A 56,670-nucleotide genomic window follows, 5' to 3' on the forward strand; every position below is an offset into this window, starting at 1 on the left:
AGGCTTCTTGAGGAATACTTTCAACTAAGTGATGGACATGAAAGGCAATATCATTTTTTTGTATATTTACCTCACAATCCAAAGGCAGAACTAATTGATTCATGTTATAATTTTTAAACATAAGGACTCTTCTTTCTGATTTGATTTGGTATGGTAACTTAATTATATCAGAAGTGGTCCTTATTTTTCTCAAAAACAATCAAAGCCGGTGACATTTTACTCGTCGTAAAATGTCACCGGCTTTTTCATTTCAGAGGTGGGTTTTGTCCCAGCCTCTTTCTTATGATGCTGTCTGTATTCTCACATATTCCCTAGGCTCAAATACCCTTAGCTTTTGTTCATTTCCAGCTTCCATTTTATGATCTGCGGGTAATAAATCGACCACTTCATCGTCTGCAGGAATATAAAATTCCCTTTTGGTTTGGTGGTCCAATATCCAGGCGCCTGCAAAAAGCAGAGCAAAGATTGTAATGGCTGCTGAAATTTTATGTTTAATCATGCATAACACCACCTGTTAGTAGTGTGTTTGAAAGAATGATTTTTTATACAAATGTGCTTTCTAAGATATATTTTTTCAAAAAAATTTTTCCTGATGCATTCGGGTTTCTACCTATTTAATAAGAATGGATAAATCCTTTACTGATAAGGGTTCGAAGAATGCACAGACTTTCTTTTTAGGTTATAATTTGTTCTGAGGTGCATGAACGGATAGTAATGATGAATATGGCACGACTGACATGCCTACCCAGGCTGGATAAGATGGGGGAAGATGGAAAACCTTTTATTAAGCGCTTACTAATTGCAGAAAAAGATTATACATTCTGCGGAAGAAAAATACATTATTCCAAATATCCATCCTTAACCGTTTGATGCCATATAGCGGCTTCATCAAGCCGCCTGATAGGATTATCTGTTGAATAACTCGCAATTAATTTAAAGGGGGTAATGTTTTGTCTTTGCTTCACCTGGCAATAATTTCACCATTTTTGCTTGCCATCCTTGTGCCTATTGCGTACAAGCTGTTCAGGCAGATACATACGGGTTGGTTTGTACTTCCTCTGCCAATCCTTTTATTCAGTTATTTTATTTCTTATTTATCCATCACCTCCGATCAGCAGTCAGTCACAAAGTCTTTTTCGTGGATACCCGCTCTGGGGATTGATTTCGCGGCAAAAGTAGATGGCCTCGGCTTGCTTTTTGCATTGCTGATTTCCGGAATAGGATCATTGGTTGTTCTGTATTCCATCTATTACCTTGATAAAAATAAAGAACAACTGAACACCTTCTATGTGTACTTGCTTTTGTTTATGGGAGCAATGCTTGGGGTTGTCCTATCTGATAACCTGATTGTGCTTTATACTTTCTGGGAATTCACGAGTTTTTCTTCATTCCTGCTAATCGGATATTGGTACCACAGAGAGAAATCAAGATATGGTGCACAGAAGTCGATGATCATCACCGTTTTCGGCGGTCTTTCTATGCTCGGAGGCATCATCCTTCTTTACTTGATGACAGGCACTTTCAGCATTTCAGAAATTATCGCTGGATCAGATGAAATATTTTCACATTCATTATTTGTTCCTGCTCTGCTTTGCTTTTTGATTGGGGCTTTTACCAAGTCCGCGCAATTTCCATTTCATATCTGGCTGCCGGATGCCATGGAAGCTCCAACTCCCGTCAGTGCATACCTGCACTCGGCAACGATGGTTAAAGCCGGCATTTATTTAGTAGCACGTATGAGTCCTGTATTCGCTGAGCATTCGCTCTGGCTCTGGCTCATAGCAGGATTCGGCATTACAACCTTATTCTGGGGTTCCTTTTCAGCTGTCAAGCAGACTGACCTTAAAGCCATCCTGGCTTTCTCAACCGTCAGCCAGCTGGGGATGATCATGTCCCTTCTTGGCATCGGTGCTGCAGCACTTCACTTCGAAACAGTGGATGACAGTTATTTTACGGTTGCCACTACAGCTGCTGTTTTTCATTTGATCAACCATGCCACCTTCAAAGGAAGTCTTTTCATGGTAGCCGGAATTGTCGACCATGAAACCGGAACCCGGGATATCCGCAAGCTTGGCGGTCTGATGAACTTTATGCCGATCACCTTTACTTTGGCGGTCATCGGCACATTTTCCATGGCCGGCCTTCCGCCTTTTAATGGATTCCTAAGTAAGGAAATGTTCTTTACAGGAATGGTCCGGGTTTTGGAAATGGATATTTTCAATTTGGATACATGGGGATTTCTATTCCCGGTTCTTGCCTGGGTGGCAAGTGTATTCACGTTCATTTACAGCATGATTCTTGTATTCAAAACGTTCACAGGCAAGTTTCAGCCTGAGCAATTAGAAAAGAAACCTCATGAAGCTCCAATCGGGATGCTGATTTCACCCATTATCCTGGCTTCACTAGTGATTATTATCGGTTTCTTCCCTAATATTATTGCAAACACGCTGATCTCCCCTGCACAGGCAGCCATCATGCCTGTTGAAGGGTATGTGTATGATACTCATATTTATTTCTGGCATGGATTTACACCTGAACTGTTCATGACTTTAGGTGTTATTACATTGGGAATTCTGCTTTTTGTCACTCTGCCGAAGTGGAGAAGAGTATATGATTTCTTACCTGAGAAATTGGCTCTGAATCGTTTCTATGACAGTGGCCTGTCAGGCATTCAGCATGTCGCACACAAATTTACTAAGTGGTACATGAATGGTTCCATCAGAAACTATTTAGTTTATATTTTTACATTCTTTATTATTACATTGCTGTCTGTCCTATTCCTAAAGGGTGCATTTAAATTTGATGCGAGTAATGTTTCTGCCATCAGATTCTCAGAAATTGTGCTTGCTCTCGTGATCGCCATTGGAGCCATTACGATTATGTTTGTGAAATCAAGGTTGACGTCCATTATTTTATTAGGTGCCGTCGGTTATACGGTAGCGCTATTCTTTGTTCTCTTCCGTGCGCCGGATTTGGCTTTAACACAGCTTGTCATTGAAACGATTTCAGTTGCTTTATTCCTGCTGTGCTTTTACCATCTGCCACAGATTAAAGATGAAGAGAGGATGCCGTTTAAAGCAACTAATGCAGTCATTTCCATTGGAGTAGGGCTGGTCATTACGCTAATCGCTTTTTCAGCTCACAGCAATAAACTATTTGATTCTATTTCACAGTACTATATTGACAATACTTATGAAAAAGCTGCCGGCAAAAACATGGTAAATGTTATTCTCGTGGATTTCCGCGGTTTTGATACGATGTTTGAAATCACAGTTCTCGCTATTGCTGCGCTAGGCATATTCGGAATGATCAAGCTTCGTCTGGGAGGAGGAAAGAAAAATGAAAACAAATGACGTCATACTGCAGACAGCCACTAAAGTTGTTTTGTTTCTCATCGTTCTTTTCTCAGTATATATTTTCTTTGCAGGACACTATACTCCAGGTGGCGGTTTCGTTGGCGGCCTGCTAACATCAGGGGCAATCATTTTACTCTTGCTGGCCTTTGATATGAAGACAGTTGAAAAAATTCTGCCTGTTAATTACATGTATATGATTGCAGCTGGTCTGCTATTTGCAATTGGAACAGGAGCAGGCGCGCTGCTCTTCAACGTTCCATTTCTAACCCATGCATTTACAGATGTAGACCTCCCAATCCTGGGACACTTGTCACTTCATACCGCAGCATTGTTTGATCTCGGTGTTTTCCTCGTTGTTGTAGGTGTGACAATGATCATAATCAAAACGATAGGGGAGGATGACTAATGGAAATATTAATATCCGTTATTGTTGGAATTCTTTTTATGTCAGCCACCTATTTGATGCTGTCAAAGAGCTTGTTGCGCATCATTATTGGAACTGCAATATTAAGCCATGGTGCCCATTTGCTTATTTTAACAATGGGAGGCCTGAAAAGAGGTGCCGCACCACTTCTTGGTGAATCTGCAAGCTCCTATTCAGATCCGCTTCCGCAAGCTTTAATTTTAACTGCAATTGTCATCGCATTTGGTGTAACTGCCTTTTTCCTAGTATTGGCATACCGGGCTTATCAGGAACTTGGTACAGACAATATGGACAAATTGAGAGGAAATGAAGGAAATGATTAACTTTTTAATACTGCCCATTTTAATTCCCTTAGTAACGGGAGTCCTTCTAATCTTCGCTGCCAAGCATATTATGCTGCAAAGGTTGATTGCAGGCCTTTCAGCGTTGATAACTGTAATAGTATCAGTGTTATTAGTAAAAAAGGTTAATAACGATGGGATCCAGACATTGAATTTATCTAATTGGGACGCTCCTTTCGGAATTACACTTGTTTCCGATATGCTCTCCGCCTTGCTTGTATTAACGACCAGTATCATTGCATTGGCATGTGTAATCTATTCATTTCGCGGAATAGACGAAGATAGGGAAAAGTTCTATTTCTACGCAGCGGTGAATTTTTTGATCGTTGGCGTAAATGGAGCATTTACAACTGGTGATATTTTCAACCTTTTCGTATTTTTCGAAGTCATGCTTATGTCTTCCTATGTGCTGATCGTAATAGGGGGCACAAAGATCCAGCTGAGGGAATCCATAAAATATTTGCTCGTGAATGTCATCTCCTCAGCTTTATTTGTAATTGCCGTAGCATACTTATATTCCGTTGTCGGAACGCTCAACATGGCCCATATTTCTGTTCGGATCAATGAGATCAGTGAACTGGGACAGCCTGGCATCATTACAGTAATTGCTGTACTATTTTTGATCGTCTTTGGCCTGAAAGGGGCTATTTTCCCTCTGTTCTTCTGGCTACCTGGATCATATTATGCACCGCCCGCACCGGTTCTTGCACTATTCGGAGCCCTGCTCACTAAAGTGGGTGTATACTCAATAGCCAGAACATATACTTTATTCTTTTATCAGGATGGAGGCTTGATTCAACAGCTTTTAACCATTTTAGCTGTTATTAGTATCATTTTGGGTATAATTGGAGCAATTGCTTATTGGGATATTAAGAAAATTGTCATTTACAATATCATAGTAGCTGTTGGAGTTATTCTCTTTGGCATTTCAGCTATGACCCAAGATTCACTTATTGGCGCAATATTTTACCTGATACACGATATGAACGTCAAAGCAGCACTATTTTTACTTGTTGGTATTATGGCAGCTATAACTGGAACGAGTGATCTTAGGAAAATTAGCGGGTTAATAAAACGCTATCCCGGTTTAGGCTGGACCTTTTTCCTTGCCGCACTTTCGCTAGCCGGTATTCCTCCGCTGAGCGGCTTTGTCGGCAAGCTCTTAATTATTAAAGGGGGATTCGAGTCTGAGCACTACTGGGGTGCAGGGATCGTCTTGATGTCCAGTCTTCTTGTCCTATTCTCCATTATGAAGATATTTATTAATGGTTTTTGGGGAACATCTCGTGATTATGAAGGAGCTGATAAAGTATCAGTTAAGAGGATGATGGCTGCTCCTGTAATTCTTGTTGCTATTGCCGTCTTTTACGGAGTCGGCTCTGAATTCGTATATCCGTATATCTCTCAGGCTGCTGAAACGCTTGCAAACCCAGGCATTTATATAGACGCAGTCTTAAAGGAGTACTGATTATGGCATTTCAAATTTTATTAAATATGTTCCTTGGTTTTATGTGGATGTTCTTAACCACAACCTATGATCCGGTAGCTTTTTTGAAAGGGTTTCTTTTCGGACTGCTCATTATTTTCGTCTTCAGGAGGTTCTTTCAATCACGCTTTTATCTCCTGCGCGTAATAGCAGTGATCAACTTATTGCTGATTTTTATTAAAGAGCTGATTCTCGCGAACATATCAGTGTTAAAAGTTGTTCTTAAACCGAAGCTGGACATGAAGCCAGGCATTTTTGCATTCCCTACCGATTTAGAAAAAGATTGGCAAATCACCATTCTAGCTAACCTGATTACATTAACTCCGGGAACCTTGACCATTTCTGTTTCCGACGACAATAAAATATTGTACGTGCATGCAATGGATATGGGTGAAATCCAGGACGAAATTGATTCCATCAAAAATTCATTCGAAAAAGCAATCATGGAGGTGAGCCGATAATGATCAAGACAGTTGTAATGATAGCCATTCTGTGTATATCGGTCGCCACACTGGCTTTAATTTACAGGGTGATCAAAGGCCCAACTACTCCTGACAGGGTTGTAGCTTTGGATGCAATCGGGATCAACTTGGTTGCCATCGTAGCACTAACCTCCATTACACTTAATACAAATGCCTTTTTGGAGGTCATCCTTTTGCTTGGAATACTCGCTTTCATCGGGACTGTGGCCTTCTCTAAATATTTGGAGAAGGGGGTTATCATAGAACATGACAGAGATCGCTAATTTCTTTATTATCGTGTTTATTCTGTTAGGAGCCTTCTTTAGCCTTGTTGCAGCTTTCGGTGTTATCAGGCTGCCTGATGTTTATACGAGAAACCATGCTGCTTCAAAGTCTGCAACACTTGGTGTATTATGTGTTCTTTTGGGAACATTGCTTTTCTTTTATTTTAAGGATGGTTATTTTAATTCAAGAGTCGTTTTGGGGATTATTTTTATATTCTTGACTTCTCCCATTGCTGGGCATTTACTTGGGCGGGCAGCATATAATTCCGGAGTCAAGCTATGGGACCAAAGCGTCAGGGACGACTTGAAGAATGTCTCAAAAGCAAAAGAAAATAAATAAAAAGAAAACCCACGGAGAACTTTTTCTCTCCGTGGGTTTTTTGTATATTTATTTTCTTTTGATGACTGCCATAGTACATCTTGATGTGCACACCAGCTTGTCATTTTCATCCGTTATTTTGATATCCCAAACCATTGTTGTTCTTCCATGATGCAGCACGGTTGCGACAGCCGTCACGATTCCATCTTTTTTAGCACGAATATGGTTAGCATTGATCTCAAGCCCAGCAACGGATTCCGTTTCTTTGTCGCAAAGTTCAAATGCTCCTATGCTTGCAACAGTTTCCGCAAGGGCGACAGATGCTCCTCCATGCAGGAGGCCAAATGGCTGGCGAGTGCGTTCATCAACAGGCATAGTGGCAACGACACGGCCTTTTTCAAGTGACACGATTTCCATTCCGAGTGTTTCGATTAGAGTACCTTTCAATTCCATTCCCCAATCCCCTTTCGCTATGTAAAATGTTGTCATACTATACTTTATTATATAAGAACAAACTATGGATGTCCTCCTGGACAATCACAAAAAAGAGGTGACCGCCATGGATCGTGTACGCGAAGGATTAATTCCAGCTGTTCTCGGCACCGCTGTTACTGCGGCAGGCTATGCAATGAAACAAAACCGCAGAACAAACAATATGTTATCAGATACTATTGTTGGATTTGGGCTGGCCCATATTGTACTTGGAGCCATCGACCTGGTAGAGCACCGCAATCAGTACTAAGTTAGAAAAGCGCATGCACCTTGCATACCCCGACATCGCGAGGCAGACAATGGAGCTAGACATATAAAAAGGCAGCATCAGGCTAACGGGTTCGGTTTTGAAGTACAAACAGGTAATTATCAGACGAAAAGGTTGTCTATTTCGTGCAAAAAAAATCAATATAAAACGCACAAAAATGGTCAGCGGCTGAAACCACTGACCGACCTTTTTTTATGGTATTTTGTTCAACATACTTTTTAAGAAATCTATTTTTCTAATATCTTTATTATTATTGTTATCTGCTCGATAACTATCCTTGGATGAAGATTCGTAAACACTTAAATATTGCTCAGGATTTAGTAAATAATACTTTACCTCTCCCATTTGTTGCATTTCTAAATTCTCTAATTGTACTCCTGCGAAACTTGGTAAAGTGTCAATAATACCAAACTCAACTGATAATCCTTCTTTAGAGAACTCGTGTTCGTGCAAATCAACCAAACTATATTCCATTGTGTTCATAATGGTCACTATTTCATTCCAGTTATGTATATTTAATTCAGGTGGTACTTCCCACCCTCTTTTATCACCAGGTATATGAATATCTAAGTCTTGTGCATCCCAACTCTTTCCTGTAATGACCTCTAAACCAACCGAACCCATTAACAATGGGATAATTTCAATATCATTTAGTTTTTTTGCAATTTTCATAAACTCATTAAACTTGTGATTATCCATTTGCTCCTCCATTTTTTTCTCAGTTTTACCGCAATTTTTTATTACTAACCTTCCCTTTAATTGAAGATTTTGTCTCTTTACAATACCATATTTCCAGTTCAGAGGTTTTTTTGGTAACTTAAAAAGTATTGCAAATGACACCAAAAATTTTGAAGAACAGAAAGTTCTGTCATCTTCTTTTTAGGGTGCTTTTTGTAGTACCAATTGATTAGTTTGTTATGGATAATTACCGTTAAATAAAGAAAAAAGGAGTAGCGAAATCAATGCGATTTGGCACTCCCTTTGATGTGTTATTTGAAGTTTTGTACTCGAAAACAGAACCCGTTAGCATCAGGCTGCCTTTTTATATTATAGTCCCAGCCCCTGGTCTTGCAGCTTCTCCTGTTCCTTCCCGCGTTTTCTCCTGGCAATGCGGAAAACGAGGAAAATCGCAGCAAAGCCTGCCAGACCGATCAGTATTTCTTTTTCATGTTTGATGATGACATCAATATGATCTCCAAATATATAACCGATTGTAAAAGCTAAAGACAGCCAAATCAGTGCACCGCTGTATGCAAACATAGCAAATTTTTTAAATGGCAATTTACTGAAGCCGTATAAAAAGGGAAGGAAGTTTCGGATACCCGGAACAAAATAACTGAAGGAGAGGGAAAAGGCATGATATTTTTCTATTAGCTTTAATGAAGAATCAATCGTTTTAGACATCCTTTTGCTTTTATGAAAGTACTTTAGCAAAGGTCTTCCAATCAAACGCCCGATGGTATAACAGGTTGTCAACGCCGCCAAAATGCCAAGATAACTGACCATGAATGCAAGCACAGGGTGAAGCGTTTTTAAAGAGGAGGAAAGTCCAACAGTCATAACAATCAACTCATTTGGCACAGGAAAAATAAAAACTCCTACCCATAGCCAGAGAAACAGCCCCAAATATCCGTTATTTTCAATGATTTCTAAAACCAGTTCCAGTTCCATTCGGAGTCTCCTCTCTATGTATGCTGGCATAATTATTTACCACACTAATATATTCTTCACTCTCTTCTTTTACCCCTTTTCTAATAATATCAATCCTTTTAGAATATTCTCTTCCTATCCACCTCTTATGCCTAACTTTTGGTGAAACAATTTTGTTCCTTCATAGGAAAAGCCATGGTTTCATATATTGGGATTGCGTGCATTTATTATTAATCGAAAGGGGCTGAACCGGATGTACCCCTATTATTCTTTTCGCTACCCAAAGCCCGGATATCATCCTCAGCAGCAAAACTGCTGGAATTATCCGCAGGCCTATCAGACTTATTATCACCCTGTTCATTTTTACAGGACATTGCCTGCTGTGGATCCCCAAATGTTTATGAGCTCTGCAAAAAAAATGGAGGTCCTCATGAGAGATGCCGGCACTTTGCTTGTAAATATGGCAGAGTCAAAAAAGTTTTCATTTGAACTGATGTCAGCGGCCCAGCAGTCCAACAAGGCGGCAGTCGAAAATCTGCTGAAATCGACAGGCATCTCGCGGGTCCCTTCTGTTGTCTATACACCCGACGGGCTAAGACTTCATTTCGAATCAGACAAAGATGATCCAGAGAAGTGCTGTGATTTAACGCTGAAACTGAGATGGATGTAAAGACAAAAGCGGAAGCGCCTCCCCCCCGACACCTCGAGGGGGTAGGCGCTGGAGCTAGGCGCAGACACTCTTCCACAGAGCTAATCACCTTGGTCGATTTTATATGTTCTATCCATTAAAAAAGCTCTCAATCAAGAGAGCTTTTCGCGTGTTCAACGATAATATGGGTTTCCATATGGGCCGTAGCCAGGGTATCCGCCACCGCCGTAAGGAGTGTATGGTGCTCCTGGCGGGCCATAAAAAGGCGGTGGAGGCGGTGGTGGGCCGTAAAATGGACGTGGAGCAAATAAAGCTGCTCCCAGCCCGCCTCCCAGGAAACCGCCAAGCAAGCCGCCGACAAAAGGAGCTCCTAAAAAGAAGAACCTTTCGTTCCCGTTTCTATATGGACCTCGATAATAATACATGCAGGGTAACCTCCCTCATTTTCAATCCCTTCTCTATTTAATATGCAAATGTCCTTATTTTGAGTGGGCTCCCGGAAAAGCGGAAGGCGCCCGCTTATCGGCGACAAGCATAAGACGAGCCGGCTAAAAGGATGCTCTTTATCCTTTTGGACGGATTGGCTTATGACCTCGAGCCGATGGCGCCTGGAGCTAGACACATGGAAAAGCGGAAGGCCTTTCGGACAAACAAAATCCCCTTAGCCTTTAGCCAAGGGGATTTTTGGGTATATTAGTTAGCTGCTTTTACTTTAGCAAATGCATCTTCTACAGATACATACTCATAGCCAAGGTCTTTAGCAACCGCTGGGTATGTGATGCTTCCGTTTAAAACGTTTACACCAAGTTTTAGTGCTGCATTGTCTTCAATCGCTTTTACAACACCTTTGTTTGCAATTTGCAGAGCATAGTTGATTGTAACGTTTGTAAGAGCAATTGTAGATGTTCTTGGAACTGCACCAGGCATGTTTGCAACAGCATAGTGAACAACACCATGCTTATCATATGTTGGGTTGTCATGAGTTGTAATGTGATCAACAGTTTCGAAAATACCACCCTGGTCAATCGCTACGTCAACAACTACTGAACCAGGCTTCATTGTTTTAATCATTTCTTCTGTTACAAGCTTAGGCGCTTTCGCTCCCGGGATAAGAACCGCACCAATTACCAGGTCAGCATCTTTTACAGCTTCTGCAATGTTGAAAGGATTAGACATTAACGTTTGGATGCTGTTTCCGAAGATATCGTCAAGCTGGCGCAGACGCTCTGGGCTTAAGTCGATGATTGTAACTTGTGCGCCAAGTCCGATTGCCATTTTCGCTGCGTTGATTCCAACCACACCGCCGCCAACAATGGTAACTTTTCCGCGTGACACTCCTGGAACACCTGCAAGAAGAATTCCCATTCCGCCATTCGTCTTCTGAAGGAATTGAGCTCCTATTTGAGCAGACATGCGTCCTGCAACTTCACTCATTGGAGTAAGAAGAGGCAATGTGCGGTTTACTTCTACTGTTTCATAAGCAATCGCTGTAACACCTTTTTCAGTTAATGCTTTTGCAAGCTCAGGCTCTGCAGCAAGGTGAAGGTATGTGAAAAGAACCAAGCCTTCACGGAAATAACCATACTCGGATGGAAGCGGCTCTTTAACCTTCATAACCATTTCAGCTGCCCATGCTTCTGCAGCAGTATCTACAATAACGGCTCCTACCTCAGTATAATCTTCATTTGTGAAACCGCTTCCAATTCCTGCGTCGATTTCTACTAATACTTTATGTCCGAACTTTACTAATGCGTCAACGCTTGCTGGTGTCGCAGCAACACGATTTTCGTTATTTTTAATCTCTTTAGGTACTCCAATAATCATGGAAAAATCCCCTTTCAATCTATCAATAATGATATTTACTATTATTAGTATAATAATTTTAGTAAAGCGCTGTCATTGTGGAATCGGTAAAATAAAAGAGCCTCCATTTGTGGAAATCTACAAATGAGGGCTCTTCTTTTCCATTCTCCGGATTTTAAGTTCAAGATATAAAGAAAGTTTTGTATTCGTATTCTTCAGGTCAACTTTCCCAATATCAGATATCCTCTTTAATCGGTAATTCAGTGTATTCATATGAATATGCAGCTTTTTAGCTGTTTCATTCACATTGCTGTCATGATCGATGAAGGCTTCAAGAGTAGTGAGAAGATTAGTCCGGTGCTCAAGGTCATATTTAATAATCTTTTCAATAGCAGGGTGCTCATATTGTTCCTGCCGTTTCTTTTTAAGGATGGCATCAAGGTAGCGGAAAATGCCAAGCTGCTGATAGCTATAAATATGATGGATCTCATCCGGAAATTGTTCTTTCAGACGCAGAACCTGCAATGCCTCCTGATAGCTTTTTTCCACTTTTTCAAAGTGCTGATAAGTTGTTCCTGTTGCCCCGGTAATATGATCGATGCCAAAACGTGTTTTCATTTGATCAATGAAAAACTCGATGAATTCGATAAACGTATTTTCAGCTAGAGCAGGTTCAGGCGGCACTGCTAAAATTACGAATTCGTTCCCCATTGCTGCATGAAAGGTTATATGAACCTTTTGGCTTGTCGTGATCAGATAGATGATCTTTTGCTCTATTTTAGAGGTAATTTCTTCTTTAAACCTAAAGGCTAGCACAGCAAATGGGGATGGCGGTTTTATGCTTAAATCCTCAAATCTTTCTGAGATTTCATCACGGGTATGGAAACGGCCGGTTAGCAGTTCCCAGAAAAAGTCCCGGTAGCCCTCAGCTCTTTTTTTCTTTTGGGCATTTAATCTTAGCATTTCCGTTCTTGCAGACTGCGCAGCCAGCTTTAGCATATTCAGCTTGCTTTCTGTTAAAGCGGCTTCTTCTTCAACTGCCCAGATGTAGCCCAACACCTCATTATGATTGCGTATTGAAATGGCTACCCGATTTCCCAGTCCTATCTCATTTATTTCAGGGATTCTAAGCGGTTCGCCGCTTTGCATCAGCTGGGGAATCACACGATCCTTCCATAAACGATTAATCACCTTCTCAGGAACCTTTCTGCTGATGATTGTAGCGATTCTCGCGGTATCTGTCTGGTCATCATGTGTACTGTATGCCAGTAAGCGATGATTAACATCTTCTATCGTAACAGGGCATTCCAGGACATCGCGGATCTTATCTACCAGTTCCTCCAGATCACTAAATGCCCTCTTAAACGGATCTTTTTCCATTTTATTATCACCCAATCGTAAAACTTCTTTAATCTGTACTTTCTCTATCCTATTATATTATACCTCAGGTCCCTCCCTGTACTCTACCAAAGCCGCCAGTCCATTCGACAAAATTCGGGCGGTGCCTGTCACCAATTTTATAAAATTGCCAATAGTTTTACTTTTTTATTTTACCTTGAAGTTATATTCAGATAATTTTACAATGGGACATGTTCACAAAAAAAAATCATATTTTAATAGTTTGATTTACAGGTTTTGAAAGCGTTAACATCTGGGAGGCGATGATTTTATGCTAGAAACGCTTAATAAAATTAACGGGGTGCTCTGGGGCACACCAAGTTTGATTTTGCTTTTTGGTACGGGTGTTCTTTTAACATTCATGCTGAAGGGCCTTCAATTCAGGAGGCTGATATATGCGTTTAAATTAGGATTTACAAAAGAAGGACAGGCTACATCCGATGCTGAAGGAGATGTCAGTAACTTCAAGGCTCTAATGACTGCGCTAGCAGCAACCATTGGTAATGGTAATATCGCAGGTGTTGCCACTGCAATTACACTCGGTGGACCAGGAGCTATCTTCTGGATGTGGATTGTTGGTTTGCTTGGAATGGCAACCAAATATGCCGAAGCATTATTGGCAATGAAATACCGTGTGAAAAATGCCAATGGAGAGTACTCCAGCGGACCGATGTATTATGTGGAACGCGGCCTCGGCAAAAAGTTTAAATGGCTTGCAGTGGCATTTGCGGTCTTTGGAGCTTTTGCAGCACTGGGCATCGGAAACAGTGTTCAATCGAATACAATTGCCGCTGTTATGGATACTTCTTTTGGGATTAACAGTTGGATTACAGGTGTTATTCTTGCTGTATTGGCTGCCTTAATTATCTTTGGCGGTATTCAGCGCATCAGTACAGTTGCAGGATTCTTTGTTCCGGTTATGGCCTTTCTTTATATCGGCGGGGCATTAATAATACTCGCTGTTAACTATGATCAAATCATTCCTGGATTCCAGACAATCTTCTACTATGCCTTCAATCCGGTAGCAGCAACAGGCGGCTTTGTCGGTGTTGTCGTATCCGAAGCAATCAAGAATGGTGTTTCAAGGGGTATCTTCTCTAATGAAGCCGGTCTTGGTACAGCAGCGCTTATTGCAGGAAACGCAAAGACTGACCATCCTGTAAAACAGGCTCTTGTTGCGATGACGGGTACTTTCATTGTTACAATTGTAGTTTGTACGATGACAGGTCTGGTCCTTATCATGACTGGTTTCTGGGACACAACAGGCGGATTGATCTCTGGTGTTGCGCATGACGGCAGCCTTGACGGCGGGGCATTAACAAGTGCAGCCTTTTCCTATGTTCTGGGAACAGCTGGTGAATATATCGTTGCATTCTCTGTTATCTTCTTCGGCTTCTCGACGATTGTCGGCTGGTATGTATATGGTGAAAAATGCTTTGAATACCTTGTTGGCACAAAAGGAATTATGGGCTACCGTGCCATTTATATTTTCGCGACTGGCATCGGTGCGGTTGCCAATTTAACAACTGTTTGGGCCTTCGCGGATATGGCAAATGCATTAATGATGATTCCTAACTTAGTTGCATTAATACTATTAAGCAAAGTGGTTGTTAAAGATACTAATGAATTCTTTGAAAACCACTATAAAGTTGCCAATAAGCAGTTAAATAAGGCTAGCTAATATATGAAAGACAAACACAGGTCCCTGATCTGTGTTTGTCTTTGTTTTAGTATCCTAAAACGGAAATAACGGCAGTTCATTTCTCTCATAAATATAGGTAAATATCCGGTAGTGGTAAAGAAATTCTCCAGTGAATATTCCTTCTTTTTCAAAAGAATAAGCATCTATAAACGCTTCTATTTTGTCTTCATCCTCTTCATCCCACACCCCTGTCATCCAGACTTTATAGGCTAGCCTGCTGTTTAAACCGGGATATCCGCTTTCTTCAAAAAGCTCCTCGATATGCTCTCTTTCCACCTTTTTTCCTCCCCCATCTGTTATCCATCCTTTTCTGTTTTTGTCTTTCTTATACATTTTTGGGACAAGGCAAATATACAATTTTAGCACCACATGAGGTGAACTTGTCTATACTATATCGAAGTCTTTTTTAATTTCAAGATTGCTTATTACTAACAAATAAGGGAGGGATAACGTTGGAATTGAAAGAGTTATTTCATTTAGGCAATAAAACAGCCATTGTCACTGGAGGAGGTCGCGGACTCGGAGAGCAAATGGCAAATGCGCTTGGGGAAGCAGGAGCAAATGTTGTCATCTGCTCACGCCGAATTGAAGCATGTGAGCATGTCAAAAAGAACCTAGAAGCAAAGGGAGTTAAGGCTCTGGCTATCGAATGTGACATCACCAATGAAGAAGACATTCAAATGGTCATCCAAAAGACCCTGGAGACATTTGGAAGCATCGATATCCTCATAAATAATAGCGGTACATCCTGGGTTGCACCTTTTCTAGATCTGCCTGCTGATAAATGGGACAAAGTCATGAATGTAAACTTAAAAGGGCTGTTTTTATTTTCACAGGCTGCCGCAAAAGTGATGACGAAGCAGGGGAGCGGCAAAATCATTAATATTTCATCTGTAAATGGAATGAGGGGCACCCACTCGGCATTTCTTGATGCAGTGGCTTACAGTACAAGTAAAGGAGCAGTCATCGCATTTACAAAGGATTTAGCTGTAAAATTGGCTCCTGCAGGCATTCAAGTAAACGCTATTGCTCCAGGCTTCTTCCCTACCAAAATTACAAAAGTTCTTGAAAAATCGAGTTCAGTTATTCTCAAAAAGATTCCTGCCGGAAGATTTGGAAATGAACATGACTTAAAAGGAGCAGCTGTCTTTTTATCATCCAAAGCGTCTGATTTCGTTACAGGACAGGTATTAGTCGTAGATGGAGGAATGACTGTATCCCTTTAAGTTTCACAGCTAACTTCAAAGAAAGGAGAAAATTTATGTCTATTAACCATACAGAAGCCCTATTGCAGGCAATAAAAAAATTAGGGACGAAAGTGGAAAGAGAACTGAATGAATCTATTCAGAACTCTATTAACAAAGAAGATATTTTCAAAAACCTAGTCACCCGCTCAGAGGTGACTGCAGCAAGCATGAAAAAACTCCGGGACGCCATTGAGACACTATCCATTCCTCTTAATTTCCCTACCAAAACCGACGTGGCAAATGCAGCAAAACTGACTGTGCAGGCTGAAGAAAAAATGGATCAGATTGACGAAAAAGTCATCGCTTTGGCCAGATCAATTGAGGACTTAAAAAAAGCACTTGGCAGCCCTGCTGAAAGCGCGGAAAAATAAATGGAACAAAACACAGCTTCCAAAAAACTGCTTGGATTTTTAAATACTATTTTACAGCCCGCTCCGGAGATCAATGTAACTCCAAGGACTACAGTCTGGAAAAGAAATAAGGCAACTCTCTGGCATTATGCCCCTGCCAGCAAAAAATACAGTATTCCCGTTTTCCTTGTTTATTCACTAGTAAACCAGCCCACTATTCTGGACTTAGGACCTCAGAATAGTTTAATCGAAGCTTTGGTTAACAGCGGATATGATGTCTATTTGCTGGATTTCGGGATTCCAGGCTATGAGGATAAAGACATCACGATGGAAGATTATATTACTGAATACATCCAGAAGGGGGTAAAAAGAGCTTTATATCACTCAGGGGCAGACGAAATAAGTGTAATGGGCTTTTGCCTGGGAGGAACCTTTGCAGCCATTTATGCGGCCATTGCGGATGAACCAGTCAAAAACTTAATATTGTCTGTTGCACCAGTTGATTTCAGCATTGTACCGGTTTTTGATAAATGGGCAGATGAACTGCGGAATGGAGACGGCAGCCTGGAAACTACTTTTGATGCATGGGGACTTATCCCCGCCTTTGCCATTAAATCAGGTATGCGGCTATTTACTTCTCCCCTTTATTACTCTCCATATTTATCGCTTCTGGCCAGGGCTGATGATGAAGCATATGCATCCCGCTGGAAGCGATTCAACCATTGGACCAATGGCCATATTCCATTTGCCGGGGCTGCACTGAAGCAAATTCACCTGGATCTATTAAAAGACAATAAGCTTGTGAACGGTACATTAACGATTGGAGATAATAATGCCGCGCTCAGTAATATTGAAGCTAATTTGCTTGCTGTCGCTTCAGATAATGACCGTCTTGTTCCAAAAGAGCAGATACTTCCGATCATGGACCTCGTGTCCAGTGCTGATAAAACTTTTCATCTGCTTCAGGGCGGGCATGCCAACCTTACTTCAGAAGGAAAAATTCCTGACTATATGGACAAATGGCTGTCAGCAAGATCAGGACAAATATAAAATTTTTAATTCCCCTGCCTCTGCAGGGGATTCAACATTTAAAGGAGGTAACTTGATGGTTTCATGGAATTATCCGAATCATATAATAAAAGACTACACCATTAGTGCTTATATGGGTTTTGCTTCATTTGTGTTTAGAGACTTATTTTCTGCTTAGTTTTAAGACCATGCAATTTCTGCATGGTTTTATTTTTTGTGTTAGCCCGAATAGTGTTTTTACATGCTTAGCTGCAAATAATAAGCAAATGAACAATAGGCAATCGCTGGAGAGCCTTAAGCAGGCATCTGACAATGACAAGAGCAGAAGGAGATAAATAATGGACTTAAGGATTTTCAAGGCTATCAACCGTTTATCAGGACGTATGGCATTTATGGATTTTTTAATGATCCTTATATCAAATAGGGCAAAGTATTTATTTTTATATGTACTCGCATACATGTGGCTGTCCAAAAGACCTTCCAGAACAGCCGCAAGAAAAGCTACTGCAGCTTCTCTGGTTGCAACCTTTGTAACTAAGGTTCTAAAAGCTTGTTATTTCAGGCCCCGTCCCTACATAAAACACAAGGTTGGCATATTGATTCCAGCCAAAAGAGATTCAAGCTTTCCAAGCAAGCATACAGCTGTGTCGTTTGCTGCTTCTAGTGTCATTTTTTACGGAAACCGATTTATAGGGCGCATTTTGCTGTGGGTTTCAGCATGCACTGGCTTCGCCCGCATCTGGGCAGGCCACCACTACCCTTCCGATGTTATTGGTGGAGCTCTTATTGGCGGAACTATAGGCTGGTTCACAGAAAGGCTTTCAAAACCAGAAATTAAAAAATGTAAAATCCGCACTTTCTTTGGCGAAAGAAAACTTGTTTTGTCATCCGGGAAGGATTTCACGTTAAACGGATAGAATTCATTGTGAAAATGGGAGGGGATCAGTATGAATACGAGTGCTGCTGCCAAATTATTAGGGGTTTCACCAAGCACTATTCAGCGATGGGTGAAACAACTGGAACTCCGGACGGAACGAAATGAATTGGGTCATTACTTATTTACGGAAGAAGACATTAGCCTGCTAAAACAGGTGCAGGATCAGCTTAATCAAGGGATTATATTGCAGGATGTTACTGTAAAGGGAAAAAAGCCGAGAAAAGGTGCGGTCCATAGCGAAACTGCTGCTGCTCCGGTCATGGAGAAAATATATCTGAAGATCAGCGAACTTGAGAAACGGCTGAACGGAAAAGCAGATGATGTGGTGTCTTATCAGCTGCTTCAGCACCGCAGCGAAATAGAGGAACTGCAAAAGGAAAATGCACGACTGCTTAAAAGAATTGACGCTCTCGAAGCCAGGACAGCTGTTAGAAATCGGGACATCCCTCCTGATACCCTTCTGGTTTTTGATCAGGAGAAGCCGAGAAAGAAATTAAAAAAGAGAAATATTTTCACAATGCTGTTCGGATTTTAATAAGAAATTTTGCCCGTTGATTGCAGCTCCAGGATGCTCAGCGAACCGAGGGACGGGCTCTGAGCATCCTCGACGCTACGCGTCTGTGGGGTCTCACCTGTCCCGCTGCTCCCGCAGGACGTTGATTAAGCTTCCTTGATTAAACACCGCACAAAGAAAATGCGATAGCATTTTCGAGGATTTCGCACCTTCCTCTACAATCAAATCAGTAAATATAATTCAAGTAGCAACAAACTTTGCGAAAAAAGCCTACTCTTATTAATCATCCCAGCTGAACCGTTGTTCACGAAAAGGGTCTCCATAGTTGTGATAGCCGTTTTTCTCCCAAAAACCGGGCTTGTCGGTTTGAGAGAACTCGATGCCCCTAATCCACTTTGCACTTTTCCAGAAATACAGATGCGGAATAACGGCCCGCAGCGGAAATCCATGCTCGGGAGTAAGGGCCTCGCCGTTATGGGTATGTGCCAGCAGGCTGGTGCTTTTTAGAAAATCTTGAAGGGGAAGGTTCGTGGTCCAGCCTTCTTCCGCATGAAGTATCACAAATTGTGCTGCTTCTTTTACGCCTGCCTGCCTGGCTATCTCTGCAGCTGAGACTCCCTCCCAGGCATTATCAAACTTTGACCAGCCCGTGACACAGTGGATATCATTTTTGTACAGTGTCTGAGGCAGGTTCATTACCTCCTCATACGATAAGGATAATTCCTTTTTCACTTCCCCAAATATATGCAGATTCCAGTCCTTCATATCTTTATAGTACGGAACATTTCCGTAATGAAGTACAGGGAAGGCAGTCGTAACGTTTTGATTTGGCGGTACCCGGCTTGAGGTCTGTTTTCTGATTTTCCCAAAATACATTATAGCCACCTCCGATCGTTTTTCTTTATCGTACCCTACATTAATGGCTTATAACAATAAGAAAGCAGCTCCCATTCAGGAAGCTGCTTACGATTATAAGATCATTGCCGCCAGCCATCCAAACAGGATGAGCGGAATATTGTAATGCAGGAATGTTGGCACGCATGTATCCCAGATGTGATTGTGCTGCCCATCTGCATTCAAGCCTGCTGTTGGTCCCAATGTACTGTCTGATGCAGGCGAACCGGCATCTCCAAGAGCTGCGGCTGTTCCCACAAGAGCAATCGTTGCCATCGGACTGAATCCAACCTCAAGTGCAAGCGGCACAAATATAGTTGCAATAATCGGGATGGTTGAAAATGAAGAACCAATCCCCATTGTAACAAGTAAGCCGACAAAAAGCATAAGCAATGCCGCCAGTGATTTATCATTACCAATTAATTCTGCCGCTTGTGCAACAAGGCTATCGACATCGCCTGTTTCTTTTAATACATCAGCAAAGCCGAATGCAGCCAGCATGACAAACCCAATGAATGCCATCATCTTCATGCCTTCAGTTAAGAGCTGGTCTGCCTCGTTCCATTTAATCGCGCCGCTGATGTAAATAACTATAATACCTGCCAGTGCCCCAAAAATCATCGAATCAAACTGCAGCTGGACGATGAGAGCTGCTGATATCGCGATAAAAGAAAAAATAATGCCCTTTTTGGAGTAATTGCCTTTTTCAGTTTCAATTAGTTCTGATGGACGATAATCCCTTTTTTTACGGTAAACAAATAATGCCACTAAAAGACCCGCAACCATACCGGCTACAGGAATGAGCATAGCCTTCGGGATATCAGCCATATCTACTGCCAGCCCGCTGTTCTCCATATTTTCTGCGAGTATTCCGTGGAATATCTGGCCAAAGCCTGCAGGAAGCAGAATATACGGAGCCGTTAAACCAAATGTCAGTACAGATGCAATCAGACGACGGTCTATCTGCAACTCATTCATAACCTTTAATAATGGCGGAATTAAAATGGGAATAAACGCTATATGAATGGGAATTAAGTTTTGAGAAAAAATAGACATTACTAATATAGAAAATACTATGAGTGCCTTTGATAATGTTTTCCCTTTAGACTCCCCGTCTTTTCCGACCTTGGCCAGGACCCACTCCACTAATAGATTCGGAAGCCCTGTTGCGGAAATGGCCAAGGCAAATCCGCCCAATAACGCATAACTCAATGCAACCTCTGCACTGCCTCCAAGTCCATTTGAAAAAACTTCAATTGTTTTATCTATACTTAATCCGCCTGCAAGCCCTCCTGCCAATGCACCTGCCACAAGAGCAAGAACCACATTGACGCGCAGAAGGCTGAGAATAAGCATGATCAAAACTGCAAGTATAACTGCATTCATGATGCAACCCTCTTTCTATTCTTTGTTCCACTTTTACTTTAGTGCGCTAAATCGGTAGAGAACTAAAACACTTGTTTTAAATTATCATACTTCTGCTTTTTATGTCAATGGTTTTACGCCGATTCAAGATGGGAGTTTGCGCCAGACGGATATGATTTTGGATAAGCCGGCCGCTAAGGCTTAGTATTTGCATAAAAAAACCCCGGATCGCTCCGGAGTTCTGAATTCACTATTACTTTGTTTCAAATCTTTCTACCAGCAATGCCAATGTACGCACCATTACGCCTGTCGCGCCGTCTGGTCCAAGGTCATAGCTTTTTCCTGTTGTCGCTGTACCTGCAATATCGAGGTGCACCCATGGAGTGTCTTCGGCAAATTCACCGACGAATCCTCCGCCCATGATTGCATGGCCGGCTCGTCCGGGTGAATTGTTAAGATCCGCAATTTTGCTGCTTCTGATTCTTTCTTTATCTTTTTCAAAAAGAGGCAGCCGCCAGATTGGCTCGCCAGCTTCATAAGAGGCTTCCAGCACCTGTTCAAACCACTCTTCATTATTAGTTAATGCACCTGTTGTTTCTTCCCCCAGTGCAACAATGACACCGCCAGTCAGGGTTGCCACATCCACCAGATAGTCTGCTCCATGGTGCTTCGCATACGTTACTGCATCAGCAAGTGCCAGACGTCCTTCTGCATCTGTGTTAAGGACTTCAATGGTTTTTCCGCTCATGGAGGTGATGACATCATCCGGCTTAAACGCGGTACCGCTCACCATATTATCTGTAGAAGGAATGACAGCGACAACATTTTGTTCAGGCTTCAGTTCACCAATGACTTCCATAGCACCGAGTACTGCCGCAGCTCCCCCCATATCGGATTTCATGCCGACAATGCCGTCCTTCGGCTTAATCGAATAGCCTCCTGTATCGAAGGTGATTCCTTTGCCGACGAGACCGATTACATCCTTCCATTCTTCCTTGCCCTGATATTTTAAGACAATCATCTTAGGAGGCTCTGCCGATCCCTGGTTAACCGCCAAAAGAGCACCCATGCCAAGCTTAAGCATGTCTTCCTTTTCCAGGATTTCCACGTCAAACCCGTATCTCCACGCCAGTTCAGATGAGTAATTTGCCAAATCGGTGGCAGTCAGCATATTGCCTGGCAGATTGACTAATGTGCGGGCAGAATTCGTACCTTTCCCATGTGCATATCCAACTGTAAGGGAAGCCTTTACACCCTCCTCATCTGCCGATTCACAATAAACGGCAATACTCTCAAATTCTTTTTCCGGCTCATTTGATTTCTGTTTGTAATCTTCAAACTTATAGGTGGAAAGGGCAAACCCCTCACTTAAGGCATGTGCAGCATCCAGCTCATCTACATTTCCGCCAATAAAAGTATCAAGACAAACACCGGCATTTTGAAGCTTGGACGATTTTACTTCCTTGAATGCTTTTCCAAATGCTTCACGCAAACCTTCAAAGCTGAATTCTTTTTCTTTCCCAAGGCCTACTGTAATCAATCGTTTGGCCCCAAGCTTTCCAAACGTATGTATTTTTGCAATGGCTTTTTTCTTGGCGGATATATCGCCGCTCTTCACAAGCTCGGTCAAATGGCCCTCAAACTTTTCATCTGTCCGGGCAAGTACTCCCTCAAACCTGACTGGTTTATCAAAAACACCAACAATCAGGCATTCCTGTTCGGCTGAAACGTCAAATTCTTTCTTAACAGAAAACATACTGACACCCCCATAATCTATTTATCTCTTTATTATATCGAAAATATTGAATTGTTTCGACTATCTAATTTCTTCTTTGTTATTCCTTCAGATATAGTACCAACTGAGGCAATTTAGGAAGAATACCGATCCTATCAAATGGAAGCCGGTCGATATCTTTCGGAAAAATGGAGAGACATTCCTCAATAAACCGGTACACGTGCTCCAAATCCAGCCCCCAGTGTCTGGGCCTGTAATCCTGCAAATATTCATGTGCAGCCTGCATCATCAGCCTTGCACCTTTGACATTGCCATATTCATAATGATAAATACTGACGCTCATTTGCAGCAGGCCTTTTAAAAACAAATTGCCTTTATCGGTCATCCACATTTCCTCAAGAAGATCATGGCAGGTGTAATAATCACCTTCATTGAAACTGACAAAGAATTCATAGTACTCAAGAGGATAATCTTCCATATAATCACTCCATTTTTGGACTTGGTTGTAATTCATTTTAACAAAAGGCTGTTTTCGTATAAATTGTTGTTTTTTACTTATAAATTTTGCCCGGTGATTGCAGCTCCAGGATGCTCAGCGAACCGCGGGCGGACGCTGAGCATCCTCGACGCTACGCGTCTGTGGGGTCTCACCTGTCCCGCTACTCCCGCAGGATGTTGATTAAGCTTCCTTGAGTAAACATCGCACGAAGAAAATGCGATAGCATTTTCGAGGATCTCGCACCTTCCTCTACAATCAACTCAGTAAATATAATTCAAATAGCAACAAACTTTGCGAAAAGAGCCTAACAAAAAGAGAAGGTATTAAATATATTTCCTCATAATTGGGTAAGAAAATAGAGACAGAAAGGAGAATGTTATGGATCCTCTATTATTTGCCCTTTTTACAGTGGGGTATTTCCTGCTATTTATATGGGCCATTCTTATTGTAAAGAACGCCGGCCCTGTTAGTGCTGCCTTCCTGCTGCCTGTAATTCTCGGATTAATTTACGATAATGGCATTCTTGCTGCTGGCAGTTTGATCGGGGAAGGCAAAACTTTAAAGCTTCTGAATTATCCCCGATTCTGGATTCATGCCATTTTTACGCCGCTGCTTGTTCTATATTCCTGGTACACTGTAAAACAAGCTGATATTGATTGCGCAAAAACAGGTACACTAAAATGGGTTGCATACCTGCTCACTGCCGGATTAATTCTTCTTGAGCTTTTTACCGAGGTTTTCAGCCTTGAACTTGAAGCAAAATGGGAATATGGAGCACTAAGCTATTCAAACACTGAGGCACAGGGCGGCCCTCCGATTATGGTGCTGATCATTTCCGCCTTATTGCTGACGGCATCTGTATTTATTTGGCGCAAACAGGGGTGGTTCTGGTTTTTTGCGGGTTCCGTCCTGATGATTATCGGAAGTGCAGTCGATATTCCTGTTGAAAGTGCTGCTGCCGTGAATGCATTTGAATGGATTCTTTTGCTTTCCCTGACAGCAACAGCATATTTTCAAAAAAAGCGCGGTTAACAAAAACTTAAAGCAGATCCTCTTGCAGGAAGGAACAATCTATTGGAGAATATTAGTTAGTATAACTTTACAGTAGCTCCTGAATCTGAAGAGTGCGAAGAAGTATAACTTCGGACACAGAAAGCAGAAAAGAATTCAAAGATGGAGTATCATACAACTCAAAGGTGGTCTCAAATGGAATTATTGACAAATTTCCCTCTATGGTCTGCTTTGGCAGCCATCTTCTTTGCCCAATTTGTGAAAGTGCCCATTCAATTTATTGCCACACGAAGAGTAGATTGGTCCCTTTTAACCAGTACTGGCGGAATGCCAAGCTCACACTCAGCAGCAGTTACTGCTCTTTCAACCGGGGTGGCGCTTGAGACTGGAGTGGACTCTGCTGTTTTCGCTGTTTCTGCCGTTTTTGCCATTATCACTATGTTTGATGCTACCGGAGTGCGTCGTCAGGCCGGGGAACAGGCGATTGTATTAAACCAGCTTGTTGCCGACTTCAATAAATTCGTTGAAGAAGCAAAGACATGGCAGAAAAAAGCTGGCCAGGAAAAACAGAAAGAGTTGAAGGAGCTGCTGGGCCATAAGCCGATAGAAGTACTCTTTGGCGGCATAACTGGAATCTTATTAACTTTAGGGCTTCATTATTTATTTTCCTAAAGGTTGTGATGTGAATGAAAATCCTTTCTTTATGCCCAAGCAATACGGAATTAGTGGAGTACTTGGGATTGACTGATATGCTTGCTGGCGTGGACGATTATTCAGATTGGCCGGAGCAAGTTTCCAATCTGCCCCGGCTGGGTCCTGACTTGTCTATTAATATGGACAAAGTAGCGGAATTGAAACCAGATCTGGTGCTTGCCTCCCTGAGTGTTCCAGGCATGGAAAAGAATGTAGCAGAGCTTGAAAAAAGACAGATTCCCCATATTGTCTTAAATCCCCAAAGTCTCGCAGATATTGCAAATGACCTGGTTTTTGCTGCTGAAAAAATCGGGAGGCCTGAGAGAGGAATTTTGGCGGCTAGACAGTTTACGAAGAAAATAGAAGAACTGCAGGTCATCTCAAGCAGAATTGAGAAAAAACCAAGCCTCTATTGGGAATGGTGGCCAAAGCCTGTGTTTACTCCTGGCAAGGTCAATTGGCTGACAGAAATCAGTGAAATAGCCGGTGGGCGGAATTTATTTGCTGATGTTGAGCTTGCAAGTGTCCAGACTGATTGGGAGGATGTCCTGAATCGGCTGCCGGATTATATCTGTCTCGCCTGGGTCGGTGTCAGAAGAGAAAAGGTAAATCCGGAGATTGTCCTGAAACGTCCCGGTTGGTGTGAAATGGAAGCAGTAAAACAGAACAGAATCCTGGTTTTGGAAGAAGACCTGTATTGCAGGCCATCACCGCGGCTGATTGAAGGGGCTATAAAATTAGCGAAAAAAATTCATCCTCAGGAATTTTCTATTTGATCATATAAAAAGGCAAATCCGTTCCTTGTATCGGATTTGCCTTTCTTCTGTTTATTTTTTCTCTGATTTAATATATTGCTGCCTGAAGACCTGCATGGCTTCATTTTCATTCAGTAACCTTAAATCTTCTTCCGTCAGGGTTCCATCGCCCATTTCAACGATGTAAACATCGAGCGTCTTCTTTCCCCAATTATTATAAACATCATCAACCGTTTCATAATAGAGATCCAATTTATTTCCCTTAATGGCACCGCCTTTATCGGCTACAACACCATACCCGTAATCAGGAATAAACAGGATCGTTCCAATCGGAAAAACATTTAAATCTGCTGCGACTGTAGAGTATAAGTCCCTTTTAACTTTAACACCTGAGTATGTAATGCCAAAGGACGGATGATCGGGATTTTTTCCTGTCGACTCGTAAAAAGCTGTATATCCGGTAGCAATTACTTGTTTTTTCTGATACTGCGACCAGTCAATTGATTCCTCCAGTGTCGGTGCCTGTTCAATTGCAACAGCTTCACTCGCAGAAATCTTCGGTTCCAGGCTCACGGCCTGCTTCAAAAACTTAAATGCTACTCCAACCGATTTTAATGTATGTTCAAAATTTGAATTTCCATCTTTGTCAGCTTGCTCAGCATTTTGCTGCAACTGTACAATTGATCTTGCTTCTACCCCGGAAATAGAATGGAAAGTTGTCAATAATGCACCTATAAATAAGGCAGACATTACTGTACGTTTCATCCATTTTGTAATTTTGTTCATCTTTTACACTCCTCCCAAAGTTAGTCATTTCCCTTCTTTGAGAGAAATATTCATAACTTATGGGAAAGCAGGTCTTCCAGCAACCGGTTACAGACTGTATAAAGCCAGTAATGCCAAGGCTCGCCCAATTTGATCACACTAATCAAATAAAATAAAAAATCCCTGCAGCTGCAGAGATTTCATCAACAATTTAAAACATCCGATATCCTTTTTTACGGAGCAGTCTAATCGTAATTCCAGCAACAATGGCACCTGCCATTCCGCTGCTGAGTATAAGGATGTCAGCTAGAGCGAGGCTTGACATTTCTACTCCAAGGCTGGAAAACGATTCCCCCGGTTTTTGAAAATACTCAATGAAGCGAACTTTATCAATGATAAAAATGGCAATAACAGGATAAATAATAGCCATAATCCAAGACATTCTTAACAGCATATTTAATATAAAACCTATCCCAAAAAAAAGCACAAAAAACAGAAGCATCGAAATAGGCAAAACGAAAATCGTCATTTGCATGAACTTGTTTCCTCCCTTAACACATCAATAATTAGTTTACTTTAATGTGGATTGGAGAGTCAACAAGAAAAGCGGGCGTATCAGTACACCCGCTAATGAAAAGAAAAACTTCGCTGCCTGCGAAGTTTTAAAGTTATTCCTTTTTCTTTCCTGTTCCTCCGCAGCAGCTGCAGGTTTCAGATCCGCCTAATAGTAACTGAAAATACCCCTTGCCGGAACAATACATGCACTCTTTATTTTCATATTTCTTAGCTGTCATTTTATTCATCTCCTTTAAATTGTTGTAACTGAATTTTCTGATAATATATCAAGGATTTGAATAAATGAAAAGCTCCATATTTCTTGAAAAACTGTCGTTGGAAACGCATACAAGCATTATTTACTGCTGATATCTCCTTCTATCTTTAAATTTCAGAAAATTATAAAAATAGCTTATATGCTGTATAACCAAAAGTATCTCCCGGATTGATGCCGTTGATTAAAGGTTTGATGGACGAATTCGAAGTATCCAGTATGTATTTTAAAAGAATGGATGCATTCGGATCATTTGCAAGCTCTTCCGGGTTGCGATACTGCACATCAAAAAGTTCACTTTCCTGAACTTTTAATGATTGTTCAGGCTCAGCTTCAAGCAAAAACAAGATCATATTATCACTGACTTCTCCTTTTATAACACCTGTACGCAATCCAAGCAGGCCTTTCACTGTACATTTTATTCCGGTTTCCTCTTCCACTTCCCGGACTGCAGCTTCATCAGCCGTTTCTCCTGGTTCTACAAATCCTGCGGGCAGCGACCATTTGCCTTTAAGGCCCCCGTATTTCTTTTTAACGACAAGCCAATTTCCTTCAGGAGAAATAACCAGTCCGGAAACAGCTAGCCACACTTTTCCCCTTTTATGTTCGACTCCCATTTCGAACACCCCCTTTTCTTAATTTTACCATGAAAAAAAGGGACAGACTTTAGAGTCCATCCCCAAATATAAATTGAAGCTGATTTGATTAAAGAACGTTGAATTTACCTTTTTTCAATACAAGAGATGGTCCACCAACCATGTAAAGAGCACGGTTATCGATCATCTTCTTCATGAATGAAGCCTTCGTTCCAACCATTTTCTTTCCGAATGCCACACCGATGGCATCATGTTCGCCCAGAGAACATACAGTTCCTTTAATATCCGGTGTAAACGTTTCAAGATCAGTTTTATTACGGATTAAAGCTGTGATGTTTCTTGCACATACTTCACCCTGCTGCATCGCAATTTGTGCAGTAGGAGGGTATGGACGGTTAATTTCTTCATTGATGATTAGTGAGCAGTCTCCGATGATAAACATATTATCATGGCCAGGAGCGCGCAAATCTGGCTGAACTTTTACACGGCCGCGCATTGCTTCAATGCCGGATTTTTCAATAATAGAATTTCCGCGTACACCTGCAGCCCATACAACTGTTGCAGCTTTGATTTCTTCTACTTCATCTTCACCCTTGCCAACGATGATCCCTTCAGGAGTAGCTTCTTTAATAGCTGTTCCAATCATGAATTGCACGCCTTTTTTCTCCAAGTGAGATACAGCGTAGTTAACAAGTTCCGGATCAAAGCCTGGAAGAACCATTGGAGCTGCTTCCACACAAATGATTTTCACTTTATGGTAGTCAACATCGTATTCTTTGCAAAGCTCAGGAACACGGTTTGCCAACTCTCCAAGGAATTCAATACCAGTGAACCCTGCACCACCGACAACAATTGTGAGGCGCTCATCTTTTTTCTCGGCTTCTGTATTATAAGTAGCAAATTGATATTCGATGTGCTCGCGGATTTGACGTGCAGCATTGACATTGACAATCGAAAAAGCATGTTCCTTAAGCCCTTTGATACCGAATGTCTCCGGCTCGGCTCCAAGTGAAACAACCAGATAATCATAGTCAACTTCGCCGTTTTCCAAAATGACTTTCTTTTCTTCTGCTTTAATTTCAAGAGCAGTGCCCTGAACGAATTCAACTTTGTTGCGGTCAATAACATCTTTTATATCATAGCGTACACGATCATGATGTAGTGTTCCGGCTGATGCCTCGTGCAGCCATGTTGTTTCATAATGGTAGTCATTCTTATTCACTAAAACGATTTCTGCTTCGTTTGTTCCTACAGATTTCTGCAAACGGGTTGCTACCATCAAACCGCCGTAGCCTCCACCGAGGATTACAATCTTTGGCTTTCTCAAGTGTATCACTTCCACCTTTTTTAAGTATTTTCTAATGTTTTCTTATCTTCCGCTGCTTTATATTTTTTATAGCAAAAAACATAAAAAAACATTGTGATTTTTTTCACTAATCAGTTCAAAAAAACTCAATAAAATTGTCATAAAATATTAACATTATTCCTCCATTAATCTTATTCTACTTCATATAGTTTTTCAACCCTAAAAAAATAGACGAAAAACTTAAAAATTTTAAGAAAATTTGAAAGAATATACGTGTTTTTATTGCAGGTTTCCCACTTGGAATCTTCCAATTATTCATAATATTTACCTCTATTGATGAGGTTTCAAACGATTTATGTTAAAATAAAGAGTGGAATTTCAATACACACGTGGGGGGATATTGCATGAATGAAGATCAAAAAGTGTATGACATAACCATTATTGGCGGGGGGCCAACTGGTTTATTCACTGCTTTCTACGGAGGCATGAGACAAGCTTCAGTAAAAATTATTGAAAGCTTGCCGCAGCTTGGGGGACAATTATCTGCTCTTTATCCTGAAAAATACATATACGATGTTGCCGGCTTTCCAAAAGTCCGCGCCCAGGAATTAATTGATAACCTTAAGGAACAAATGGCTAAATTTGAGCCCACTGTATCACTTGAACAATCCGTTGAAAAGTTAGAGAAGCAAGCTGATGGAACATTCAAGCTAACAACCAATAAAGAAGTACATTACTCAAAAACCATCATAATCACTGCAGGCAATGGCGCTTTCCAGCCTCGCCGCCTTGAACTTGAGAGTGCCGTTCAATATGAAAGCAAAAATCTTCATTACTTTATTGATGATTTAAATCATTTCGCCGGGAAAAAGGTAGTTGTTTTCGGTGGAGGGGATTCTGCAGTGGACTGGGCATTAATGCTTGAGCCTATCGCTGAGAAAGTAACGATTGTTCATCGCCGCGATAAATTCCGCGCGCATGAGCACAGTGTAGAAAATCTGCATAACTCTAAAGTTGAAATTAAAACACCTTATGTTCCGGCAGAGCTTATTGGTGACAGTGAAGCAATCAGCCAAGTCGTACTTGAAGGAGTGGCTTCAAAGGAAAAAGAGGTATTTGATGTTGATGCTGTGATTGTTAACTACGGATTCGTTTCCTCCCTTGGCCCAATTAAGGAATGGGGTCTTGATATCGAAAAGAACTCCATCGTTGTTAACTCCAGAATGGAAACAAATATCGAAGGCATTTATGCGGCCGGCGATATCTGCACATACGACGGAAAGGTCAAGCTTATTGCCTGCGGTTTCGGTGAAGCGCCAACTGCCGTCAATCATGCAAAATCCTACATTGATCCAAAAGCGAAAGTACAACCAATGCACAGTTCTTCCATGTTTGGCAAATAAGATAAGAAAAGGACGGCCCGTTCAGGACCGTCCTTTTTTGTTGCGTTATGTTACGTTAGCACTCTTCAGGTGTACCTGTATTTGCAGCGGTACGGAAAGAGGATCCGCAGCCGCAGTTTGCAATAGCATTGGGGTTGTCGATTGTGAATCCGCCGCCCATCATAGATTGTTTATAATCAATTTTTGTACCATTTAAGATAGGTGCATCTTCCTTGCTGACAAGAACCTGAATTCCATAGTGCTCTGACTGGATATCACCTTCCTCAGCTTCATGGGCAAACCCCATTCCATAAGAAAGCCCGCTGCATCCGCCACCCTTAACAGCTACACGCAAGAATGCATCTTCTTCCTCATTTTGTTTCATCATTTCCTTTATATGCAAAGCTGCTGCTTCTGTAATATCCACAACTTTTTCCATGTTATTCCCTCCTGTCATAAAACCATACTTCTATACTCATAGTATATACAGTAAAAGGTATGTGCTCAACTTAAGAGGCTTTTACTTTTTCCGATTTTTTCTGTTACAGCCAAAATGATAGTCCTTTTTACTCAGAAGTCACAAAAAATAATGATACAATAGACTTATAAATTATCTTCAGAGGTGTCATTCTATGCAGCAATTAAACCCTACTTATGATAAAAAATGCGAATGTAGAGTTTGCAAACAGCGTTTCACCACTAAAAAACTCCGCTCCAGATTTGTAAAAGCAGCTGATTATGACAGTGATTTCTGCCCAAACTATTCTGATGAACGAATAAACCCTCTTCTATATCATATTCATACCTGCCCGCATTGCGGCTACTCAGAATCAGACGATTTTTCTCCTTATTTCCCGCCGGGAGCCATTGATTTGATCTATTCTAAAGTAGTGAATGCCTGGATTCCCCAGGATTATAGCCAGGATCGATCCATCATTGTTGCTGTCAACACCTATAAGCTTGCTCTATATTGCGGAACTTTAAAAAGGGAGAAGCATATTACTTTGGCTGGTTTACATGTCAGACTCGCCTGGCTTTTCCGGAGGATAAAGAATGCTGATCAGGAACAGCGCTTTTTGAAGCTTGCTCTAAAGGAATATCTGGAGTCTTATATATCTGATGACTTTAAGGGATCAACCATTTCTGAAACGAGAATCTTTTATCTGATCGGGGAGTTATCGCGAAGGACGCAACAGTCTGAACAGGCTGTTAAATATTTTTCAAAAGTTATTGAACTGCAAAGCCGCTCCACTGAGCCAAAATTAATTGAAATGGCAAGAGAACGCTGGTATGAAATGAGACAGAAACAAAAACAAAAAACTGCGGCTAATTAAGGAATAAGAAAAGGAGCGAAATTTAATCGCTCCTTTTCTATATTAAAACATCGGATTTTCATCCAGATATTGATATATATTTTCAACCAGTTCATCTGGTGTTTCTCCTGTTACCACTTCTCCGTTCACCAGCGCAAAATGTGTGCTTGCACATTTGCCGCAATACCCGAGACAGCCATATTCGATGACATCCAGATCATAATCCTTTTCCAGCTGTTCAAGCGCTTTTTGAGAGCCGCTGGCCAAATTGCTGATGCAAAATTCGATGATTGGCTTAATCACATCTTTCACCTCTCTACCCTGTTAATGCTACCTTTTTTACACGAATTCTGCAAGATAGTGATTTCTTTCTCTTCTTTAATGAGGACGCATAATTACCACTTCATGTCGTTTATTGTCAAGTTTCCTGCTGATTTGTGTTGTGATTTTGTCACAATTTCGTTATACTTTTTATGGGTTTGAGGTTAATAATATCATTTATAGATTTTTTCAAGATAACTATTAACGTTTATATTTAGATTCGGTAACAGCAATCAGTACGGACATAAAGGGGAAATATACTATGAAAAATCTTGTGATACTTGGCGGAGGCTACGGCGGTATGAGGGCACTTGCCCGACTATTGCCTAACCAGCTTCCCGATGATGTCTCTATTACATTAATAGATCGTGTGCCTTATCATTGTTTAAAGACTGAATATTACGCTCTAGCTGCCGGTACCATTTCAGACCAGCATGTGCGTGTATCCTTCCCTGAACATGAAAGATTGACCATTAAATACGGTGAAGTGACAAAAATCAGCATCGAGGAAAACAAAGTATATCTTCAGGACGAAGAGCCTGTTTCGTATGATGATATAATAATTGGACTGGGATGTGAAGATAAATACCATAATGTACCTGGAGCTGACATTCACACATATAGCATCCAGACAATTGAAAAATCCCGCAGAACGTATCAAGCTTTAAATAATTTATCACCAGGCTCTGTTGTTGGAATTGTCGGTGCCGGATTAAGCGGAGTGGAACTGGCTTCAGAGTTAAATGAAAGCCGTCCGGATCTTAAAGTCAAATTATTTGATAGAGGGAAGCATATTCTGTCAGCCTTCTCTGAAAGATTGAGCACGTACGTAGAAACTTGGTTCTTAGAGCATAATGTTGAAATCATTAACCAATCGAATATTACTAAAGTAGAAGAAAAAACCCTTTATAATCATGACGAAGCCATCCACTGTGATGCCATCGTATGGACCGCCGGCATCCAGCCGACCAAAGTGGTTCGGGATATGAATGTGGAAAAGGACCCGCAAGGACGAGTAGTCTTAACCAAGCATCACAATATCCCCGGAAATGAGCATGTCTATGTGGTAGGGGATTGTGCAAGCCTGCCGCATGCACCAAGTGCCCAGCTTGCTGAAGGGCAGGCAGAGCAAATCGTTCAAATCCTATTGAAACGCTGGAAAGGCGAGGAGCTTCCTGAAACATTGCCAGTTATCAAACTTAAAGGAGTCCTTGGATCACTGGGCAAAAAGCATGGATTTGGTCTGGTCGCAGAACGTCCGATCACAGGCCGCGTTGCCCGCCTGCTAAAATCCGGAATACTATGGATGTATAAATACCATAATGGATAATAAAAAAATGAGCATCCTGATGGAGCATCCTGATGGATGCTCATTTTTTTATTAAACTGCCTGGTATCCGTACTTTTCCATTTCAGCATAGATCGTTTTTAATTTTGGATTGCCTTCACCGACAATTTCATCCTCAATCAGGACAACCGGATAAAACATATCTTCCTCTATTACTCTTAGTGCGAATTCTTTTTTGTCCTCTTCTTCAGGTGGATTATGAATATCAACATACACGATATTAAAAGGCTGATTGGCAAATTTCCGGGATAGTGCTGCCTCCAGCCATTCATAAGTTTCTTTGGATGATGGCAGGTTCACACAGCTTGGACAAAGCTGCTCTGCGCCATAAACAGTGATTTCGATCTCTTTTTTCACTCTTCTCTCCCCCTATGAAAAACTTGTTCTTCCCTTCATTTTACAACATTAACATTGAGCAGCCTATGAGAAATATTCTCCTAATGAGTGGAAATTACGTTCTTGGAATAGATTTTTAAGACTGATTTGATTATAATAAATGTATGGAAAGGAGTCGATTTCACATGGCAGAACAAACAACTATGACTGAACAAGTTCAGGAAGTATTAGATAAATTGCGCCCATTCCTTCTTCGCGATGGCGGGGACTGTGAATTGGTGGATATTGAAGATGGCATCGTTAAATTGCGCCTTCTTGGTGCATGCGGCAGCTGCCCAAGTTCAACGATTACGTTGAAAGCCGGTATTGAGCGTGCTCTTTTGGAAGAAGTACCTGGTGTCGTCGAAGTAGAACAAGTATTTTAATTTTTCCTTTGCAAAAAGCGATGTCTGCATGACATCGCTTTTTTATATTGTTTGGCCTATCTCCAGCTCAGCTAAGCTTTTTTTTAAAACCGTACAGCCTTCCTGATCAATTTTCAGGGACCGGATTTCCATGTCCGGGAGCAGCCGCTGAAGCCCTTCTGCCACTGCGGGAGCAAATCCTGCCTCAGCTAGGCAGAGAACTGCCGGCCCGGCACCGCTTAACGCAACTCCAAATGCTCCGAGCCCTGGTGCAGCTTTTTCTATGACTTCCAAGTGCGGAACCATTTTCTTTCGGTAAGGATGATGAAATAAGTCTCCGCTCATCATCTTTCCTGCGAGGGGGAAGTTCCCGCTGAGCAAGGCTGCTACCATGACATTGCCGACTGCCCCGGCCTGGACAGCTTCCCTAAAGGACCATTCTGAAGGCAAAACGCCTCTGGATTCCTTTGTAAGGAGCTCTTCTTTCGGGACCACTGCTATAACATCAAACTCTATACTTTTTATACTCTGGACAGATACCTCTTCCTCTGACAGGCAGCCAATAACGAGGCCACCGAGAAGGGAGGCTCCTGCGTTATCAGGATGGCCCTCCATTCGGGAAGACAGTTCAAGCTTCTCGTACTGTGTCAGCTGGAGTCCGCAAAGTACATCAGCCAATTCGATTCCCGCTACAATGGCTGCAGCGCTTGACCCCAGTCCCCGTGTGAGAGGAATTTCGCTCGAAATGCGGGCTTTGCATCCCGGAAGCTCTCTTCCATATTTCTTAGCGGTTTCAATTGCAACTTGAAAAATAAAATTGGACTCATCCGAAGGGTAGATACTCAGCGCCTCTGATAAAGGAATCATTTCAAATTTGTCTGCCTTCTCTGCTTCAAGCGTTAAATATAAATTTAAGGCAAGGCCAATCGAGTCGAAGCCAGGCCCGAGATTTGCCGTGCTGCCGGGTACTTTGATGACAACCATTTCACCTTCGCTCATATGTTAACGGCTCCCTTGATATGATTCGCAACTTCTTTTTCATCATTAGGCAGCAAAACCGGCTTAACAGGGCTGCAATCAATGGCTGTATTAGGATCCTTTAGCCCGTTCCCAGTCAGGATGGCCACCACTTTTGTTTTATGAGGAATCTCTCCATTGCGCAGCTGTTTATATACCCCAGCAAGTGAAGCACATGAAGCCGGCTCAGCAAAAATCCCTTCAGATGAAGCAAGCTTACGGTACATGCATAGAATCTCTTCATCGCTGACTTCGTCAATTTTTCCATTTGATTCTGATAATGCTGCATTGGCTAAATGCCAGCTCGCAGGATTTCCGATTCGGATAGCTGTTGCAATCGTCTCAGGACTTTCAAATACACGGTTATGGACAATGGCTGCTGCACCTTCTGCCTGTACTCCGTGCATTCGTGGAAGACCTGTCCCTCTTTCTTCGTTGTATTCTTTAAACCCCTTCCAATAGGCAGAAATATTGCCGGCATTCCCCACTGGCAAAGCGAGGATATCCGGGGCGCTTCCAAGCTGGTCACAGATTTCAAAAGCCCCTGTTTTCTGTCCCTCAAGCCGATATGGATTAACCGAGTTTACGAGAGTAAAAGGTTCTGTTTCGCTTATTTTTCGTACCATTGCAAGTGCCTGGTCGAAATTCCCTTCAATTGATACGACTTCCGCTCCATACATAACAGCCTGCGCAAGCTTTCCCATGGCAATCTTCCCTTCAGGGATGACTACCACACACCTCAAGCCTGCCCTTGCGGCATATGCAGCGGCAGCTGCAGAGGTATTTCCGGTGGAGGCACAGATGATGGCATCGCTTCCTTCTTCTTTCGCCTTTGCAACAGCCATAACCATGCCTCTATCCTTAAATGAACCTGTAGGATTTGCGCCTTCCGTTTTAACATAAAGGTCAATGCCCCAGTCCCTTGAGAGCTTATCCAGCCTGATCAGGGGAGTATTACCCTCATTTAAAGTAAGCATTGGTGTATTTTCATTAACTGGTAAATAGTCTTTATAAGTTTTTATGAGGCCTTCCCATCTCATACTCTGGCGCTCCCTTCCACACGATACGAACTTTTGATTGATTGAACTGCCGGCAAATCTCTTAAACTTACTAAAATATCCTCATAATCCTGAAGAGATGCCTGGTGGGTAACCAGAACAATCTCAGCAAGTCCTTTTTCTTTTAGGGGAAGCTGCAGAATCTTCTCGAAGCTGACATGATGCTCTGAAAAAATGGATGTGATGTTGGCAAATGTCCCTACTTCATCTTTTACATGCATTCTTAAGAAATACTTCGAATAAATTTCATCTGCATCTTTTAATTTCTTATCATATTGAGGGACTGCCGCGCTTTTTCCATTAACGCCAAGACGCATATTTTTCATGACCCCAACAAGATCCGATACCACAGCCGTTGCTGTAGGCAGACTACCTGCCCCAGGTCCGTAGAACATCGTTTCCCCTACCGCTTCCCCGTAAACATAAACTGCATTGTATTCATCCTGAACCGATGCAAGAGGATGAGACTCGGACAGCAAAGTCGGCTGGACACTTACTTCCACCTTTTCCCCCTCCCGATGGGCAATCCCAATCAGTTTCATGATGTACCCAAGCTGTTTGCCGTACTGAAGGTCCTCTTCTGTAATTTCTGTAATGCCTTTAACCTTTACATCATCAAGATCAATATTCATGGAAAAGCCCAGTGTAGACAGAATCGCCATTTTCCTTGCTGCATCCAGCCCCTCTACATCTGCAGTCGGGTCGCTTTCTGCATATCCCAGGTCCTGGGCTTCTTTCAGAACATCCTCATAAGCACTCCCATTCTTGCTCATTTTTGTCAAAATAAAGTTCGTTGTCCCATTCACAATTCCCATCATTTTTGTAATTCTGTCTGAAGCCAAACCATCTACCAGTCCTCTTAAAATGGGAATGCCGCCGGCAACACTTGCCTCATAAAAGAGATCGCACCCGTTTTGAGCGGATGCAGCGAGCAATTCAGGCCCGTATACTGCCATCAGGTCCTTATTTGCCGTCACTACATGCTTTCCATTCTCCAACGCTTTCTTTAAATGGCTTTTAGTTTCCTCTATGCCACCCATTACTTCAATTACTACATCTATATCAGCATCATTTAAAATGTCTTCAGGATTAAGAGTCAGCAAATCCCTGTCCACTTTAACTGCTCGTTCTTTATTTACATCTTTAACAAGAACTTTCTTTACAACAACCGGACAGCCGACTTGGTGCATAAGCTTATCCTGATGCTTCTCAATGATTTGCACGACACCTGATCCAACTGTTCCTAATCCTAATAAACCGATTGAGATTGATTCCACGCTAGCTCCCCCTTAAAGTGTTCACTACGAAAGTACATTTGTATTTGTATAGTAGACATTATAGAGGGCAATCAGGATTTTTACAATAGGCAATTTTCCAAAAACAAAACTGAAAGCGCTTAACATGCTGCTTTATTGCACTTAAATCTTTTTTAAAATTTTTTCTATCAATAAAGGCACCCATCATGGATGCCTTCATCACTTCTATTTGACCGGTGTTTTCGGTTGCTTTTCTGAAAGCACAAGATCAATATTTTCCACACACAGCCGCATCATGTTATAGCGTGTTTCTATGCTTGCACTTCCGATATGCGGCATAGCCACAACATTTTTCAGCTCCAGCAGAGGGTGGTCTTCGCCAATAGGCTCCTCTGCAAAAACATCTAATCCTGCCGCTGCAATTTCTCCTGCCTTTAATGCTTGATATAAATCATGTTCATTTACAACCTGCCCTCTTGATGCATTTACAAAAATGGCTTTGTTTTTCATCTTCTGGAATGCATTTCGGTTAAATAAATTTCTGGTTTCCTCTGTCAACGGCGTCAGGCAGACAACGAAATCAGACCGTTCAAGCAGCTCATCAAAACTGACATATTGAGCTCCCAGTTCCTGTTCAGCATCCGGCTTCCTTGAGCGATTGTGATATAAAATTTCCATATCAAATCCTGCAGCGCGCTTTGCCACTGTTTTTCCGATATTCCCCATTCCTACAATTCCGATTGTTTTATGATGCACATCTTGGCCTGCCAAAAGGAACGGACTCCAGCTCTTCCAATCGCCTTTCTTCACAAACTCCGCAGCCTCCACCATTCTGCGGGCAGCAGCAAGCACAAGGGCAAATGTCAGGTCGGCGGTAGAATCATTTAATACATCTGGTGTATTGGTAACTGTAATTCCGAGCCTCTTTGCTGCTTTAACGTCCACATTATCATAGCCCACAGCCATATTAGCAACAATTTTCAGGTTCTCTCCCGCTTTCAGAACTTCCTCATTTACAGTCTCTGACAGCATGGTTAGAATGGCATCTGCCTTTCCCGCTTCCTGCAGAAATACATCATAAGGAACCGGCACATCTTCCCGATCCCACATTTCAACAATGTATTTTTCTTTTAAATTTGCGATAACGTCGTCAGGCAGCTTCCTGCTGATAAAAACATATGGTTTCATTGAAATATCCCCTTTTCACATTCTCGGCTTACTTTTCCTTTCGCCAAGAAGCAGGGAATTCCCTGCCTTTTTTCAGCTCTTAATCCAATTCACCAGAGGAATCCTTAGTTTTTTGATCGGAACTTCAGCAAATTCAAAAAACCCGCCCAAAAAGCGCTCATGGTCATCAGACTGCCATAGATACTTCTGCAATTTTTCCTGAAGCACCAGCTTCTGCTGTTCAGAATCGGCGCCATAATAATTTTCTACTGTTTCAAAATAATGGAGGGGAAACAATAGACGGGCATAGTATAAGCGCCAGGAAAAAGAGGATAATCTTCCTACACTTTGATATTCAGATAAAAATTGGCGGAGTTCCGGCTGATACGTTTTGATATTACGGAAGTATTTTTCCCGTGTCCATTCCGCCAAATCTCTGGACGAGTGGTCAAATACCCAATCAAATGGATTTTTCATATAATAACTGTCTCCCCAGGTAGCAGATGTCAATCTAATATGACAAACGGTTCCACTGTCTGCCATTCCGGGTTCATCATCAAGTTCTGTATCCACCAGATACTGTATTGAGTTTTCAGCCAGCCCCATATAGTAGGGAAATGATTCTAAAAACATTCTCTCAAAATCATTATCAGGTTTTTGGGAAAGCATATCATTCCACACCTTTTCCATTTGGTCAAGCCGCTGTTCCCAAAGCTGTTTCCATTGCCCGATTCTGCTCGTTTTTTTCACAGGAAAAGAAATGCTCCTTCCTCTGTAATGGAACTTTGCAAGCTTTCGGCCAAACTGACTCGGCTTCCTGCTCATGGTATGCCGATTAACTAAAATGCAAAAACGGCTATCATTCCAGTCAATGGACTGCTTGCCTTCCTTCGTTTTCAAAAAAGTACTAATGTTTCTATCTCCGTTATTGGACAGGTGTTCTGCCATTCGGTCCAGTTCATCAAGCTCTTCTTCGTCTGTATGCCCCGCAGGAACAAGCAAATAAAGATGTCCCTGCTTTCGGCATGCATCATATTTCCCAATTCTGATTGTATCTTCTGCTTCTATGCCAAATTGTTCTTTCAAAAGCTTTCTAAACATTAAACCACCTCAGTTTATTAAGATCCTTAAGGAATATATATGATAGAAGACTTTAAAACTTGTTGTTTTCTTGGATAAGACTGTGTACCATGGAAATGATATAGAAAATGAATTTTTTCCGTTTGAGCGGCCGTGGGCATATTTGATAAAAAAAGGGTATATACATAGTGAAAAGAATCTAAAAGTGAACAGCACAGGTCTTTAAAAGGCTTGATGAACGCACCGCAATCACTTATAAACCAGAAAAGGTGAAGCCAATGAATGAAGAAAAAAAAGCAGTTAATCTTACAGAGCAGACAGCACGTAAATGGCTACATGAACGTGGGGTAGAAATACAGGATATAGCTGATTTAGTGTTCTTCCTCCAGGAGAAATATCACCCCGATTTGCAGATGAAGGATTGCATTCATAATGTGGAGCGTGTCTTATCAAAAAGAGAAGTGCAAAATGCCATTTTGACGGGAATTCAGCTGGATATGCTGGCCGAGGAAAAGAAACTCCTGGAACCACTGCAATCGATTATCGCTACAGATGAAGGATTATATGGTGCAGATGAGGTATTGGCCTTATCCATTGTAAACGTATATGGTTCCATCGGATTTACCAATTTCGGGTATATCGATAAATTGAAGCCGGGCATTCTGAAGGATCTGAACGATAAGAGTTCAGGCAGATGCCATACCTTCCTTGATGATATTGTAGGAGCTATTGCGGCAGCCGCTTCGAGCAGACTTGCACATCGTGCTGAAAATGTGGAATAGAAAAAGGATGGAGTTTTTCCATCCTTATTTCTATTTGAAGTCCCAATCTACCAGTGATTCCAATACATAGTCCGGCTGTCTCTCGTAGCCCTTCAATAATTCTTTTGTCGTTACCCCCGTATGGACAAGCAAGGTATCCATACCGGCATTCATTCCTGCTAAGATATCCGTATCATAGTTATCTCCAACCATCAGCGTTTCTTCCTTAGCAGTTCCCAGCACCTTCAAAGCCTGCTCCATAATAATTGATTCCGGCTTTCCAATAAATACAGGCTGTGTTTGTGTCGATACAGTGATGACAGATGTTAGTGACCCATTTCCAGGCAGCAGGCCTCTTTCTGTCGGAATGGCAATATCCCCATTTGTAGAAATGAATGTTGCCCCATTCCGGACAGCCAGACAGGCGATGGACAGCTTTTCATAGTTAATCGAACGGTCAATTCCCACCACAACGAAGTCGGCATACTCCTCTGCAAAGCTTAGTCCTTTTTCAGAAAGCGCTTCACGTATTCCTTCTTCTCCGATCACATAAACAGAAGCATCATTTTTCTGTTCATATATGTAGCTTGCAGTGGCCATGCTCGTTGTAAATACCTGTCTCTCTTCAGCAGGAATGCCAAACTTCACAAGCTTATCCGTCACCTGGCCAGGTGTTCTTGATGAATTATTTGTCACAAATAAATACGGCAGATCCAGTTCCTGAAGCTTTTTGACAAAGTCAGCTGCCTCACTGATCAGCTCTGTCCCGCGATACATAGTCCCATCTAAATCGATTAAATATCCTTGATATTTTTTCAAAATTATTCCTCCCTTAATGATCTGAGCTTTGATTTGTATCCCAATAATTATTACTTTTCGACTTGGCTTTCGCCATACAAGATATCTTAAAGGAACAGGGTTAATTGTGCAATTTTTCACGATTGCAGGGGTAATTCCCGCAAAAAAAACTCCCTAAACAGGAGCCTCGCTTAATCTTGCTTTATTATATAATGACAGCATCCGTCACCCGCAGCTATACAGGATTTGACATCAACCTTACCAGCAGAAAGGAAATCCTTAATAAATTCCTTTTCAGATCGGCAGATTTGTTTAAATTCTTCCGCTGTTTCAATATATGGGCAATTGAATTCTTTGAGATGGACCTGACCTTCCTCTATCCGAACTTCCGGCATAAAGCCTTCAAGCAGAAGGTGTTCCTCCAGAATATGAAGTTTTTCAGAGAAAGACTTTCCCGCTGTCTGAAACTCATACTGCTGTATGAGACGGCTTTTTCTCCTGGAAAACAACTCAGTAATTAAATGGCCCTGCCCCATGCTCTTTAATTCATTTAATAATTCAACACTTAGCTGCTTGTATTTTTTTGGAAACAAATCTTCTCCTTTTGCTGTTAGCTGATAAAGCTTTGAAGGGCGCCCTTTTGTCTGCCTCTGAATTGCAGATGTAATAAATCCATCTTTTTCAAGGGACTGAACATGCTTTCTGACAGCCATTTCGGAAATTTCCAGCTCCTGGGCCATTTCCAGTATGGATCGTTTTCCCGCTGTTTTGATTATCCTCAGAATCATATCTCTTGTGGAGTTTTCTCCGATATGCATGATATTCACGCCCTTCTCTTTATTCAAGACTAATCTGCCCTGGAGAAAAAGATCGGATTTCTCCGACCTTTATTGAGGTTTAAATGCAGAAACCGGTCCGAGTTCATTGATCAAATATTCTCTGACCCGGCATGGAAACTCTTTAATCATGGGGATATGGCTGCTAATCGCTGCTTTTAGCCCCTCATGATTAACATCTGTGTAGTTTTGGACGAGCATTTTACGATATGTAATGAATTGTTTAAAGCTCTCGCTCATTTCCTTGCTGATTACTTTTTCATCATCAAGAATATCCACGATATCATCGTAGCTGCCTGGATCCCTCATGATAAAACCGTCAATCATCGTATTTCCGGTATCAAGAATTGCTTCGATCATAATTTGGGCAATCCGTTCCAATCCTGCCTTTTCAATAGGGGATGTCCACTCTTTCACTTCTTCAAAAAGGGAGATTTGCTGTTCCAGATAACGGAGTGTGTCTTCTATCTTTTCCCTGTCTACGAAATACATAACGCTTCGTTCCTCCTATGAAGATTTCAGGCTCCTGGTTAAAGCATTCGCCCTGCACCCGTTTCATCAACAGCCACCCGAAATCCTAAAGTTCTCTATACCTCTATATTGTATATAAAGTTTTCAATACCTTCAATGGGGATCACATTGTAGTTATTTCAGCTCCGGGGGGATAAACCTTAAAAGGACATGCTATAATCGGTATATAAAGTGAAACTTCAATCAGTGGGGGTTTTCCTCATCCCCCACTGATTGTTAGTTGAACCAATCGGGCCTTTACGGGCAGTTTGACCCCCACTTATCCTCCTTTGATTCCTCTGAGTCTTGAAGGGGGGCTTATTGCCCGTTAGACTGCGATAAAACGACTAAGGAGTGTTATTTTTGGCAGAACGCTTTTTCTTATACGATGATCTTGAAGATACAAAAACCAGATTTGTCAGCTTTATGGGAGAAAACCAGCGATTCGATTTAGCTATCGTTCGTTCAGATCGCTATTACGGCAAACAATTGGTCCTTGATATTCAGGGAAGCCGCTTTGCCATCATAGGAGAAGATGACTTAAAGGAAGAAGGCTATCTTGAGCATGTATTTCAGCTTACCGAGGAAGATGCTGAAGACCTTAAATCATTTCTGATGGAAATCGTTTAATATACGATAATAAACAAATACTAAAGGGGAACCTATTTTGATGGGTTCTCCTTTTTCTTCTTTAAAGACCCTGCTTCATAAAACTTCTTAAGGAGTGAAGGCATGGACGATAAAGAAAGACGCACATACACCGACTTCTCAAATGTGGAAACCCAAAGGAATTTCCTGATTCCCGAGGACTTGCCTGAAGGGGCATATGGTGCTCCCAGAAATGCAGATGAACCAGTAGAGAATAAAAGCACCCCATGGCGGGAGGGCCAGCGCTACTACAGTGCCTTTAACTATGAGTTCAAGTCCCTTCACCAAAACTTGCCGCGGCAAATGCCAGGTGCGCACCCTCCACATGACGATCCTGATAAAAATGAAGAGCCGCCATACACAGAGACTTAAGTAAAGCCATGCACAAAAAGGGCTGGGTTTCCCCCTGCCCTTTTTAGCTTTTAACTTTTTTCACAACAAAATAGGCACAGCCGAAATTACAGAATTCGTAAAGGTATTCGGTAAGTGTGCTGATTTTTGTATCAAATGAAGCCTTCTGGCTCTGATCATCGAAAAAACCGCGGAGACGAAGCTGTCCATATCCCCAGTCCCCGACAATATAGTCATATCTGGATAAAATTTCACTATATCTGGCCCGGAATGCCTCCTCATTGAAACCATCCCGTTCTTCCTGGATCAATTCATAACTGATATTGTTAATGCTAACCAATTTTTTCACCTCATTATAAGAGCATAAGTAACAGTAGTATATGGGAAATAACATAATATGAACACAAATCAATAACTTGTCCTATTTAAATTATAACTGATTCCCCATCAATTACTAAGAGAAAAAAATATAACCGTGGCAATTCTATAAATGAGGAGGTGTTTAAAGTGAAAAAATCACTAATCATTCTCGGCATTAGCAGCATGGCTGCACTGACTGCCTGCCAAAATAATGCTGCAAAAGAGGATATTTATGAAGAAACCGGTCATACCATAAATGTAAATGACCAGCGTGCTGAATTATACAATAGGAATATGGGCAACGGCCGGAATGGCCGAAACAATGTCGGTGAAGATTTTGGATATGTGCGTCATCAAAAAAGCCCAATTATGGGAGACAACGTTTCAGCGGACCACTATGCTGCCATTGACCGTGAACAGGTTGCAGATATTATCGGCAAATACTGCACAGAAATTCCGAATGTTGATGATATCTCGACACTTGTAACAGATGAAGAAGTCCTGATCGTATATAACACTGACACTAAAGATCGCAATCAGACAGCTGATCAGGTTAAAAAGATGGCCATGTCTGTTGTACCAAGATGGTATCATGTCTATGTCAGTGATGATACATCCTTAAGAAAAAATGTTGAAAACTATGCCACGGTTGATTCCGATGGCCGAAATGCTGAAAATGGCATTAACCAATTAATAAAACAAATGCTTAAATCTCCTCAAGGAGAAAAAATGAGTGAAAGTGAAAATGAAAACGGTGAAATGCAAGGTGAAAGAAATGATGATATGGATAAAGATGACCTTGGAGAAACCGTTAAAAAAGCAAAGAGTTAACCTTTTTTCTTCCTGTTTTGCAAAAAGAGAGTCCAGCGATGGCGCTGGACTCTTATTACTTTAAGCTTGCTGAATTTCCTTTTCTCCCATAATTTGCTTCTGTTTAGCTGCCGCATTTACCTGCTCATCAGCATGATAGGAAGAGCGCACAAGAGGACCTGCTTCACAATGGCTGAACCCTTTGCTCATTGCAATGTCTCTCAGTTCCTGGAATTCTTCAGGTGAATAATACTTCACCACTTTAATATGTTTCTTGGATGGCTGCAGGTACTGCCCTATTGTCATAATGTCAACATCATGAGCACGCAGATCATCCATTACAGCAATGATTTCCTCCTTCGTTTCTCCAAGACCGATCATCAGGCTGGATTTTGTAGGGATATCCGGCTGCATTTCTTTTGCACGCTTTAAAAATTCAAGTGAGCGCTTATATTTTGCACGTGCCCTTACTCTTGGAGTCAGGCGCTCAACAGTTTCGATATTGTGATTAAGTATATCAGGACGGGCATCCATAAGAGTTTTCAAGTTTTCATAAACACCGCCCATGTCGGAAGGTAATACTTCGATAGTAGTGAACGGGCTTTTTCTTCTGATGGCACGGACTGTTTCCGCGAAAACAGCTGCACCTCCGTCCTTAAGATCATCTCTTGCTACAGCTGTTACAACAGCATGCTTTAGATTCATAAGAGCCACGGAATCAGCCACGCGTTCCGGCTCCTGTAGATCCAACTCAGTCGGCAGCCCGGTTTTGACAGCACAGAAACGGCAGGCACGCGTACACACATCGCCAAGAATCATAAACGTAGCCGTTCTTCTTACTGCCCAGCATTCATGAATATTGGGACATTTAGCTTCTTCACATACAGTGTGCAGGTTCTTTTCCCTCATCATTTTTTTTAGGCCAGTATAATTTTCATTTGTGTTCAACTTTATTTTCAGCCATTCCGGCTTGCGCAAATACTCTTCTTTCTTGCTCATTTTCCCACTCCTTAAACTGAAGCTAGACGTAAAGAAAAGCGCAAGCGCCCTTGTCCGCCCCTCCCCGAAACATCAAGGGGGTTTCGCTGCTTGAGCTAGACCATTTTTCTGACTTCAGAATTAATACTTTTCTGCCCAATAAAAAAGCCAGTCATACAATTCCGACTAAGCTGATTAGGCTTCACCTGATGCCACTTTATCATAATGGATTGAAGAGGACAAGCCGAAGATTCTGGTATTACCATTAATTGATATTTATTAAATTATCCATTCATCACAAACTATATAAGCAGACCATTACAGAAGGGAGGATTTACGTGCGGATTATATTTACCGCTGCTGCGGCCTTATCGTTTTTTCTGATTTCCTTATGTACAGTCAGTGCCGAAGAAAATGCAGCTGATATATATAAACAAAGAATGGCCTTATATAAAAGAGTAGAAGCTGTAACGAACATTCCGTGGTATTACCTTGCGGGGATCGATCAGTATGAAAGGAATGTCCGGCAGTCAAGAAGGGACATTCCGAAGGCTGAAGGAATTACAGGAATCTACTTTAAACCTGAGGAATGGGCGGGAATTTTGAATCCAAATCCCGCTGATGAAAACCCAACATCCATTCAATTTTTCAATGGTATTGGATTTGACGGGGACGGGGACGGTAAAGCCAGCTTGAAAAGTGATGAAGATGTTCTTCATTCCTTTGCAAATTTCCTTCTCTCTTATGGTACAGAGCATGATAATTTAAAAATTGGATTGTGGAATTATTATAAGCGCGATAAAGCTGTTGGCATTATCATTGGTAAAGCCCAAATATACAAACAGTTCGGCCGTCTTGACCTCGATGATCACGCTTTCCCTGTTCCCTTGAGGAGCAATTACAGCTATAGAAATACCTGGGGGGACGCCAGAGGCTGGGGCGGAAGACGGATTCATGAAGGAACCGATATTTTTGCTGATTACGGGGTACCTGTCCGGGCTACCTCCTACGGAATAGTAGAGATGAAAGGCTGGAATAAATATGGAGGATGGAGAATCGGCATCCGTGACATTAATAATAATTACCATTATTTCGCCCACTTAAGCGGATTTGCCAAAGAGCTTAGAGTCGGCCAAATTGTCGAACCCGGCATGATAATAGGCGGAGTAGGAAGCTCGGGATATGGGCCTCCAGGCACATCGGGGAAATTCCCGCCACATCTTCATTATGGCATCTACAAAGACAACGGCTATACGGAATGGTCCTACGATCCCTATCCACACTTAAGATTATGGGAAAGACAGGATCGGATCAAAGCCAGAAGAAAGTAAAAAATAAAGGACTGCCCACTAACCAGGCAGTCCTTCAATGTTATTTAGCTTTTCTTGCTTCGGACACAGCATTTAGTATACTTACTGCAAGGCCGCCCCAGATAATGAGTATCCCAACCACCATCATTGTAATTGCACTTCCAGACATTATTGAGATTCCTCCTTATCAGCTGGTATTAAAAGCTTAGACTGTGTATCATTCATTTTAATAGCCATAAACACAAATCCTAAGATAATGGCTCCTATTGCTACTCCCCATCCGGAATAGAGAAGGAAGCTGGTAGGGTACCCTTCATAATTATCTTTAATATTCGTAATGATGTTTTGAACCATCATATATCCAAGAACAATTGGCGTAATTGCTGTCAAGCAAACCTTCCACCACGAACCAAGTTTGATATCAGAAACAGCATCTGCATGGTTCTGAAGATTTTTCAACTCTTTTAACACCCAGCCTACAATAACCACCTGTACTAATCCTGCTAAGGCAACACCAAATTGGTTGATGAAGTAGTCTGCTGCATCAAGGAAGTATAAACCGCCCTGTGTCGCAAAGAGGATGGAGATAACAGCAGATAAACCTCCGCCTACAAGAACTGCTTTATTACGTGAAACATTAAACTTATCCTGAACACCAGCAACAAATGTTTCAACAATCGAGATTAACGATGTTAAACCGGCAAGTGTTAAACAGATAAAGAAGAAAGAACCGAATAAGCCATTAAAAGCCGGGAATTCGTTAATGATCTGCGGGAATACAACGAATGCCAATCCTACACCTGATGATACTACCTCATTAATGCCTACACCCTGCTGTGCAGCCATAAATCCAAGTGCAGCAAAAACCCCGATACCCGCAAGAAGTTCAAAACCGGAGTTTGCAAAACCGGTAATGAAGGCACTGTTTGTCAAATCCGTTTTCTTTGGAAGGTAGCTTGAATAGGTTACCATGATGGCAAATCCAATTGATAAACTAAAGAAAATCTGGCCGTAGGCCGCTACCCATACTTTAGGATCCGCTATCATTTCCCAGTTTGGCTTAAAGAAAGCATCCAACCCAGCAATAGCCCCATCAAGAGTCAATGCGCGAACAACAATAATTAAGAATAAAACTACAAGGACAGGAATAAAGATTTTGTTCGCGATTTCGATACCTTTTTTGATCCCTTTAAACAGAATTCCAAGCGTCACAACCCAGACAATAACTAACGGTATGAATACTCCAGGCACAAGCCCGCCTACATCTCCTGGTGTTTCTGCAAGCTTTAAATATTCTCCAAAGAGGAATCCGTTTGGATCGTCACCCCATTTAAGGTTAAACGAGAAGCCTGCGTATGACATTGCCCACGCGATGATAACTGCATAATATGTTGAAATGACAAATGAAATGGCGACCTGCCACCAGCCCAGCCATTCGTATTTTTTACTTAATCTTGCATAAGATAATGGTGCTGATCCGCGATACTTATGGCCAATTGTAAATTCCATAATTAAAAGCGGTATACCTGCTGTCAGCAAGGCAAACAAATATGGAAAAAAGAATGCTCCCCCTCCATTATCATAAGCAACTGCCGGGAAACGCCAAATGTTTCCTAGACCAATTGCAGAACCCACAGCTGCCATAATAAACCCAGCTCTGGACCCCCACTGCGGACGATTATCCATAGTAAATCCTACCCCCTGTAAATATCCCCAATTAAAATGAACAATGGGAACTTTTTATATTTTCAGATAATTAAATCTAACTAAGCCTAGTATAGCTAGTTTTTGATATTCTGTCAAAACATTATTTTCCTAATAGTAATATTTTTCGAAATAATTGATTTTAACACAATACTAGAGTAAAGTATCGACGAAAATTAATATATCCCTATTTTAATTTCCATTTGTATTCCACCCGGTCAGGAGTTATCTCACCAAAACTGACCTAGTAATTTCTTGTCCTCACCCCCTTTGTTAAATTTATTCTTGGATCTTAAAAACTTTCACTATTTGTTCAGATAATTCAAAATAAAAATATCGATATGCCAAAATTAACCTCGTTTGGTCTTCGTGGCCACGGGAATACAGCCAATATGCTTAGAAATTTCCAAAGATAGCATAAACAGAAACTACTGAGGAGGTTATTTACAAATGGATACCAATATTATCGGAGTTTATAATTCACAACGAGAAGCGGTAAATGCCATTCAAGAACTGCAAAGTGACGGATACCCTGTTCAGGAACTTTCGATCATTGCACAGTCAGAACATCTGGATACGTCTCTAGAAGATAAAACCGGTGTTCATACAGAAACCTTCGAGACTAAGAATAGAGACAGCAGTGAAAGTGCAGGTTTCTTAAATAGTCTGGCATCATGGTTTGATGATGACCGCATGAGCAGCAACTCTGCAGGTGAAAAGTTCAGAGAACTGGGGATGTCAGAAGATGAGGCCCGCAAGTATGAAACGTATGTGAACGAGGGTAAAATCATTTTATACAGTGATAGAAAAGATACTTCAACCAGCTTTACCAATGCTGGAACTGCTGAAGCCAAAGCGCACAGCACGTACACAGGCGGATATGATGAGCTAAGAAATTCAGCTGCAGATGATGAACAATCATTAAAACTGCGGGAAGAACAGCTTGATGTGTCGAAGGAACGTGTACAAGCCGGAGAAGTTGAAGTCCAAAAGGACGTTGTAGAAGAACAAAAAACAATAAATGTACCTGTCGAGCATGAAGAAGTATATGTAGAAAGAAGAAAAGTGGATAATCCGGATGGCGCAGGCGTCTCACCAATCTCTGACAATGAAACAATCAGGATTCCTATTACAGAAGAGCGTGTGGAAGTCTCCAAAAAGCCCGTTGTCACCGAAGAAATTGTCGTAGGCAAACGGGAAGTTAAGGAAACACAGCAGGTCAAGGAACATCTTAAGAAAGAAGAAGTACATTTTGAGGGCAGCCGTGAACACATTACAGAAGATGAAGACTTAAATAGAAAAAGCAATAACCTATAATATAGAAGGGCCCTTCGAGGGAACCTCTTCATTTATGTTGGACAGCATCTAAATAGGCCTTCTCTCAAAGAGAAGGCCTATTCTATAGGGGCTTTAACTTGCCCTGTTTTCCTGCCAGGTTTCTTTTTTGCCGCGGGCAAGGAAAGCAAATGCAGCTACAAGAACAGCCACTGAAAGTAATGCGATAACAGTGCTGCCGGTAAATCCGATGACCAGATATCCAACAGCAGCGATTCCTGCTGATATCAATGCATATGGAAGCTGGGTCATAACATGATCAATATGGTTACACCCTGCCCCGGTCGAGGAAAGAATCGTTGTGTCGGAAATCGGTGAACAATGGTCCCCGAATACCGCACCCGCAAGGACAGCTGACATAGCCGGCAACAGGAGAGTAATATCTGTTGCAGCAGCAACGTCTCCTGCAATCGGAAGCAGGATGCCGAATGATCCCCATGAAGTCCCGGTACTGAATGCCATGATTCCAGCAATGACAAATAGTAAGAACGGAAGCCATGAAGTGCTCATATTAGAGCTTTCCACAATACCTGCCAGATATTTTCCGGTCTCCAGACGGCCGATTAAGTCAACAATCGCCCAGGCAAACAGTAGGATATAAACAGCGGGAAGCATTGATTTTACGCCTTCCCATACCCCTTTGCCAAAAACATTGGCATTAACGCCTTTCAAAATAAAGGCCTGGCGGAAGAATAACCCCAATGAAACCACTAGACCTACTAGACCTCCAAGGATAAGAGATTTTGAGACATCTGTATTCTCAAATATTTGTAAAATAGTCGCATTTCCTTCTACAGCCTGTGACCCTGTCCAAAGCATTGCACCAACTGTACCAGCGACAAGAGCAATAATCGGCCATACAAGATCTCCGACCGAGCCTTTTGAGCTTGTTGGGAGATCATCATTTAGTTCACCCGGCGCCGGCTTCTCGGGATCCATTACAAGCCCCTCCTCAGCCGCACGCTTTTCATGCACCCTCATTAGGCCAATTTCCAGGCCTCTTATTGCCACTATGAATACAATGGCAAGTGTAGCCCAAACATAAAGATTCATAGGAATCATTTGAATAAACGCTGAGAAAGCGGAATACTCGGTAACATTATGAGCAGCAAGGATTGTCCCAATCAGCGCAATAATGTATGCACCCCAGCTAGATACTGGTGAAATTACACAAACAGGGGCTGAAGTGGAGTCAATCAGGTATGCCAGTTTCGCACGTGATACGCGCTGGCGGTCTGTAATAGGACGTGAAATCTGACCGACTGCCAAAGCATTGAAATAGTCATCTATGAAAATAATAATACCTAAAACAGCTCCGACAATCTGTGCACCTGCACGGGTCTTGACCCGCTTCATTGCCCATTCCCCAAATGCGCGGCTTCCACCTGAAATAGATATAAATGCAGTAATAACACCTAATACAAGCAAGAAAAATATAATATACACATTCCAGGTGTTCAATGCTCCATCTGAAATAAAAATTGCTTTTACAGCATCCCATATAATACTGAATGTCTCAGTGATGCTGAAGTCAGCCAGCAATAATGCCGCTGTTACAATCCCCACTCCCAATGACAGCAATACGCGCCTGGTCAGGATAACCATAGCGATTGCTACCAAAGGCGGCAACAGGGAGAAAATCGTGTTAGTCATTTTTTGTCCTCCTCTTGTTTTTTGGACAACCGCAATGCGGCATGTCCGTTTTGCAATCAGGGGAACAACAAGGATGATGACAAAAACCAAAATAAAAAAAGAGTAACGATAGAGAAGAATCTATCATTACTCTTTTGAAGTAATTAGTTTCTCCATCACGATCTGTAGCTCCCCATTATGAAGGCTTTCAAAAAGTATATTCATACTTTCCCCACATAATGACAGTGTTACTCCTATTCGAAGTAACCCCAGCAAAAATAGTTCTGACTCACTACTCATGCTTCGGCAACATTCCCTTTCGGCTGCGATCGTCGTTGTCATCCTCACACAGCGTACTTATGAATCCTGCACCTCTACCCCATCGGATATGATAAGGTTTTTATGAAATTATAGTAGAATTTTATCAAAATACTAATCTATTTGCAAGCGTTATTGACCGGCTGGTATTTCTATTGATGGCGAGGTGCCCCTTCCGCCATTGTAAAATTGCGGAACCTTTCCTGGGTAAATGCCATAAGCAGCCAGCACATCCTCCTGTACTGTAATAATTTTGGTGGCAAAAGGAATGATAATTTGAACCTGCACATCCAGGCGGACCAGTACCTTCACTTCTACATTATTTATGCCGTGATCCTTTGTTTCAGTTATAAAATTGGAGGTAACAGAACCGACTGCATTGAATTTTATCGGTATCCGGGGACCCAGGTTACCAAGGAGTGCATTATTGGTTGCCTGGCCAAGCGGAACGTAATACACAATTCCGTTTGAGTGCCGCATTTCCTCCGTATTGATTTCCACGTCTGTAAAGGACTCCAAAGCATCCAAATCGCCCTTTTCCGCTTTCTTAATATTATCTTGAACCAGTTCTGTTACTTCTGCTTTAACTCTATTCAGCTTTTCCACGTTTATGCTGACAACGCCGCTCTCGCTTGCTTCAAACATATCTTCCAAATCCATTACATTAGTAATTTTTTTATTAATCGCATTGTTTATCACCAATGATGCAATTTTCCTTGTCTGTGAATCGGCATAGCTCATGAGTGTTGGCTTAAGCCCTTCATTGATAATCCAGAGGCCGGCAGCTGTTGAGATTACGAAGAATATAAAGGTCAAAAGAAATACATAGCGAAATGGAAGTGGGCCTTTCCGGGGCAGGCGGCCGCGAAATTTTGCCAAAACAAATCCCCCCTTTACAAGCTATATGTATGCTGTAAAGGAGGGAACTAGGCTCAAAAATCCAAAATAGTTTAGGACAGTCTAACGGGCAGAAAGCCCCCATTGATTAAAGTTCCACTTTATTGTTGTATTAGGGTCGTATCGCAGCCTGTAATAACAGAATTCAATTCAAGTCCTAAATCTGCCTCATATGGCTTTACATACCTGCCCTCTTCTTCAAGTATCCGAATGACAGGCCTGTCGCTAAGTCCCGGGTTCTGCCGGCAGACAACACCTTTTCTTCCATCATTCAGCTCGACCGTAACACCAATTGGATACACGGCTACTGCTTTTCGGAAAACTTCAATGACTTTCTTATCAAATAATTTCCCGGCACCTGCATACAGAACTTCCAGCCCTTCGTGAGGGAGCATAGCCTGCCTGTAAATGCGGTTGGATGTTACTGCATCAAATACATCCGCAATCGCAATTATTTTACCGAAATCATGAATCTCGCTCCCCTGGAGGCCGCGCGGATAGCCTGAACCATTTAATCTCTCATGATGCTGAAAGGCACAATGCGCAACAAGGAGAGGTATCGTCTCTACTTTTCTTAATATATTAAATCCATCTTCCGGATGCTTCTTAATTGATTCAAACTCTTCTGCTGTCAATTTACCCGGTTTCATAAGAATATCTGCAGGCACCTTCATCTTTCCGATATCATGAAGAATGGCACCCAGACCCAGAATTTCCAGCTCCTTTGGCAGGAGCTGAAGCTTCATCCCGATTGCCAAAGAATAGAGAGTCACATTGAGGGAATGTGTAAATATATAGTGATCATATGTATAAACGTCAGACAAGATCGTAAGAAGCTCTTTATTTCCCCTTATTTCAATAATCAGCTGCCGAATCAGCTCTGAGAGCCGCTTTGACGCATTCTCAATTACAAGTGAGGCGGACAACTCTTTATTTGCTTCTACTTCCTTTAGAACGGTTTCTATGGTTTTAATAGCCTGCTTGCGCATTTTAGGTGTCAGTGGGTCCCTATATTGGATATCCTCAGTGCGCAAATCTTTGATATACACATAGGTAATGCCCATTTCCTGCAATTTATTTATTAATATATCAGCCAGCTCCACACCTTCATGCAAAAGAACCTGACCCTTGTCATTATATATAGCTTTGGCCAAAACACTGCCAGTCTCAATTGTATTGGTTGCTGCTAATCTCATATGTATCTCCCATATCCTTTTTTCACTGCTATTTTATATTTCGGGAATTATTTGGTTTTATTTACATTATACGACAAAATTCCTGCATTGGCGGAAGTTCTTATCAAAAGAAGCGATTTTTTAGTAAATTCCGATTATTTTTGCTGTGCCTGCCTTTAATCCGGACTGCTTTTTTAGTCAATTATCTATTTATGTGCGGATAGCCTTACTTTATGTGCGGATAATGTTTTTTCTGTGCGGATAGCCTTACTTTATGTGCGGATAATGTTTTTTCTGTGCAGATAGCCGACTTTTATGTGCGGATAAATAATTTTATGTGAGAATATCCATTTTTGCCTACGCTCTATACCTGTCCCATGCTGTACACTTTTTCCGCTTTTCGAGACTGTCGCCTTAGCTTCCTGGACGCCCCGCTACTTCTGCTAGATCACACCCATCAAAAAAAGACATGCCTCTTAAGGGCATGCCTTTAAATCATTTTGAGAAGTGCTTCTTTCCCGATCGTTCCTTTGACAATGCCCAGTTCCTCGGCTTCATAAGTGACAGATTCAAGCGGGGCATTTAACAGTTGATCTATCGTTTTTACACCAACAGCCCTGCCGGCAATTACTTTGCGGTCCTTAAGCTTCTCATTCAGCAAAGCTACATCCAGGGCTCCGCACATGATATACCCTTTATCATTTGTCACCACCAGCAGATTAGTCTTAGGCAGCTGCACCGAAACACTCAAAAAAGTGTGACCACCTATATCAATCGGCTTCAAATCAATCATACCTGCACCCACTCCTTTCCTTTTCCCTTACACAATATGTACGGACATGGGAAAGGGTGAACGGTGAACGGTGACAGGCACCTATACCAGTTGGCTGAAGTGGTATAGGTGCCTGTCACCCGGTTTAAAATAAATCCAGCTGTCTGGGAGCGAGCTGCTGATATTCGATATCGAGCATTTTGATCATTTGTTTAGCATTGTCTGCTGCGTCACCGCCGGAGTTGTTGTTGAAGACGACGAATACATTTTTGCATGTTTTCTCGAGATTTTTTAGATGTTCTGCCCATTCTGCCAGTTCTCTTTCGTTATAGCGGTACAGATAGCGGACCTCCCGCCAGTTGTCCGCATTCTTTTTTTGCCAGCCGTGAATGTTACGGCCATGAAACCGAACAAGAACCTTATCAGGACTGGTTGTTTCCAGGACCATTGGAATAGAACCCTCACCGGCTTGAGGTTCGTCACAGATGCTGTGAATCCAGTCTTCCTCTTTCATAAAGCTTAGCGTGCCTTCCCTAAACTCCGGCCGAAACCAAGATTGATGCCTGAACTCCAGGGCACAGGGGATCTCCCCCATCTGCTCCCTGCACCAGCGAAGGTAATCGACATTGGCCTTTTTGCAGTCGAACCATGGCGGGAATTGAAACAGCACCATAGCCAGTTTGCCGGATTCGATATATGGCTCCAATGAATCTTTAAACGCCTCAAACATTTCATCTTTGCTTTCAAATGGGATTTCGCCTCTCTGGTGCCCAGTCATGCCCTGATAGGCTTTTACAATGAATTGAAACCCATCAGGGGTGTCTTTTACCCATTTCACGGAGTTGCGTTTTGGCTGCACAGCATAAAATGCAGAGTCCACCTCGACGGCCGGGAAATGGCCGGCGTACTCCTTTAATTTATCTCTTGGCGAGATGGAGCCTGTATAAAGACTGTCATGATCGCCCCAGCCTGTTACGCCTATGATAATCATTGAAACACCTCCGATTGGCTTTAGTCTTTACAAATTAAAATGAAAACTAAATTAGCATTTATCAAAGTGATATATCTTCACTTTAACAGTTTAATCATCACTTTTCCAAAGATAGAAAGAACCTATTTTATATTTAAAAACCCGCTTACCATAGCCGGTAAACGGGTTCATTAATATATCTATTAACCGATAGAACCTTCCATTTCAAACTTGATCAAGCGGTTCATCTCTACTGCATATTCCATTGGAAGCTCTTTCGTAAATGGCTCGATGAAGCCCATTACGATCATTTCTGTTGCTTCTTCCTCAGAAACTCCACGGCTCATAAGGTAGAAAAGCTGTTCTTCTGAAACCTTTGAAACCTTCGCTTCATGCTCAAGAGAGATGTTGTCGTTCAGGATTTCATTGTAAGGAATCGTATCTGAAGTTGACTGGTTATCCATGATTAGCGTATCGCATTCGATGTTGGCACGTGCACCTTCCGCTTTACGGCCGAAGTGAACGATTCCGCGGTATGTTACTTTACCGCCCTGCTTGGAAATCGATTTTGATACAATTGTTGAAGAAGTGTTTGGTGCAAGGTGAATCATTTTCGCACCTGCATCCTGGTGCTGCCCTTTACCAGCTAATGCAATGGAAAGGGT

General features: G+C 41.9%; 65 protein-coding genes, 1 pseudogene and 1 riboswitch (1 of these 67 only partly in view). Of the genes and pseudogenes, 28 read left to right on the forward strand and 38 right to left on the reverse strand.

The window, feature by feature from the left end:
- Positions 1-280: 280 nt before the first annotated feature.
- Positions 281-499 carry a hypothetical protein gene (locus M3205_RS06925; protein WP_251169242.1) on the reverse strand — a complete coding sequence of 73 codons (219 nt, stop codon included), beginning with the start codon at positions 497-499 and terminating at the stop codon, positions 281-283.
- A 451-nt stretch (positions 500-950) separates the two neighbouring features.
- Between M3205_RS06925 and M3205_RS06930 the strand changes: the two genes are divergently transcribed.
- From M3205_RS06930 to mnhG, 7 genes are read left to right on the forward strand one after another with little or no spacing between them, the layout of a single operon-like run.
- Entirely contained in the window at positions 951-3,353 is a 2,403-nt protein-coding gene (locus M3205_RS06930) for a Na+/H+ antiporter subunit A (protein WP_251169243.1), read from the forward strand.
- On the forward strand, positions 3,340-3,762 hold the full coding sequence (locus tag M3205_RS06935) for a Na(+)/H(+) antiporter subunit B (RefSeq protein ID WP_251169244.1): 423 nt from the start codon (positions 3,340-3,342) through the stop codon (positions 3,760-3,762). Before M3205_RS06930 ends, M3205_RS06935 begins: the two co-directional genes overlap by 14 nt.
- Positions 3,762-4,103, forward strand: coding sequence for a Na(+)/H(+) antiporter subunit C (locus M3205_RS06940; protein WP_251169245.1), 342 nt, complete (start codon positions 3,762-3,764; stop codon positions 4,101-4,103). The genes M3205_RS06935 and M3205_RS06940 overlap by 1 nt, the downstream gene beginning before the upstream one ends.
- Entirely contained in the window at positions 4,096-5,589 is a 1,494-nt protein-coding gene (locus M3205_RS06945) for a Na+/H+ antiporter subunit D (protein ID WP_251169246.1), read from the forward strand. The genes M3205_RS06940 and M3205_RS06945 overlap by 8 nt, the downstream gene beginning before the upstream one ends.
- 2 nt (positions 5,590-5,591) lie before the next feature.
- Positions 5,592-6,068, forward strand: a complete 477-nt coding sequence (locus M3205_RS06950; RefSeq protein WP_251169247.1) for a Na+/H+ antiporter subunit E — start codon at positions 5,592-5,594, stop codon at positions 6,066-6,068.
- Positions 6,068-6,352 carry a Na(+)/H(+) antiporter subunit F1 gene (locus M3205_RS06955; protein WP_251169248.1) on the forward strand — a complete coding sequence of 95 codons (285 nt, stop codon included), beginning with the start codon at positions 6,068-6,070 and terminating at the stop codon, positions 6,350-6,352. Before M3205_RS06950 ends, M3205_RS06955 begins: the two co-directional genes overlap by 1 nt.
- Complete coding sequence (mnhG, locus tag M3205_RS06960; protein ID WP_251169249.1) at positions 6,336-6,692, forward strand: monovalent cation/H(+) antiporter subunit G; 357 nt, start codon at positions 6,336-6,338, stop codon at positions 6,690-6,692. The genes M3205_RS06955 and mnhG overlap by 17 nt, the downstream gene beginning before the upstream one ends.
- Positions 6,693-6,740: 48 nt before the next feature.
- On the opposite strand, the gene M3205_RS06965 is transcribed toward mnhG, so the two are convergent.
- Positions 6,741-7,124, reverse strand: coding sequence for a hotdog fold thioesterase (locus M3205_RS06965; RefSeq protein ID WP_251169250.1), 384 nt, complete (start codon positions 7,122-7,124; stop codon positions 6,741-6,743).
- Between the two features lie 106 nt (positions 7,125-7,230).
- Between M3205_RS06965 and M3205_RS06970 the strand changes: the two genes are divergently transcribed.
- Positions 7,231-7,413, forward strand: a complete 183-nt coding sequence (locus M3205_RS06970; protein WP_048012007.1) for a hypothetical protein — start codon at positions 7,231-7,233, stop codon at positions 7,411-7,413.
- Between the two features lie 210 nt (positions 7,414-7,623).
- Here the strand turns inward: M3205_RS06970 and M3205_RS06975 are convergent, their stop codons facing one another.
- Both M3205_RS06975 and M3205_RS06980 read right to left on the reverse strand, forming a co-directional pair.
- The gene (locus M3205_RS06975) at positions 7,624-8,271 is read right to left on the reverse strand and encodes a phosphoribosylanthranilate isomerase (RefSeq protein ID WP_396105299.1); all 648 of its coding nucleotides are present in this window, start codon (positions 8,269-8,271) and stop codon (positions 7,624-7,626) included.
- Positions 8,272-8,478: 207 nt separating this feature from the next.
- The gene (locus M3205_RS06980; protein WP_251169251.1) at positions 8,479-9,102 is read right to left on the reverse strand and encodes a DedA family protein; all 624 of its coding nucleotides are present in this window, start codon (positions 9,100-9,102) and stop codon (positions 8,479-8,481) included.
- Between the two features lie 232 nt (positions 9,103-9,334).
- Here M3205_RS06980 and M3205_RS06985 point away from each other — a divergent pair, with 232 nt between their 5' ends.
- Entirely contained in the window at positions 9,335-9,751 is a 417-nt protein-coding gene (locus M3205_RS06985) for a hypothetical protein (RefSeq protein WP_251169252.1), read from the forward strand.
- A 152-nt stretch (positions 9,752-9,903) separates the two neighbouring features.
- On the opposite strand, the gene M3205_RS06990 is transcribed toward M3205_RS06985, so the two are convergent.
- The 3 genes from M3205_RS06990 to M3205_RS07000 all read right to left on the reverse strand — a co-directional run bounded on the left by M3205_RS06990 (position 9,904) and on the right by M3205_RS07000 (position 12,913).
- On the reverse strand, positions 9,904-10,155 hold the full coding sequence (locus tag M3205_RS06990; protein WP_251169253.1) for a hypothetical protein: 252 nt from the start codon (positions 10,153-10,155) through the stop codon (positions 9,904-9,906).
- 268 nt (positions 10,156-10,423) lie between these two features.
- Complete coding sequence (gene ald, locus M3205_RS06995) at positions 10,424-11,554, reverse strand: alanine dehydrogenase (RefSeq protein WP_251169254.1); 1,131 nt, start codon at positions 11,552-11,554, stop codon at positions 10,424-10,426.
- A gap of 117 nt (positions 11,555-11,671) precedes the next feature.
- Positions 11,672-12,913 carry a PucR family transcriptional regulator gene (locus M3205_RS07000; RefSeq protein ID WP_251169255.1) on the reverse strand — a complete coding sequence of 414 codons (1,242 nt, stop codon included), beginning with the start codon at positions 12,911-12,913 and terminating at the stop codon, positions 11,672-11,674.
- 289 nt (positions 12,914-13,202) lie between these two features.
- On the opposite strand from M3205_RS07000, the gene M3205_RS07005 reads away from it, so the two are divergent.
- Complete coding sequence (locus M3205_RS07005; RefSeq protein ID WP_251169256.1) at positions 13,203-14,612, forward strand: alanine/glycine:cation symporter family protein; 1,410 nt, start codon at positions 13,203-13,205, stop codon at positions 14,610-14,612.
- A gap of 54 nt (positions 14,613-14,666) precedes the next feature.
- Here M3205_RS07005 and M3205_RS07010 read toward each other — a convergent pair whose 3' ends face one another.
- Entirely contained in the window at positions 14,667-14,909 is a 243-nt protein-coding gene (locus M3205_RS07010; RefSeq protein WP_251169257.1) for a hypothetical protein, read from the reverse strand.
- A gap of 176 nt (positions 14,910-15,085) precedes the next feature.
- Here M3205_RS07010 and M3205_RS07015 point away from each other — a divergent pair, with 176 nt between their 5' ends.
- The 5 genes from M3205_RS07015 (at position 15,086) to M3205_RS07035 (ending at position 18,731) form a co-directional block, all read left to right on the forward strand.
- Entirely contained in the window at positions 15,086-15,859 is a 774-nt protein-coding gene (locus M3205_RS07015) for an SDR family oxidoreductase (RefSeq protein WP_251169258.1), read from the forward strand.
- Between the two features lie 35 nt (positions 15,860-15,894).
- A complete protein-coding gene (locus tag M3205_RS07020; protein ID WP_251169259.1) occupies positions 15,895-16,251 on the forward strand; it encodes a hypothetical protein in 357 nt (118 codons plus the stop codon).
- Positions 16,252-17,280, forward strand: coding sequence for an alpha/beta fold hydrolase (locus tag M3205_RS07025; RefSeq protein WP_251169260.1), 1,029 nt, complete (start codon positions 16,252-16,254; stop codon positions 17,278-17,280).
- Between the two features lie 317 nt (positions 17,281-17,597).
- The gene (locus M3205_RS07030) at positions 17,598-18,176 is read left to right on the forward strand and encodes a phosphatase PAP2 family protein (RefSeq protein ID WP_251169261.1); all 579 of its coding nucleotides are present in this window, start codon (positions 17,598-17,600) and stop codon (positions 18,174-18,176) included.
- Between the two features lie 30 nt (positions 18,177-18,206).
- The gene (locus M3205_RS07035; protein ID WP_251169262.1) at positions 18,207-18,731 is read left to right on the forward strand and encodes a MerR family transcriptional regulator; all 525 of its coding nucleotides are present in this window, start codon (positions 18,207-18,209) and stop codon (positions 18,729-18,731) included.
- 258 nt (positions 18,732-18,989) lie between these two features.
- Here the strand turns inward: M3205_RS07035 and M3205_RS07040 are convergent, their stop codons facing one another.
- The 4 genes from M3205_RS07040 to M3205_RS07055 form a co-directional block, all read right to left on the reverse strand.
- On the reverse strand, positions 18,990-19,586 hold the full coding sequence (locus M3205_RS07040; protein WP_251169263.1) for a sulfite oxidase-like oxidoreductase: 597 nt from the start codon (positions 19,584-19,586) through the stop codon (positions 18,990-18,992).
- 93 nt (positions 19,587-19,679) lie between these two features.
- Positions 19,680-20,990, reverse strand: coding sequence for a Na+/H+ antiporter family protein (locus M3205_RS07045; protein WP_251169264.1), 1,311 nt, complete (start codon positions 20,988-20,990; stop codon positions 19,680-19,682).
- 232 nt (positions 20,991-21,222) lie between these two features.
- Entirely contained in the window at positions 21,223-22,725 is a 1,503-nt protein-coding gene (locus M3205_RS07050) for a leucyl aminopeptidase (protein ID WP_251169265.1), read from the reverse strand.
- Positions 22,726-22,804: 79 nt separating this feature from the next.
- The gene (locus M3205_RS07055) at positions 22,805-23,182 is read right to left on the reverse strand and encodes a DUF309 domain-containing protein (RefSeq protein WP_251169327.1); all 378 of its coding nucleotides are present in this window, start codon (positions 23,180-23,182) and stop codon (positions 22,805-22,807) included.
- 399 nt (positions 23,183-23,581) lie between these two features.
- On the opposite strand from M3205_RS07055, the gene M3205_RS07060 reads away from it, so the two are divergent.
- The 3 genes from M3205_RS07060 (at position 23,582) to M3205_RS07070 (ending at position 25,683) form a co-directional block, all read left to right on the forward strand.
- The gene (locus tag M3205_RS07060; protein ID WP_251169266.1) at positions 23,582-24,235 is read left to right on the forward strand and encodes a hypothetical protein; all 654 of its coding nucleotides are present in this window, start codon (positions 23,582-23,584) and stop codon (positions 24,233-24,235) included.
- A 174-nt stretch (positions 24,236-24,409) separates the two neighbouring features.
- A complete protein-coding gene (locus M3205_RS07065; RefSeq protein ID WP_251169267.1) occupies positions 24,410-24,886 on the forward strand; it encodes a divergent PAP2 family protein in 477 nt (158 codons plus the stop codon).
- 14 nt (positions 24,887-24,900) lie between these two features.
- Positions 24,901-25,683: a cobalamin-binding protein gene (locus M3205_RS07070; protein ID WP_251169268.1), complete on the forward strand. Its 783-nt coding sequence runs from the start codon at positions 24,901-24,903 to the stop codon at positions 25,681-25,683.
- A 51-nt stretch (positions 25,684-25,734) separates the two neighbouring features.
- On the opposite strand, the gene M3205_RS07075 is transcribed toward M3205_RS07070, so the two are convergent.
- The 5 genes from M3205_RS07075 to M3205_RS07095 all read right to left on the reverse strand — a co-directional run bounded on the left by M3205_RS07075 (position 25,735) and on the right by M3205_RS07095 (position 29,179).
- Positions 25,735-26,448 carry a 3D domain-containing protein gene (locus M3205_RS07075; protein WP_251169269.1) on the reverse strand — a complete coding sequence of 238 codons (714 nt, stop codon included), beginning with the start codon at positions 26,446-26,448 and terminating at the stop codon, positions 25,735-25,737.
- Between the two features lie 190 nt (positions 26,449-26,638).
- Positions 26,639-26,962, reverse strand: coding sequence for a YuiB family protein (locus M3205_RS07080; protein WP_251169270.1), 324 nt, complete (start codon positions 26,960-26,962; stop codon positions 26,639-26,641).
- 133 nt (positions 26,963-27,095) lie between these two features.
- Positions 27,096-27,221 (reverse strand): YuiA family protein, encoded by a 126-nt coding sequence (locus M3205_RS07085; RefSeq protein WP_159867914.1) that lies wholly within the window; start codon positions 27,219-27,221, stop codon positions 27,096-27,098.
- Positions 27,222-27,381: 160 nt separating this feature from the next.
- Entirely contained in the window at positions 27,382-27,873 is a 492-nt protein-coding gene (locus M3205_RS07090) for an NUDIX domain-containing protein (RefSeq protein WP_251169271.1), read from the reverse strand.
- Between the two features lie 88 nt (positions 27,874-27,961).
- Complete coding sequence (locus M3205_RS07095) at positions 27,962-29,179, reverse strand: NAD(P)/FAD-dependent oxidoreductase (protein WP_197249301.1); 1,218 nt, start codon at positions 29,177-29,179, stop codon at positions 27,962-27,964.
- 383 nt (positions 29,180-29,562) lie between these two features.
- Between M3205_RS07095 and M3205_RS07100 the strand changes: the two genes are divergently transcribed.
- Positions 29,563-30,561: an NAD(P)/FAD-dependent oxidoreductase gene (locus tag M3205_RS07100; RefSeq protein WP_251169272.1), complete on the forward strand. Its 999-nt coding sequence runs from the start codon at positions 29,563-29,565 to the stop codon at positions 30,559-30,561.
- A 55-nt stretch (positions 30,562-30,616) separates the two neighbouring features.
- Here M3205_RS07100 and M3205_RS07105 read toward each other — a convergent pair whose 3' ends face one another.
- Complete coding sequence (locus tag M3205_RS07105) at positions 30,617-30,979, reverse strand: HesB/IscA family protein (RefSeq protein ID WP_095243604.1); 363 nt, start codon at positions 30,977-30,979, stop codon at positions 30,617-30,619.
- A 193-nt stretch (positions 30,980-31,172) separates the two neighbouring features.
- Between M3205_RS07105 and M3205_RS07110 the strand changes: the two genes are divergently transcribed.
- A complete protein-coding gene (locus tag M3205_RS07110) occupies positions 31,173-31,874 on the forward strand; it encodes a DUF2225 domain-containing protein (RefSeq protein ID WP_251169273.1) in 702 nt (233 codons plus the stop codon).
- Between the two features lie 42 nt (positions 31,875-31,916).
- Here M3205_RS07110 and M3205_RS07115 read toward each other — a convergent pair whose 3' ends face one another.
- On the reverse strand, positions 31,917-32,156 hold the full coding sequence (locus M3205_RS07115; RefSeq protein ID WP_251169274.1) for a YuzB family protein: 240 nt from the start codon (positions 32,154-32,156) through the stop codon (positions 31,917-31,919).
- 280 nt (positions 32,157-32,436) lie between these two features.
- On the opposite strand from M3205_RS07115, the gene M3205_RS07120 reads away from it, so the two are divergent.
- Positions 32,437-33,504 carry an NAD(P)/FAD-dependent oxidoreductase gene (locus tag M3205_RS07120; protein ID WP_251169275.1) on the forward strand — a complete coding sequence of 356 codons (1,068 nt, stop codon included), beginning with the start codon at positions 32,437-32,439 and terminating at the stop codon, positions 33,502-33,504.
- A 51-nt stretch (positions 33,505-33,555) separates the two neighbouring features.
- Here the strand turns inward: M3205_RS07120 and M3205_RS07125 are convergent, their stop codons facing one another.
- Positions 33,556-33,879 carry a YuzD family protein gene (locus M3205_RS07125; RefSeq protein WP_251169276.1) on the reverse strand — a complete coding sequence of 108 codons (324 nt, stop codon included), beginning with the start codon at positions 33,877-33,879 and terminating at the stop codon, positions 33,556-33,558.
- A 182-nt stretch (positions 33,880-34,061) separates the two neighbouring features.
- Between M3205_RS07125 and M3205_RS07130 the strand changes: the two are divergent.
- Positions 34,062-34,283 (forward strand): annotated as a pseudogene (locus M3205_RS07130) (NifU family protein); the annotation flags it as partial.
- A 42-nt stretch (positions 34,284-34,325) separates the two neighbouring features.
- Here M3205_RS07130 and thrB read toward each other — a convergent pair.
- The 5 genes from thrB to yutH all read right to left on the reverse strand — a co-directional run bounded on the left by thrB (position 34,326) and on the right by yutH (position 39,861).
- Positions 34,326-35,261 carry a homoserine kinase gene (gene thrB, locus M3205_RS07135; RefSeq protein WP_251169277.1) on the reverse strand — a complete coding sequence of 312 codons (936 nt, stop codon included), beginning with the start codon at positions 35,259-35,261 and terminating at the stop codon, positions 34,326-34,328.
- Positions 35,258-36,319, reverse strand: a complete 1,062-nt coding sequence (gene thrC / locus M3205_RS07140; protein WP_251169278.1) for a threonine synthase — start codon at positions 36,317-36,319, stop codon at positions 35,258-35,260. Before thrC ends, thrB begins: the two co-directional genes overlap by 4 nt.
- Positions 36,316-37,614, reverse strand: coding sequence for a homoserine dehydrogenase (locus M3205_RS07145; protein ID WP_251169279.1), 1,299 nt, complete (start codon positions 37,612-37,614; stop codon positions 36,316-36,318). Before M3205_RS07145 ends, thrC begins: the two co-directional genes overlap by 4 nt.
- 204 nt (positions 37,615-37,818) lie before the next feature.
- Positions 37,819-38,781, reverse strand: a complete 963-nt coding sequence (locus M3205_RS07150; RefSeq protein WP_251169280.1) for a 2-hydroxyacid dehydrogenase — start codon at positions 38,779-38,781, stop codon at positions 37,819-37,821.
- A 72-nt stretch (positions 38,782-38,853) separates the two neighbouring features.
- A complete protein-coding gene (gene yutH, locus M3205_RS07155; RefSeq protein ID WP_251169281.1) occupies positions 38,854-39,861 on the reverse strand; it encodes a spore coat putative kinase YutH in 1,008 nt (335 codons plus the stop codon).
- Positions 39,862-40,118: 257 nt separating this feature from the next.
- Between yutH and M3205_RS07160 the strand changes: the two genes are divergently transcribed.
- The gene (locus M3205_RS07160; RefSeq protein WP_251169282.1) at positions 40,119-40,622 is read left to right on the forward strand and encodes a phosphatidylglycerophosphatase A family protein; all 504 of its coding nucleotides are present in this window, start codon (positions 40,119-40,121) and stop codon (positions 40,620-40,622) included.
- Positions 40,623-40,652: 30 nt separating this feature from the next.
- Here M3205_RS07160 and M3205_RS07165 read toward each other — a convergent pair whose 3' ends face one another.
- The 3 genes from M3205_RS07165 to M3205_RS07175 form a co-directional block, all read right to left on the reverse strand.
- Positions 40,653-41,420: a TIGR01457 family HAD-type hydrolase gene (locus tag M3205_RS07165; RefSeq protein WP_251169283.1), complete on the reverse strand. Its 768-nt coding sequence runs from the start codon at positions 41,418-41,420 to the stop codon at positions 40,653-40,655.
- Positions 41,421-41,590: 170 nt separating this feature from the next.
- Positions 41,591-42,244 (reverse strand): helix-turn-helix transcriptional regulator, encoded by a 654-nt coding sequence (locus tag M3205_RS07170; protein WP_251169284.1) that lies wholly within the window; start codon positions 42,242-42,244, stop codon positions 41,591-41,593.
- A 42-nt stretch (positions 42,245-42,286) separates the two neighbouring features.
- Complete coding sequence (locus M3205_RS07175; RefSeq protein WP_251169285.1) at positions 42,287-42,727, reverse strand: DUF86 domain-containing protein; 441 nt, start codon at positions 42,725-42,727, stop codon at positions 42,287-42,289.
- Between the two features lie 381 nt (positions 42,728-43,108).
- Here M3205_RS07175 and M3205_RS07180 point away from each other — a divergent pair, with 381 nt between their 5' ends.
- On the forward strand, positions 43,109-43,375 hold the full coding sequence (locus M3205_RS07180; protein ID WP_251169286.1) for a DUF3055 domain-containing protein: 267 nt from the start codon (positions 43,109-43,111) through the stop codon (positions 43,373-43,375).
- Between the two features lie 102 nt (positions 43,376-43,477).
- Entirely contained in the window at positions 43,478-43,765 is a 288-nt protein-coding gene (locus M3205_RS07185) for a hypothetical protein (RefSeq protein WP_035331961.1), read from the forward strand.
- 43 nt (positions 43,766-43,808) lie between these two features.
- Here the strand turns inward: M3205_RS07185 and M3205_RS07190 are convergent, their stop codons facing one another.
- A complete protein-coding gene (locus M3205_RS07190) occupies positions 43,809-44,084 on the reverse strand; it encodes a YutD family protein (protein ID WP_048011987.1) in 276 nt (91 codons plus the stop codon).
- A gap of 167 nt (positions 44,085-44,251) precedes the next feature.
- On the opposite strand from M3205_RS07190, the gene M3205_RS07195 reads away from it, so the two are divergent.
- A complete protein-coding gene (locus M3205_RS07195) occupies positions 44,252-44,935 on the forward strand; it encodes a YhcN/YlaJ family sporulation lipoprotein (protein WP_251169287.1) in 684 nt (227 codons plus the stop codon).
- Positions 44,936-44,995: 60 nt separating this feature from the next.
- Here the strand turns inward: M3205_RS07195 and lipA are convergent, their stop codons facing one another.
- Positions 44,996-45,913: a lipoyl synthase gene (lipA, locus tag M3205_RS07200; RefSeq protein WP_251169288.1), complete on the reverse strand. Its 918-nt coding sequence runs from the start codon at positions 45,911-45,913 to the stop codon at positions 44,996-44,998.
- A 317-nt stretch (positions 45,914-46,230) separates the two neighbouring features.
- Here lipA and M3205_RS07205 point away from each other — a divergent pair, with 317 nt between their 5' ends.
- Positions 46,231-47,223: a M23 family metallopeptidase gene (locus tag M3205_RS07205; protein ID WP_396105315.1), complete on the forward strand. Its 993-nt coding sequence runs from the start codon at positions 46,231-46,233 to the stop codon at positions 47,221-47,223.
- Between the two features lie 40 nt (positions 47,224-47,263).
- On the opposite strand, the gene M3205_RS07210 is transcribed toward M3205_RS07205, so the two are convergent.
- Entirely contained in the window at positions 47,264-47,371 is a 108-nt protein-coding gene (locus M3205_RS07210; RefSeq protein ID WP_251169289.1) for a methionine/alanine import family NSS transporter small subunit, read from the reverse strand.
- On the reverse strand, positions 47,371-48,888 hold the full coding sequence (locus tag M3205_RS07215; RefSeq protein ID WP_251169290.1) for a sodium-dependent transporter: 1,518 nt from the start codon (positions 48,886-48,888) through the stop codon (positions 47,371-47,373). Before M3205_RS07215 ends, M3205_RS07210 begins: the two co-directional genes overlap by 1 nt.
- A gap of 468 nt (positions 48,889-49,356) precedes the next feature.
- On the opposite strand from M3205_RS07215, the gene M3205_RS07220 reads away from it, so the two are divergent.
- Positions 49,357-50,223 (forward strand): YsnF/AvaK domain-containing protein, encoded by an 867-nt coding sequence (locus M3205_RS07220; RefSeq protein WP_251169291.1) that lies wholly within the window; start codon positions 49,357-49,359, stop codon positions 50,221-50,223.
- 93 nt (positions 50,224-50,316) lie between these two features.
- On the opposite strand, the gene M3205_RS07225 is transcribed toward M3205_RS07220, so the two are convergent.
- The 6 genes from M3205_RS07225 to sufB form a co-directional block, all read right to left on the reverse strand.
- Complete coding sequence (locus M3205_RS07225) at positions 50,317-51,894, reverse strand: Na+/H+ antiporter NhaC family protein (protein ID WP_251169292.1); 1,578 nt, start codon at positions 51,892-51,894, stop codon at positions 50,317-50,319.
- 157 nt (positions 51,895-52,051) lie between these two features.
- Positions 52,052-52,258, reverse strand: a riboswitch (Lysine riboswitch).
- 65 nt (positions 52,259-52,323) lie between these two features.
- A complete protein-coding gene (gene yunB / locus M3205_RS07230; protein ID WP_251169293.1) occupies positions 52,324-53,070 on the reverse strand; it encodes a sporulation protein YunB in 747 nt (248 codons plus the stop codon).
- Between the two features lie 119 nt (positions 53,071-53,189).
- Positions 53,190-54,284: an HD-GYP domain-containing protein gene (locus M3205_RS07235; RefSeq protein ID WP_251169294.1), complete on the reverse strand. Its 1,095-nt coding sequence runs from the start codon at positions 54,282-54,284 to the stop codon at positions 53,190-53,192.
- A gap of 469 nt (positions 54,285-54,753) precedes the next feature.
- On the reverse strand, positions 54,754-55,056 hold the full coding sequence (locus tag M3205_RS07240; protein ID WP_251169295.1) for a YunC family protein: 303 nt from the start codon (positions 55,054-55,056) through the stop codon (positions 54,754-54,756).
- Between the two features lie 124 nt (positions 55,057-55,180).
- The gene (locus tag M3205_RS07245) at positions 55,181-56,026 is read right to left on the reverse strand and encodes a DUF72 domain-containing protein (protein WP_251169296.1); all 846 of its coding nucleotides are present in this window, start codon (positions 56,024-56,026) and stop codon (positions 55,181-55,183) included.
- Positions 56,027-56,208: 182 nt separating this feature from the next.
- Positions 56,209-56,670, reverse strand: partial view of a Fe-S cluster assembly protein SufB gene (sufB, locus tag M3205_RS07250; protein WP_197205210.1) — the final stretch only. It continues 936 nt past the right edge of the window; 462 of the gene's 1,398 nt are visible here — the last part of the coding sequence; the start codon falls outside the window, past its right edge — the gene reads right to left on this strand; its stop codon occupies positions 56,209-56,211.

The sequence above is a fragment of the Cytobacillus firmus genome (genome assembly GCF_023715565.1).
GTDB lineage: Bacteria > Bacillota > Bacilli > Bacillales > Cytobacillaceae > Cytobacillus > Cytobacillus firmus_C.

Coding starts and splice junctions, on each gene's coding strand:
- M3205_RS06925 (WP_251169242.1), bottom strand. CDS start 499: ATGATTAAACATAAAATTTCAGCAGCCATTACAATCTTTGCTCTGCTT.
- M3205_RS06935 (WP_251169244.1), top strand. CDS start 3,340: ATGAAAACAAATGACGTCATACTGCAGACAGCCACTAAAGTTGTTTTG.
- M3205_RS06940 (WP_251169245.1), top strand. CDS start 3,762: ATGGAAATATTAATATCCGTTATTGTTGGAATTCTTTTTATGTCAGCC.
- M3205_RS06945 (WP_251169246.1), top strand. CDS start 4,096: ATGATTAACTTTTTAATACTGCCCATTTTAATTCCCTTAGTAACGGGA.
- M3205_RS06950 (WP_251169247.1), top strand. CDS start 5,592: ATGGCATTTCAAATTTTATTAAATATGTTCCTTGGTTTTATGTGGATG.
- M3205_RS06955 (WP_251169248.1), top strand. CDS start 6,068: ATGATCAAGACAGTTGTAATGATAGCCATTCTGTGTATATCGGTCGCC.
- mnhG (WP_251169249.1), top strand. CDS start 6,336: ATGACAGAGATCGCTAATTTCTTTATTATCGTGTTTATTCTGTTAGGA.
- M3205_RS06965 (WP_251169250.1), bottom strand. CDS start 7,124: ATGGAATTGAAAGGTACTCTAATCGAAACACTCGGAATGGAAATCGTG.
- M3205_RS06970 (WP_048012007.1), top strand. CDS start 7,231: ATGGATCGTGTACGCGAAGGATTAATTCCAGCTGTTCTCGGCACCGCT.
- M3205_RS06980 (WP_251169251.1), bottom strand. CDS start 9,102: ATGGAACTGGAACTGGTTTTAGAAATCATTGAAAATAACGGATATTTG.
- M3205_RS06985 (WP_251169252.1), top strand. CDS start 9,335: ATGTACCCCTATTATTCTTTTCGCTACCCAAAGCCCGGATATCATCCT.
- M3205_RS06990 (WP_251169253.1), bottom strand. CDS start 10,155: ATGTATTATTATCGAGGTCCATATAGAAACGGGAACGAAAGGTTCTTC.
- ald (WP_251169254.1), bottom strand. CDS start 11,554: ATGATTATTGGAGTACCTAAAGAGATTAAAAATAACGAAAATCGTGTT.
- M3205_RS07000 (WP_251169255.1), bottom strand. CDS start 12,913: ATGGAAAAAGATCCGTTTAAGAGGGCATTTAGTGATCTGGAGGAACTG.
- M3205_RS07005 (WP_251169256.1), top strand. CDS start 13,203: ATGCTAGAAACGCTTAATAAAATTAACGGGGTGCTCTGGGGCACACCA.
- M3205_RS07020 (WP_251169259.1), top strand. CDS start 15,895: ATGTCTATTAACCATACAGAAGCCCTATTGCAGGCAATAAAAAAATTA.
- M3205_RS07025 (WP_251169260.1), top strand. CDS start 16,252: ATGGAACAAAACACAGCTTCCAAAAAACTGCTTGGATTTTTAAATACT.
- M3205_RS07030 (WP_251169261.1), top strand. CDS start 17,598: ATGGACTTAAGGATTTTCAAGGCTATCAACCGTTTATCAGGACGTATG.
- M3205_RS07035 (WP_251169262.1), top strand. CDS start 18,207: ATGAATACGAGTGCTGCTGCCAAATTATTAGGGGTTTCACCAAGCACT.
- M3205_RS07040 (WP_251169263.1), bottom strand. CDS start 19,586: ATGTATTTTGGGAAAATCAGAAAACAGACCTCAAGCCGGGTACCGCCA.
- M3205_RS07045 (WP_251169264.1), bottom strand. CDS start 20,990: ATGAATGCAGTTATACTTGCAGTTTTGATCATGCTTATTCTCAGCCTT.
- M3205_RS07050 (WP_251169265.1), bottom strand. CDS start 22,725: ATGTTTTCTGTTAAGAAAGAATTTGACGTTTCAGCCGAACAGGAATGC.
- M3205_RS07055 (WP_251169327.1), bottom strand. CDS start 23,182: ATGGAAGATTATCCTCTTGAGTACTATGAATTCTTTGTCAGTTTCAAT.
- M3205_RS07060 (WP_251169266.1), top strand. CDS start 23,582: ATGGATCCTCTATTATTTGCCCTTTTTACAGTGGGGTATTTCCTGCTA.
- M3205_RS07065 (WP_251169267.1), top strand. CDS start 24,410: ATGGAATTATTGACAAATTTCCCTCTATGGTCTGCTTTGGCAGCCATC.
- M3205_RS07070 (WP_251169268.1), top strand. CDS start 24,901: ATGAAAATCCTTTCTTTATGCCCAAGCAATACGGAATTAGTGGAGTAC.
- M3205_RS07075 (WP_251169269.1), bottom strand. CDS start 26,448: ATGAACAAAATTACAAAATGGATGAAACGTACAGTAATGTCTGCCTTA.
- M3205_RS07080 (WP_251169270.1), bottom strand. CDS start 26,962: ATGCAAATGACGATTTTCGTTTTGCCTATTTCGATGCTTCTGTTTTTT.
- M3205_RS07085 (WP_159867914.1), bottom strand. CDS start 27,221: ATGACAGCTAAGAAATATGAAAATAAAGAGTGCATGTATTGTTCCGGC.
- M3205_RS07090 (WP_251169271.1), bottom strand. CDS start 27,873: ATGGGAGTCGAACATAAAAGGGGAAAAGTGTGGCTAGCTGTTTCCGGA.
- M3205_RS07100 (WP_251169272.1), top strand. CDS start 29,563: ATGAATGAAGATCAAAAAGTGTATGACATAACCATTATTGGCGGGGGG.
- M3205_RS07105 (WP_095243604.1), bottom strand. CDS start 30,979: ATGGAAAAAGTTGTGGATATTACAGAAGCAGCAGCTTTGCATATAAAG.
- M3205_RS07110 (WP_251169273.1), top strand. CDS start 31,173: ATGCAGCAATTAAACCCTACTTATGATAAAAAATGCGAATGTAGAGTT.
- M3205_RS07120 (WP_251169275.1), top strand. CDS start 32,437: ATGAAAAATCTTGTGATACTTGGCGGAGGCTACGGCGGTATGAGGGCA.
- thrB (WP_251169277.1), bottom strand. CDS start 35,261: ATGAGCGAAGGTGAAATGGTTGTCATCAAAGTACCCGGCAGCACGGCA.
- thrC (WP_251169278.1), bottom strand. CDS start 36,319: ATGAGATGGGAAGGCCTCATAAAAACTTATAAAGACTATTTACCAGTT.
- M3205_RS07150 (WP_251169280.1), bottom strand. CDS start 38,781: ATGAAACCATATGTTTTTATCAGCAGGAAGCTGCCTGACGACGTTATC.
- yutH (WP_251169281.1), bottom strand. CDS start 39,861: ATGTTTAGAAAGCTTTTGAAAGAACAATTTGGCATAGAAGCAGAAGAT.
- M3205_RS07160 (WP_251169282.1), top strand. CDS start 40,119: ATGAATGAAGAAAAAAAAGCAGTTAATCTTACAGAGCAGACAGCACGT.
- M3205_RS07175 (WP_251169285.1), bottom strand. CDS start 42,727: ATGTATTTCGTAGACAGGGAAAAGATAGAAGACACACTCCGTTATCTG.
- M3205_RS07185 (WP_035331961.1), top strand. CDS start 43,478: ATGGACGATAAAGAAAGACGCACATACACCGACTTCTCAAATGTGGAA.
- lipA (WP_251169288.1), bottom strand. CDS start 45,913: ATGAGCAAGAAAGAAGAGTATTTGCGCAAGCCGGAATGGCTGAAAATA.
- M3205_RS07210 (WP_251169289.1), bottom strand. CDS start 47,371: ATGTCTGGAAGTGCAATTACAATGATGGTGGTTGGGATACTCATTATC.
- M3205_RS07215 (WP_251169290.1), bottom strand. CDS start 48,888: ATGGATAATCGTCCGCAGTGGGGGTCCAGAGCTGGGTTTATTATGGCA.
- M3205_RS07220 (WP_251169291.1), top strand. CDS start 49,357: ATGGATACCAATATTATCGGAGTTTATAATTCACAACGAGAAGCGGTA.
- M3205_RS07225 (WP_251169292.1), bottom strand. CDS start 51,894: ATGACTAACACGATTTTCTCCCTGTTGCCGCCTTTGGTAGCAATCGCT.
- M3205_RS07235 (WP_251169294.1), bottom strand. CDS start 54,284: ATGAGATTAGCAGCAACCAATACAATTGAGACTGGCAGTGTTTTGGCC.
- M3205_RS07240 (WP_251169295.1), bottom strand. CDS start 55,056: ATGATTGATTTGAAGCCGATTGATATAGGTGGTCACACTTTTTTGAGT.
- M3205_RS07245 (WP_251169296.1), bottom strand. CDS start 56,026: ATGATTATCATAGGCGTAACAGGCTGGGGCGATCATGACAGTCTTTAT.